At 39.7% G+C, this 54855-nt stretch carries 48 protein-coding genes, 1 tRNA gene, 3 rRNA genes and 3 riboswitches; of the genes, 10 read left to right on the forward strand and 42 right to left on the reverse strand.

What is annotated here, in order from left to right:
• Positions 1 to 168, reverse strand: a 16S ribosomal RNA gene (locus QI30_RS03645); the annotation flags it as partial.
• Positions 169 to 707: 539 nt separating this feature from the next.
• Complete coding sequence (locus QI30_RS03650; protein WP_126989596.1) at positions 708 to 2018, reverse strand: NCS2 family permease; 1311 nt, start codon at positions 2016 to 2018, stop codon at positions 708 to 710.
• 100 nt (positions 2019 to 2118) lie between these two features.
• Positions 2119 to 2220: riboswitch (purine riboswitch) on the reverse strand.
• Between the two features lie 183 nt (positions 2221 to 2403).
• Between QI30_RS03650 and QI30_RS03655 the strand changes: the two genes are divergently transcribed.
• Positions 2404 to 3027: a pentapeptide repeat-containing protein gene (locus QI30_RS03655; RefSeq protein ID WP_126989597.1), complete on the forward strand. Its 624-nt coding sequence runs from the start codon at positions 2404 to 2406 to the stop codon at positions 3025 to 3027.
• A 45-nt stretch (positions 3028 to 3072) separates the two neighbouring features.
• Here the strand turns inward: QI30_RS03655 and QI30_RS03660 are convergent, their stop codons facing one another.
• A complete protein-coding gene (locus QI30_RS03660) occupies positions 3073 to 3885 on the reverse strand; it encodes an alpha/beta fold hydrolase (protein ID WP_126989598.1) in 813 nt (270 codons plus the stop codon).
• Between the two features lie 124 nt (positions 3886 to 4009).
• Positions 4010 to 4693, reverse strand: coding sequence for a LysM peptidoglycan-binding domain-containing protein (locus tag QI30_RS03665; RefSeq protein WP_126989599.1), 684 nt, complete (start codon positions 4691 to 4693; stop codon positions 4010 to 4012).
• Between the two features lie 559 nt (positions 4694 to 5252).
• Here QI30_RS03665 and QI30_RS03670 point away from each other — a divergent pair.
• A complete protein-coding gene (locus tag QI30_RS03670) occupies positions 5253 to 6650 on the forward strand; it encodes an aminotransferase class I/II-fold pyridoxal phosphate-dependent enzyme (RefSeq protein ID WP_126989600.1) in 1398 nt (465 codons plus the stop codon).
• Positions 6651 to 6805: 155 nt separating this feature from the next.
• Here QI30_RS03670 and QI30_RS03675 read toward each other — a convergent pair whose 3' ends face one another.
• The 18 genes from QI30_RS03675 to QI30_RS03760 all read right to left on the reverse strand — a co-directional run bounded on the left by QI30_RS03675 (position 6806) and on the right by QI30_RS03760 (position 25413).
• Positions 6806 to 8131: a radical SAM/SPASM domain-containing protein gene (locus QI30_RS03675; protein ID WP_126989601.1), complete on the reverse strand. Its 1326-nt coding sequence runs from the start codon at positions 8129 to 8131 to the stop codon at positions 6806 to 6808.
• A gap of 262 nt (positions 8132 to 8393) precedes the next feature.
• Positions 8394 to 8534 carry a hypothetical protein gene (locus QI30_RS03680; protein WP_126989602.1) on the reverse strand — a complete coding sequence of 47 codons (141 nt, stop codon included), beginning with the start codon at positions 8532 to 8534 and terminating at the stop codon, positions 8394 to 8396.
• A gap of 125 nt (positions 8535 to 8659) precedes the next feature.
• Positions 8660 to 9319, reverse strand: a complete 660-nt coding sequence (locus QI30_RS03685) for a helix-turn-helix transcriptional regulator (protein WP_126989603.1) — start codon at positions 9317 to 9319, stop codon at positions 8660 to 8662.
• Positions 9320 to 9329: 10 nt separating this feature from the next.
• The gene (locus tag QI30_RS03690) at positions 9330 to 10466 is read right to left on the reverse strand and encodes a trans-sulfuration enzyme family protein (RefSeq protein ID WP_126989604.1); all 1137 of its coding nucleotides are present in this window, start codon (positions 10464 to 10466) and stop codon (positions 9330 to 9332) included.
• Positions 10463 to 11212 (reverse strand): gamma-glutamyl-gamma-aminobutyrate hydrolase family protein, encoded by a 750-nt coding sequence (locus tag QI30_RS03695; RefSeq protein ID WP_199754632.1) that lies wholly within the window; start codon positions 11210 to 11212, stop codon positions 10463 to 10465. Before QI30_RS03695 ends, QI30_RS03690 begins: the two co-directional genes overlap by 4 nt.
• Before the next feature lie 180 nt (positions 11213 to 11392).
• Positions 11393 to 12946: a glutamine-hydrolyzing GMP synthase gene (guaA, locus tag QI30_RS03700; protein WP_126989606.1), complete on the reverse strand. Its 1554-nt coding sequence runs from the start codon at positions 12944 to 12946 to the stop codon at positions 11393 to 11395.
• A gap of 138 nt (positions 12947 to 13084) precedes the next feature.
• Positions 13085 to 13186: riboswitch (purine riboswitch) on the reverse strand.
• Positions 13187 to 13220: 34 nt separating this feature from the next.
• Positions 13221 to 15395, reverse strand: coding sequence for a transglutaminase-like domain-containing protein (locus tag QI30_RS03705; protein ID WP_126989607.1), 2175 nt, complete (start codon positions 15393 to 15395; stop codon positions 13221 to 13223).
• Positions 15395 to 16603, reverse strand: a complete 1209-nt coding sequence (locus QI30_RS03710) for a DUF58 domain-containing protein (protein WP_126989608.1) — start codon at positions 16601 to 16603, stop codon at positions 15395 to 15397. The genes QI30_RS03705 and QI30_RS03710 overlap by 1 nt, the downstream gene beginning before the upstream one ends.
• Positions 16600 to 17550, reverse strand: coding sequence for an AAA family ATPase (locus QI30_RS03715; protein WP_126989609.1), 951 nt, complete (start codon positions 17548 to 17550; stop codon positions 16600 to 16602). Before QI30_RS03715 ends, QI30_RS03710 begins: the two co-directional genes overlap by 4 nt.
• A 125-nt stretch (positions 17551 to 17675) precedes the next feature.
• Positions 17676 to 18371 (reverse strand): ABC transporter ATP-binding protein, encoded by a 696-nt coding sequence (locus QI30_RS03720; RefSeq protein ID WP_126989610.1) that lies wholly within the window; start codon positions 18369 to 18371, stop codon positions 17676 to 17678.
• The gene (locus tag QI30_RS03725; protein ID WP_126989611.1) at positions 18371 to 19177 is read right to left on the reverse strand and encodes an ABC transporter permease; all 807 of its coding nucleotides are present in this window, start codon (positions 19175 to 19177) and stop codon (positions 18371 to 18373) included. Before QI30_RS03725 ends, QI30_RS03720 begins: the two co-directional genes overlap by 1 nt.
• Positions 19177 to 19635, reverse strand: coding sequence for a nitrous oxide reductase accessory protein NosL (locus QI30_RS03730; protein ID WP_126989612.1), 459 nt, complete (start codon positions 19633 to 19635; stop codon positions 19177 to 19179). Before QI30_RS03730 ends, QI30_RS03725 begins: the two co-directional genes overlap by 1 nt.
• The gene (locus QI30_RS03735; RefSeq protein ID WP_233600511.1) at positions 19632 to 20912 is read right to left on the reverse strand and encodes a right-handed parallel beta-helix repeat-containing protein; all 1281 of its coding nucleotides are present in this window, start codon (positions 20910 to 20912) and stop codon (positions 19632 to 19634) included. The genes QI30_RS03730 and QI30_RS03735 overlap by 4 nt, the downstream gene beginning before the upstream one ends.
• A 19-nt stretch (positions 20913 to 20931) precedes the next feature.
• A complete protein-coding gene (locus QI30_RS03740; RefSeq protein WP_126989614.1) occupies positions 20932 to 21510 on the reverse strand; it encodes a nitrous oxide reductase accessory protein NosL in 579 nt (192 codons plus the stop codon).
• A gap of 245 nt (positions 21511 to 21755) precedes the next feature.
• Positions 21756 to 22580: an ammonia-dependent NAD(+) synthetase gene (gene nadE, locus QI30_RS03745; protein ID WP_126989615.1), complete on the reverse strand. Its 825-nt coding sequence runs from the start codon at positions 22578 to 22580 to the stop codon at positions 21756 to 21758.
• Positions 22581 to 22582: 2 nt separating this feature from the next.
• Positions 22583 to 24064, reverse strand: coding sequence for a nicotinate phosphoribosyltransferase (locus QI30_RS03750; protein ID WP_126989616.1), 1482 nt, complete (start codon positions 24062 to 24064; stop codon positions 22583 to 22585).
• 291 nt (positions 24065 to 24355) lie between these two features.
• Positions 24356 to 24847 (reverse strand): methylated-DNA--[protein]-cysteine S-methyltransferase, encoded by a 492-nt coding sequence (locus QI30_RS03755; protein WP_126989617.1) that lies wholly within the window; start codon positions 24845 to 24847, stop codon positions 24356 to 24358.
• The gene (locus QI30_RS03760; RefSeq protein WP_126989618.1) at positions 24844 to 25413 is read right to left on the reverse strand and encodes a bifunctional transcriptional activator/DNA repair enzyme AdaA; all 570 of its coding nucleotides are present in this window, start codon (positions 25411 to 25413) and stop codon (positions 24844 to 24846) included. Before QI30_RS03760 ends, QI30_RS03755 begins: the two co-directional genes overlap by 4 nt.
• Positions 25414 to 25545: 132 nt before the next feature.
• Between QI30_RS03760 and QI30_RS03765 the strand changes: the two genes are divergently transcribed.
• Together QI30_RS03765 and QI30_RS03770 are read left to right on the forward strand one after the other, a co-directional pair.
• Complete coding sequence (locus QI30_RS03765; RefSeq protein WP_126989619.1) at positions 25546 to 26262, forward strand: phosphate ABC transporter ATP-binding protein; 717 nt, start codon at positions 25546 to 25548, stop codon at positions 26260 to 26262.
• Complete coding sequence (locus QI30_RS03770; RefSeq protein WP_126989620.1) at positions 26259 to 27023, forward strand: ABC transporter permease; 765 nt, start codon at positions 26259 to 26261, stop codon at positions 27021 to 27023. The genes QI30_RS03765 and QI30_RS03770 overlap by 4 nt, the downstream gene beginning before the upstream one ends.
• 322 nt (positions 27024 to 27345) lie before the next feature.
• Here the strand turns inward: QI30_RS03770 and QI30_RS03775 are convergent, their stop codons facing one another.
• The 6 genes from QI30_RS03775 to hemG form a co-directional block, all read right to left on the reverse strand.
• Positions 27346 to 27951 carry a response regulator transcription factor gene (locus QI30_RS03775; protein ID WP_126989621.1) on the reverse strand — a complete coding sequence of 202 codons (606 nt, stop codon included), beginning with the start codon at positions 27949 to 27951 and terminating at the stop codon, positions 27346 to 27348.
• A gap of 38 nt (positions 27952 to 27989) precedes the next feature.
• Positions 27990 to 29012 carry a fatty acid desaturase gene (locus QI30_RS03780; protein WP_126989622.1) on the reverse strand — a complete coding sequence of 341 codons (1023 nt, stop codon included), beginning with the start codon at positions 29010 to 29012 and terminating at the stop codon, positions 27990 to 27992.
• A gap of 191 nt (positions 29013 to 29203) precedes the next feature.
• A complete protein-coding gene (gene metH, locus QI30_RS03785; RefSeq protein ID WP_126989623.1) occupies positions 29204 to 32632 on the reverse strand; it encodes a methionine synthase in 3429 nt (1142 codons plus the stop codon).
• Complete coding sequence (locus QI30_RS03790) at positions 32613 to 34472, reverse strand: bifunctional homocysteine S-methyltransferase/methylenetetrahydrofolate reductase (RefSeq protein ID WP_126989624.1); 1860 nt, start codon at positions 34470 to 34472, stop codon at positions 32613 to 32615. Before QI30_RS03790 ends, metH begins: the two co-directional genes overlap by 20 nt.
• 85 nt (positions 34473 to 34557) lie before the next feature.
• Positions 34558 to 34659: riboswitch (SAM riboswitch) on the reverse strand.
• 168 nt (positions 34660 to 34827) lie between these two features.
• On the reverse strand, positions 34828 to 35538 hold the full coding sequence (locus QI30_RS03795) for a class A sortase (protein ID WP_126989625.1): 711 nt from the start codon (positions 35536 to 35538) through the stop codon (positions 34828 to 34830).
• 58 nt (positions 35539 to 35596) lie between these two features.
• A complete protein-coding gene (gene hemG / locus QI30_RS03800; protein ID WP_126989641.1) occupies positions 35597 to 36985 on the reverse strand; it encodes a protoporphyrinogen oxidase in 1389 nt (462 codons plus the stop codon).
• Positions 36986 to 37115: 130 nt separating this feature from the next.
• Between hemG and QI30_RS03805 the strand changes: the two genes are divergently transcribed.
• Positions 37116 to 39143: a Na+/H+ antiporter gene (locus tag QI30_RS03805; protein WP_126989626.1), complete on the forward strand. Its 2028-nt coding sequence runs from the start codon at positions 37116 to 37118 to the stop codon at positions 39141 to 39143.
• A gap of 146 nt (positions 39144 to 39289) precedes the next feature.
• Here QI30_RS03805 and QI30_RS03810 read toward each other — a convergent pair whose 3' ends face one another.
• Complete coding sequence (locus QI30_RS03810; protein WP_126989627.1) at positions 39290 to 41206, reverse strand: acyltransferase family protein; 1917 nt, start codon at positions 41204 to 41206, stop codon at positions 39290 to 39292.
• Positions 41207 to 41429: 223 nt separating this feature from the next.
• On the opposite strand from QI30_RS03810, the gene QI30_RS03815 reads away from it, so the two are divergent.
• A complete protein-coding gene (locus tag QI30_RS03815) occupies positions 41430 to 42296 on the forward strand; it encodes an N-acetylmuramoyl-L-alanine amidase (protein WP_158620952.1) in 867 nt (288 codons plus the stop codon).
• A gap of 47 nt (positions 42297 to 42343) precedes the next feature.
• Here QI30_RS03815 and QI30_RS03820 read toward each other — a convergent pair whose 3' ends face one another.
• Positions 42344 to 43222, reverse strand: coding sequence for a diacylglycerol/lipid kinase family protein (locus QI30_RS03820; protein ID WP_126989629.1), 879 nt, complete (start codon positions 43220 to 43222; stop codon positions 42344 to 42346).
• Between the two features lie 290 nt (positions 43223 to 43512).
• Between QI30_RS03820 and QI30_RS20315 the strand changes: the two genes are divergently transcribed.
• Positions 43513 to 43671 (forward strand): hypothetical protein, encoded by a 159-nt coding sequence (locus QI30_RS20315; RefSeq protein ID WP_158620953.1) that lies wholly within the window; start codon positions 43513 to 43515, stop codon positions 43669 to 43671.
• 391 nt (positions 43672 to 44062) lie between these two features.
• Here QI30_RS20315 and groL read toward each other — a convergent pair whose 3' ends face one another.
• Entirely contained in the window at positions 44063 to 45688 is a 1626-nt protein-coding gene (gene groL / locus QI30_RS03825) for a chaperonin GroEL (protein ID WP_126989630.1), read from the reverse strand.
• A gap of 51 nt (positions 45689 to 45739) precedes the next feature.
• Positions 45740 to 46000: a co-chaperone GroES gene (locus QI30_RS03830; RefSeq protein ID WP_126989631.1), complete on the reverse strand. Its 261-nt coding sequence runs from the start codon at positions 45998 to 46000 to the stop codon at positions 45740 to 45742.
• Positions 46001 to 46184: 184 nt separating this feature from the next.
• Between QI30_RS03830 and QI30_RS03835 the strand changes: the two genes are divergently transcribed.
• Complete coding sequence (locus QI30_RS03835; protein ID WP_233600512.1) at positions 46185 to 46856, forward strand: CPBP family intramembrane glutamic endopeptidase; 672 nt, start codon at positions 46185 to 46187, stop codon at positions 46854 to 46856.
• A gap of 145 nt (positions 46857 to 47001) precedes the next feature.
• On the opposite strand, the gene tatC is transcribed toward QI30_RS03835, so the two are convergent.
• The 3 genes from tatC to QI30_RS03850 all read right to left on the reverse strand — a co-directional run bounded on the left by tatC (position 47002) and on the right by QI30_RS03850 (position 48713).
• Positions 47002 to 47787: a twin-arginine translocase subunit TatC gene (gene tatC / locus QI30_RS03840; protein ID WP_126989632.1), complete on the reverse strand. Its 786-nt coding sequence runs from the start codon at positions 47785 to 47787 to the stop codon at positions 47002 to 47004.
• A gap of 16 nt (positions 47788 to 47803) precedes the next feature.
• Complete coding sequence (locus QI30_RS03845) at positions 47804 to 47995, reverse strand: twin-arginine translocase TatA/TatE family subunit (RefSeq protein WP_126989633.1); 192 nt, start codon at positions 47993 to 47995, stop codon at positions 47804 to 47806.
• Between the two features lie 82 nt (positions 47996 to 48077).
• Positions 48078 to 48713 carry a redox-sensing transcriptional repressor Rex gene (locus tag QI30_RS03850; protein ID WP_126989634.1) on the reverse strand — a complete coding sequence of 212 codons (636 nt, stop codon included), beginning with the start codon at positions 48711 to 48713 and terminating at the stop codon, positions 48078 to 48080.
• A 93-nt stretch (positions 48714 to 48806) separates the two neighbouring features.
• Between QI30_RS03850 and QI30_RS03855 the strand changes: the two genes are divergently transcribed.
• Both QI30_RS03855 and QI30_RS03860 read left to right on the forward strand, forming a co-directional pair.
• Complete coding sequence (locus QI30_RS03855; protein ID WP_126989635.1) at positions 48807 to 50750, forward strand: ABC-F family ATP-binding cassette domain-containing protein; 1944 nt, start codon at positions 48807 to 48809, stop codon at positions 50748 to 50750.
• A gap of 201 nt (positions 50751 to 50951) precedes the next feature.
• The gene (locus QI30_RS03860) at positions 50952 to 51209 is read left to right on the forward strand and encodes a hypothetical protein (RefSeq protein ID WP_126989636.1); all 258 of its coding nucleotides are present in this window, start codon (positions 50952 to 50954) and stop codon (positions 51207 to 51209) included.
• A gap of 192 nt (positions 51210 to 51401) precedes the next feature.
• Here QI30_RS03860 and tsaD read toward each other — a convergent pair whose 3' ends face one another.
• From tsaD to QI30_RS03895, 7 genes are all read right to left on the reverse strand, one after another.
• Positions 51402 to 52424, reverse strand: a complete 1023-nt coding sequence (gene tsaD, locus QI30_RS03865) for a tRNA (adenosine(37)-N6)-threonylcarbamoyltransferase complex transferase subunit TsaD (protein WP_126989637.1) — start codon at positions 52422 to 52424, stop codon at positions 51402 to 51404.
• Positions 52424 to 52864, reverse strand: coding sequence for a ribosomal protein S18-alanine N-acetyltransferase (gene rimI / locus QI30_RS03870; protein ID WP_126989638.1), 441 nt, complete (start codon positions 52862 to 52864; stop codon positions 52424 to 52426). Before rimI ends, tsaD begins: the two co-directional genes overlap by 1 nt.
• A gap of 10 nt (positions 52865 to 52874) precedes the next feature.
• Positions 52875 to 53576, reverse strand: coding sequence for a tRNA (adenosine(37)-N6)-threonylcarbamoyltransferase complex dimerization subunit type 1 TsaB (tsaB, locus tag QI30_RS03875; protein WP_126989639.1), 702 nt, complete (start codon positions 53574 to 53576; stop codon positions 52875 to 52877).
• Positions 53573 to 54025 carry a tRNA (adenosine(37)-N6)-threonylcarbamoyltransferase complex ATPase subunit type 1 TsaE gene (gene tsaE / locus QI30_RS03880; protein ID WP_126989640.1) on the reverse strand — a complete coding sequence of 151 codons (453 nt, stop codon included), beginning with the start codon at positions 54023 to 54025 and terminating at the stop codon, positions 53573 to 53575. Before tsaE ends, tsaB begins: the two co-directional genes overlap by 4 nt.
• Positions 54026 to 54156: 131 nt before the next feature.
• A tRNA-Asp gene (locus QI30_RS03885) sits at positions 54157 to 54233 on the reverse strand.
• 151 nt (positions 54234 to 54384) lie between these two features.
• Positions 54385 to 54500: ribosomal RNA gene (gene rrf, locus QI30_RS03890) — 5S ribosomal RNA — on the reverse strand.
• Between the two features lie 124 nt (positions 54501 to 54624).
• Positions 54625 to 54855, reverse strand: a 23S ribosomal RNA gene (locus QI30_RS03895); the annotation flags it as partial.

Consider the following 54855-nt stretch of genomic DNA (forward strand, 5'->3'; position numbering starts at 1 on the left):
TAGCTCCGGTTTCCCGAAGTTATCCCAGTCTACAGGGCAGGTTGCCCACGTGTTACTCACCCGTCCGCCGCTAAATCAGAGAAGCAAGCTTCTCATCATTCGCTCGACTTGCATGTATTAGGCACGCCGCCAGCGTTCGTCCTGAGCCAGGATCAAACTCTCCATAAAAAGTGTTTGAAAGCTCATTTGCTTTGCTAGCGTTATCTTGCTTGATAACATTTTGTTTCGATTCAATTGAACCGAATTTATTGTGATTACATCTTGCTTGTTCAGTTTTCAAGGTTCATTTCGTTTGCCGTTATCTTAACGACTCATTCATTATATCATCATAACTTCCAAGAAGTCAACAACTTTTTTAAAAAAGTTTTTTTATGATGTTTTGTTGTTTTCACAACTTTTATATAATAACAATTGTTTCAAGGCTTGTCAAACATTTTTTATAATGTTGTTTGCCAATCAACGTTTATAACTATACATCTCGTTTTATAGACTGTCAACAATGTTTCGTCCAGATCATTACTTCTCTATCTAATATAATGATTTGTTCACTACATCACAAACTTCATTATCTATTTCAACTTTTTTTCTTCTATAATTAATAAATTTAAAACATCAGCTATTTCAGCGGTTTTTCTATAAAAAAAGCAGGAGGCATTGTACAACGCCTCCTACTTTTATGATAATTCACGTATTGTTTCTTCTATATATTATCGAACCCAGATAAAGTACGCTAAGAAGACAAAGAACATAACATACATTAATGGATGTACTTCTTTACGACGACCAGCTAAGATCATCGTAATTGGATAGAAGATAAAACCGACCGCGATACCCGTTGCGATACTGTAGCCCATCGGCATCATAAATACGGTTAAGAATGCTGGAACAGCGATTTCAAAGTCATTCCATTCAATTAAGCGTAATGACGATACCATTAGTACTCCAACCATTACTAATGCTGGTGCTGTTACTGCTCCAGTTAAAACATCTAGTAATGGGAAGAAGAATAGCGATAAAGCGAATAAAATGGCAACGATAACAGATGAGAAACCTGAACGAGCGCCAGCTGCTACACCTGAAGTTGATTCAACATAAGCTGTTGTTGTTGATGTACCGAAAAGTGAACCAATTGTTGTACCAAGTGCATCAGCCATTAATGCACGACCTGCGCGAGGCATTGTACCATCTTTACGAATTAAACCAGCTTTATCTGCTACAGCCATTAATGTACCTGCTGTATCAAAGAAATCAACGAATAAGAATGTTAATACGACAATTAAGAATTGTGTATTTAATAATGAGCCGAAATCATGAATGATTGGATCAAGTGCAACACCAAATGTAGATGATACGCTTGGTACTGCTGAAACGATTGATTCTGGTGTTTTAACTACACCCGTAACCATACCAACAATTGCTGTAATAACGATTGTGAAGAAAATTCCGCCACTAACTTTTTTCGTTAAGAAAATGACCGCTAAGAAAATTCCGAAGATTGCTAATAGAACACTGCCTTGTGAAAGGTCGCCTAATGTAATAAAAGTTGATTCACTTGCAACGATAATTCCTGCGCCTTTTAAACCAACAAACGTAATGAATAAACCGATACCTGCTGATACCGCATATTTTAATTGCTGTGGAATAGCATTAATAATTGTTTCACGAATACCTGTTAATGATAAAAGAATAAAAATAACACCTGAGAAGAATACACCTGTTAAACCAGTTTGCCATGGAATACCATATGTTAATACAACGGTATAAGCAAAGAATGCATTTAATCCCATACCTGGTGCGAGTGCGATTGGGAATTTTGCGATAACACCCATAATTAATGAACCAACGATAGCTGCAAGAGCAGTTGCTACGAATACAGCGCCTTTATCCATTCCTGCATCTGCTAAAATTAGAGGGTTTACCGCTAAAATGTAGGCCATTGCTAGGAATGTTGTGACACCCCCAATGATTTCTCGGCTATAAGTAGTACCGAGCTCATCAAATAGGAAATACTTTTTCATGATACTTAATTCCTCCGATGTCGTCTTTTGAAAAAAAGAAAGAGGTATACGACGATTTTGTCATATACCTCAACGATTTCTGCTACTGCAGAGAGAAGAAACACATTGTTTCTTCAATCGTAGTCAAATCATTTACGGTGATTTGGTAGAAACTTTCGAGCCTTATTCTCGATTTTATACGACGACGTTATTTAATTACAGTGATAATATAACACGACTCCCATCACCTTTCAAGCTATTTTACGAACATTTATTATATTTTAAACACTATAGTTCGTGAATCAATTGAGTTTTTCAGATCAAAGCACTTAAAAGAATTATTCCTTGCAATTTTACATAAAAAAAGTGTTAACTGAAGAAAACCACTTACGAGGAGGATACTAAAATGCCTTATATTGCACCCGCTGAAAGATATCAACAGCTCATTTCTGAAAAACGTGTATGGCTAAGTGACATCACACAGCCTACTCACTTTGTTGAATGTGTCATCATGTGGGATGATTCTACAAATCAACTGCATGATGTTTGTTTCGAGAATTGTCGCTTTCAAGAGTGTGATTTTTCTAATTTTGAATTACTAGATGTCGTATTTAAAAAGTGTGATTTATCCAATGTTTTATTCCACGATGCTATTTTATATCGCACGGAATTTTATCAAGGGAAATTACTTGGTACGGAATTTCTACAAACAACCATGAAGCATGTTGGATTTTTTGACTCTGTTATTAACTATGGCCAATTCTCTGAAAGTAAATTTAAAGAATGTCAGTTTAAAAAATGTGAATTAAAAGAGACCCTCTTCCGATATGTGACACTAAATGATATACTTTTCGACTACTGTGAATTACATGATAGTGATTTTACTGAAACATCGTTTAAAGGAATCGACTTATCCACTTGTGAGTTCGATACAATCCAAATTGATGCAAATGCTTTAAAGGGCTTAACGATTCGCTTTGACCAAGCTGCAAGTTTACTCCCTCCACTCGGCGTTACAATTAAATATTAAAAAATAACAAAAGAAGGAATCGCGCTAACGCACGATTCCTTCTTTTTATGCACCTACATATTGGTCAACGAATGCGAGAAGCATTTTATTAAACTCCACAGGTTCTTCTAACTGAGGTAAATGACCAGATGTTTCAAATATATAGGAATGGCCTGTTTTAACACGCTTAGCGCATTCCTGTGCATGTTGATGTGACCAATACGCGCTATGTTCACAACCAACAAATAAAATCGGCACTGTTATTTGAGGTAATACATCCAACCAATTTTCAAAGAAGTGATTAAATAATAGTGGCTTCGTTACAATATAATCAAACTGATGGTCTTGCTTTTTATAATGGGCAATTTTCTCCCGAAGCACGATATCAATCTCTTTGAATGTAGCTTCTGGTAAATCGCGCGCTAGCGTCTCATCGAAATTATCGTATGTGACATCATACATACCATATTTCCACGACTTATCATTAATCATTTTCGGTGTTTGGTCTATAGACATAATCGCTCGTACATTTTCACTACCATGTAGCATAATGTAAGCGTAAATTGCTGACATCCCCTGCGAGTGACCAATTAAGATAGGTTTTTCTAACTTCAGTAGCTCAATCAAATCGTGTAAATCTTCACCATGACGTGCAATATGCTGACCATACGTGACATTTTGTGATGCACCGTGATTTCGACGGTCAAAGCCAATTACACGAAAGCCGCCATATGCAAGTAGCGCTTCTACTTGATTAAACCATGATTTTGCATTTCCGCCGTAACCCGCAATTAATACGATAGGTTGTCCTTCACCGACATCGAAATAGGAAAGTGTTGCTTGGTCACTTGTAACAAAATAATTCATTTGAAATTCCATGCATGCTTCACCCTTTATTCTAGACATTTATCTATTTAATACCCTTTGGAAAATAGCGGTAAACGGCATAAAAAAAGAACCGCGCAATAGCACGATTCTCTAATTTATTCGACTAGACTACTTCCTAGTACCAACCGTTTTTAACCCAGAAAGATTTAGCTGCTTCCCATGAACCGTAACGTTGTTTAACATAGTTGTTTGCAACGCGTTCTTGGTTAGCTGCAGAGTAATCACCATTTAAGTATGATTTATCTAATTGGTAGCGACCGATGTATTTACCAGTTGCGCTACGTGCTGAGTATGAACCACTTGATTCTTTGTTTGCGATCCACTCTTTAGCTGAGTTAGAACCTGCTGATGCTGAAGTTGTACGTTTGTATGATTGAGTAGCTGGTTTTTTGTAAGTTGCTTTTTGTGTATAAGATTTCTTAGCAGCCGTGTTTGTGCTGTATGATTTTTGCGTGTTGTATGCTGGTTTTTTATACGTTGATTGTGCTTTGTAAGTTGTTTGTGTTTTAGGTGCACTGTAAGTTGTTGTGGCTTGAGAAGTCTTTGTTACAGCTTGTCCTTTTGAAGGAATTGTTAAACGTTCACCTACATAGATCATATTAGGGTTTGCAATTCCATTTGCTGAAGCAATACTGTTTACTAGAGAGAAGTCACCAACATATTTTTGAGAAATCTTTGCTAAAGTGTCTCCTGACTGAACTGTATATGCTGTTTGTGCGCTCGCATTTGAAGCTCCTGCAAATGCTGCTAATCCTACGGCTAATGTTGTTCCGGCTACTAAAGCTTTGATTGATTTCATATTAAATAATTTTCCACCTTTTTTTAAGTTTTGTCACTTTCACGTCTCGTCTTGCACGCTTATATTTTCCTGCGCTTCGTTTTGCGCTCGCTTGTTTTAAGCTGAGATAAGATTACCATGCTGAATTTTGACATAGAAGTCGGAAATATTACAAAAATATTAAAGGACATGCCTTTTATTACAAATTGCAGTAATTTATAAAGACAATTCAGATTATTTAAGTCTTTTTTTATTCATTTTTTAATGTTATTCGATAAAAAAAGGGTTTATATGGTTTTTATAAAAAGAATAAAAAAAAATGAAAAATAATAAATTTCTTGTATTTTTTTAAATTCTGGGTGTTTTCTTTAACTTTTTTTACTTTTTAAGTATAAAAAAGGAATTATTTTTAACTTAATTTGTAAATAACATTTTCGTTTTTAAGCTAAATGTATGGTTCATTCTTTTATTTTTTTTAGCACCTTATGTTTTATAAGTAAAAGGCCTTAAAATTACTTAAAATGAGCTTATTACATGACGCTTTCTTCTATAATAAAGAAATTACGAGAGGAGCTTTTCAATGAATCAACAACGAACACCGCTTTTTGATAAGCTAAAAAACTATGCATCAAGTAAAACAACGTTTCATGTACCAGGGCATAAAAATGGTACGGTATTTCCTACATGGGCGCGTACCTACTATCAATCTCTTTTACAAATCGATGCAACAGAGATTACTGGAATGGATGATTTGCATGCACCAGAGGAGGCCATTTTAGAAGCACAGCAATTATTGCAAGATCACTATCAATCTCAAAGAAGTTATTTTCTAGTAAATGGCTCGACTGTAGGAAATTTAACGATGATTTTAACAACACTTCAAGCTGGAGATTTTGTACTTGTCCAGCGCAACTGTCATAAATCGATTTTAAATGGTCTTGAGTTAGCTGGCGCACACCCTATTTTTCTCGCGCCTTCCTATAACAGCGACTGGCAGCTTGCAACAAGTTTAACAACTAATTGTGTCAAGCAAGCGTTCAAACAATTCAAGGAAGTAAAAGCGTTGATTTTAACCTATCCAAATTATTATGGACTCGCTCAGCAAAATATTAGGGAGCTCATTGATACCGCACATGATTACGGGGCAATTGTTTTAGTAGATGAGGCGCACGGAGCTCATTTTACATTAGATAGCTTTCCAAAGAGTTCTCTTCACTTTGGTGCTGATATAGTTATCCAATCTGCTCATAAAACCTTGCCTGCCATGACAATGGGCTCTTACTTACATATTGGAAGCCAGCGCATAGATTGTGCACGCATTGAACATTATCTTCAAATGTTGCAGTCTAGTAGCCCTTCTTATCCGATTATGGGGTCTCTTGATCTTGCTCGGTTTTATTTAGCCACTTATATAGAAGAAACTCCATTAATACAATCGATAAATCGATTCAAGAAAGCACTCAATTCACTTGAAATGATTCGAGTAGTAGAAGCTCCTGACAACTATTATGTAGATCCTTTAAAGGTAACCATTCAATCAACACAGCAAGTAAGTGGCTATACGCTCCAAGCCGCTCTTGAATCGGTTGGTATTTATCCAGAACTTGCAGATCCTTATAATGTGCTATTTGTTTTACCTCTCGCTGTTACGGATTATACGGAAATACTTCAAAATATAGCTGTTGCCTTAAAAAATTTAGCAAAAGAAAAACTGCCTACTATACAAAGTGTTCCTTCTCACACGACAATGCTCGCAATGAGTTATGCAGAGCTACGTAACGCCTCAACTGAATTTATCTCAATAAAAGAAGCGAGTGGACGCATTAGCGCTGAAATGGTGACGCCATATCCACCAGGAATCCCGCTTATTATGTATGGTGAAAAAATAAGTGATACGCAACTGGAGGCACTTTCAAACTATGAACGATTTCATGGTGGTGAAAAACTAGCAGAAGGATTACTACGTGTCATCCAATAAAAAATGAGCCACACAATCATGCGTGGCTCATTTTTATATTAGTTTAAGTTACCTGGTACAGTCTTCATGATGCGACCCGAGTTTACTTTCTTCACGGGTGTAGTTGCTGGTCGTAATACACGCATATTGTCACCTCCCTTCAAAGAATCATTAGATTACACTTCTTGTAAGCTGTTTTTCCATACAAGATTCAATACTTTTTTAATATTCTTCTTCTCTGAAGGACATGGACGTTCTCCGGATACAACACGGTACCATGGGCAGTGATTGCCCTGACAAGCTGGGCGGAAGAAGCACGACTGACAAACCGTATCTGTTTCTTCTCCTGACAATAACCATGAAGCGATTTTATCGTAATCTAAATCCATCGTACCATCTGCATTAATATGCCCAACTTTATTCACTTCTTCGTCAAGCACTGTCGTACATTTATAAAGTTGACCGTCTGAGCCGATTACCATTGCATTAGGCTTTGCAGCGTAGCATACAGCAGCTGTTGGATTCAGTGCACCTTCAACCATATTACTCATCGCAAGCCCTTTATCGATTGCTGTTTCTGTAAATTCCCAGATTTTTTTATTCGCTGTAATATGTGTGCATGTTGGAATTTCCTCATCGTTTGGACCACCCCAGCGCCCTACTGGACGGAAGAATACACCAAAACGTTTATCCTCTGCAAAATGTTCTTTTAAGAAGTCGATTAAATGTTCTGTTTCACGTAAATTGTCTTCGTCAAAGTTGATGCGGATTGTCATATTGAAGTCACCTTCAACATCACGTAATGTTTTTAAGTTATCTACAATTCGCTCAAATGAGCCTTGGCCCCCAATCATATGACGACGTGCATCATGGACTGCTTGCACACCATCGATTGTCACCATATATTGAGAGACATTCCATGATAATAGCTTTTCAAATGTTTCACGATTTAAGAAGTAACCATTCGTTACGACATCTGCGGAATAATTAATATTATTATCCGCCGCAATCGTCATATATTCTTTAGAAAGCTCTTCGATGATACCAAGCTCAAGCAATGGCTCACCACCAAACCAGCTAATGTGTAAATCATTCAATGTTCCTGCACGCTCAGCTACTAATGCTTTAACGCCTGCTTTTGTTTCATCTGTCATACGCCCTTTTGCAAAAGACTCATAACAGTAGCGGCAGCGGAAATTACATTGCTCCGTTGTCATTAAAATTAAGTGCAACATATCGGTACGGTGCATCGATTGGTGTAATAAATCGGCACGTTGCATTTCATTTACCGTATCCTTGACGATAAAGCCACTCTCAAATAGCGCTTGCTTTACTTCTGTATCAAGTGCTGTCGAGCCTTGGCGTTTCAGTGCTGTCATGACTTCCTCGCGTTCGCCTGCTTCGAAGTTCACAATAGCGCCTGTATAGCTGTTATAAACAACTAACCCGCCGTCCTCTGTTTTTGTTAATGCGTTAAATTTTGATGGTATGTATGTCACCATTCTGATTCCCCCTCATTCATTTCACTTTCGCCAATGAAATGATGTTTTTTGGCCTTCTAAACCAACTGGAGAACATAAAAAATCCACTCATATTTTCATTGCTAAATAAGAGTGGATTGTAGAAATAATCGATTGAATTTGAATGGATGGCTTTTTGCCTGAACAAACGCGGTGCATACAATCCTAAATGGGACAGATTTTGTCTATGACAAAGAACCGTGCAATTAGCGATAAATGCTGCGCTAGATTCACTTCAATTAGACTATTTCCATTCAGTTGTTGTAGGTGGCTTAGAAGTAATATCTTCTTGTACACGCATTGCTCGTTCAACTTCTCCTGAAATACGTGTCATGACAAATTCAATTTTATCGAACATGATTTTATTGATTGTATCATTTCGCATGCCTTTTCCCTCACAACTGTTTAGAATCTAATTGGTCGTACATTTCCGTTTATTACGAAGATGCTATGCACAAATGCGTACACCCTTCGTAGATGAATTAAGTGTATCGGTCTTAGTACTAGGTGTCAATGCGTTTTTTTTATTTCCTGAATGTATTTATAAATACTAACCTCCGACATTTGAAATGCTTGTGCAACTTTGACAATTGCATCTTTTAATTCAAAAAAGCCTCTATCATGTAATACCTCAACTATTTTGATTTTTTCCTGTTTCAATAACGGCTCATTCTGTAAATTGCGCCCATTCGTCAATTGTTGAATTGTATCTTCTACCACATGATCTGCATTCAAATAAAAATTTTCGGTAATTTCTTGAGGTGGTCGCTTATCCACTTTTTCTCGCTGAATCATCGCAAGTCCCTCAGTCAAAAGTTGCTCAAGTGTTTGTAGCTGTGCGTTATCACGATTAATGCAAATCATACCGATCAACTCACCTAATTCATCTTTAATAAAGAAACTAGATGACTCTAGTGTTAAACCACTAGCTGTCATCGTCTGATAATTTGTAATGAAATCCTGCTGCTCATACCCTTTTTCACGTAAGATTTTAATTAAAAAATCTGTCGCTGGAGCACCGATTTCACGACCCGATAAATTATTTTTAATATACACAACCGATGACGTGAGGCCACTACCGATATCCTGTAGTACAATTTCTGAACGTGGCCCGAGTACATGGGATAAAAACTCTAATAAAGGAATGTATTTTTTTAACTCCGAATTCATTTGCTCACCTCTATTGTAATGCCTGGGCTAAGTCTTCGAGTAAATCTTCAATATCTTCAATGCCACAAGATAGACGTAATAGTTCATCACAAATTCCTTGATTTAAACGTTCATGCGCAGGTAAGCAAGCATGGGACATTGTGGCAGGGTGTGATAAAATCGATTCCACGCCACCAAGACTCACTGCTAAAATCGGTAGCTGAATACGTTCTGTAAAACGAATTAAATCCTCTTTTGTATGTAGCTCAAACGATAAAACAGCCCCACCATTTTGTGCCTGCTTCATGTGAATAGCCTGTCCTTTATGATGCGCTAATGTTGGATAATAAACCTGCTTCACCTGTGGATGCTGTACTAAAAACTGCGCAATCTTTTCAGCATTTTCAATCGAACGCTCCATTCGAAGCCCCATCGTTTTCATACCTCGTAATACGAGCCATGCATCCTCTACGCCTAAAATAGCTCCAAAGTTTTTTTGGTACAGCTTTAATTTCTCGTACAGCACTTCATCATTCGTTGCCGCAAGCCCTGCCACTACATCACTATGACCATTAATAAATTTCGTCACGCTCTCAACGACAATATCTACGCCGTACCCAAGTGGCGATTGGTAAAGCGCCGTCATGAATGTATTATCCGCTGCTGTTAAAATCTCATGCTTTTTCGCCAGTGCCACAATTGCTTCGATATCACTGATTTTCAGCAATGGATTCGATGGTGTTTCTAAATACAGCATCGCCGTATTGGGCTGAATTGCCGCCTCGACTGCGTGAAGATCCGCAAAATCAACAAAAGTCGTTTCAATATGAAAATTCGGCAATACTTCATTTACAAATTGGCAAGTGCCGCCATATACTTCAGTCGGTAAAATAATATGCTCACCAGCCTTTACAAGCATTAACACATTCGAAATCGCTGCCATGCCTGATGAATAAGCGAGTGCATAGCGCGCATTTTCAAACGATGCTAGCGCCTCTTCTAGTGCATGAACAGTCGGATTACCAAAGCGTGTGTACGAGAATTGCTGTGAATCGTCATAAAGCTTTTGCTGATGAAACGTCGATGTTTGGTATTTTGGAATGGATGACGCGCCTGTGTATGCATCAATTACCGGATAGTCATGTAATAATTTTGTGTTTGTTTTCATTTAGATTCCTCCGCCCCTCTAGCATTGTCAATAAGTTGTTGGAATAGGCGATTCATTAGCGGCTCACTTTTATGAAGCATTTCTGGATGCCACTGAATGCCTAGAAGAAATGGATAGCTCGCATGTTCAATTGCCTCAATGGCTCCGTCTGCTGCAGTTGCGCTAATGACGAACTCTCTAGCCGGGTGCTTAATTAATTGGTGATGAAATGAATTCACACGTAGCGTCTTCTCTTGTAAAATTTCTTGTAATATCGTTCCTTCTTCAATCGTCACCGTATGGGTCACAAGCTCTGGATTATGGCCCTGCATATGCTTAATCGTCGTATTTTCACGATGCGCTAAATCCTGCCACAAGCTGCCACCGTGGCACACATTAATGACCTGTGCCCCGCGACAAATACCTAAAATCGGAATGCCTTTCTTTTTCGCAAGCTCGATTAATGTAAATTCAAATCGGTCGCGTGCTGGATAAATGTCACCAAGCGCAAGCTCTGGCTCCTCATCATAAAACTGCGGACTAACATCATGACCACCAGATAAAATCAGCGCATCAATCGTGTCGATATAATTTGCAATGACCGTTTCATCCTCTACAACCGGTAAAATAAACGGCGCACCCCCGTTTTGCACGACCGCATGAATATAATCCTCATTTACATAACTTCTACGATACCCTGGAAATAGCCCACCTTGATCAATAATGACACTGCCTGACACACCAATAACCGGTAATTTCTTTTTCAACACACTCACCTCTTATAATTTTTTATAAGTAATTTATAAATAATTATAAAGAAAAGACGTAAAAAGTTAATGAGGCGATGACATTTAGTTTTAAAATAAGATTAGGGTTCAAAATAGCTATATACCGTTTTAAAGCATTAAAAAAGACTCTCGCATAATGCGAGAGTCTTTTCGTTTATCTTATTCCCACTCGATTGTAGCTGGTGGCTTAGATGTAATATCATACAGTACGCGGTTGACGTGGTCGACTTCGTTTACGATACGTACAGAAATTTTTTCAAGTACGTCGTAAGGAATACGTGCCCAGTCAGATGTCATACCGTCGATAGATGTTACGCCGCGGATACCGATTGCGTAGTCATACGTACGGCCATCGCCCATTACACCAACTGAACGGATGTCTGGTAATACGCAGAAGTACTGCCAGATGTCGCGGTCAAGGCCGGCTTTTTTGATTTCTTCACGTAGGATGAAGTCCGCATCACGTACGATTTCTAATTTTTCTTCTGTTACTTCACCAAGAACACGGATACCTAAACCAGGACCTGGGAATGGTTGACGCCATACAACAGCTTCTGGAAGGCCTAATTCAAGACCAAGTGCGCGCACTTCATCTTTGAATAATGTGTTAAGTGGTTCGATTAATTCAAATTTCATGTCTTCAGGAAGACCACCCACATTGTGGTGAGATTTGATTGTTTGTGCTGTTGCTGTACCTGATTCGATGATATCTGTATAAAGTGTACCTTGTGCTAAGAAGTCCATATCTTTAAGCTTCGCAGATTCTTCGTCAAATACGTAAATAAATTCGTTCCCGATAATTTTACGTTTTTGTTCTGGGTCAGAAACGCCTTTAAGTTTGTTCATGAAGCGATCACGTGCATCGATTTTGATTAAGTTCATATCGAAGTCTTCTGTGAAAGTTTTCATTACTTGTTCAACTTCACCTTTACGGTTTAAGTTGTGGTCTACGAACATACAAGTTAATTGGTCGCCAATGGCTTTGTGGATTAATACCGCAACAACTGATGAGTCAACGCCACCTGAAAGTGCGCAAAGAACTTGTTTGTCGCCAACTTGAGCACGGATTTTTTCGATTTCGATTTCGATGAAGTTCGCCATTGACCAGTCGCCTTTACAGCCACAGATGTCTAATGCGAAGTGACGAAGTAAATCGTTACCGTATACAGAGTGACGTACTTCTGGGTGGAATTGTACAGCGTAGAATTTGCGTTCTGGGTTTGCCATCGCAGCGATTGGGCAAGAAGCGCTTGTTGCGATTGTTGTGAACCCTTCTGGTGTTTCGGTTACTAAGTCACCATGGCTCATCCATACAACTTGTTCTTTCGGTGTATTAGCGAATAATGCATTCTCTTCTAATACGTTGATTTCAGCTTTACCATATTCACGGTGAGCAGCTTTTTCTACTTTACCGCCTAAAGTGTGAGACATTAATTGCATGCCGTAGCAAATACCTAAGATAGGTAAACCAAGTTCAAAAATTGCTTCATCAATTTTGAAAGCATTGTCGTCATAAACTGAGTTTGGACCACCTGAGAAAATGATACCTGTTGCGTTTAAGTCTTTTAATTCTTGTGCAGTAATTGTATGTGCGTGTAATTCACTATAAACACCGAATTCACGAATACGACGTGTGATTAATTGATTGTATTGACTACCGAAATCAAGAACGATGATTTTTTCTTGATCTTTTAGTTGTGTACTAGCTGACAACTTATTTCCACCTCTTCAATGTATTTTGTGTATAACTGATGACCCAATCTTTTTAAAAAAAGGACGTGCGAAAATAAACATTTTCTACACGTCCTCTCAACTGATAGATGAATAGACGAAAACACCTTATAGTAAGGGACTTCGTGCATTCACCTTCATAGTCAAGTCATTTACGGCAACTTGGTAGAAACATTCGATCCATATTATCGAACATATATGAGGGTAATTCAATTATAACTCTTTGAGCTTAGTGTACCGTTTGAATGGTGTAAAATCAACCTCTTACTTTATTGATTAAATATTGCCAACTTTCTTTCAACTTATCCCACTGCACTTCTTTCGCACTTGGATCATAAATATAGCGCTCATATTGTGCAACAAATGCCTTCATATGATGTTCGCCAAGTTTTTCATCGACCCGCTTCGCAAATTGCTGGAGTGTTTCACTGTCTGCTTTTTTCAAACCATACATAGCAAGTACCTTTAATAAGTCATTGTATGCTTGTTCAATCGATACAGTCGATTTTGATGCATAGCGTGTTTTCACATATTGTGGAATCCATTTCTTACGCGTACGCCAGAAACCATATGCTACGACAAGGACAACGAAACCTACAAGCCAAGGCCACCATGTAATGCCCTGTTCATCTGCTTTGCTAGTATCTGTTTGTGGCTCTTGTTGTTGCGGCTCTGGTTTTTCTTGCTGTTGCTCTTTTTCTTCTTCTGCTTCAGGTGCTTGCTCCTCTGCAGAAAGTTGTGTGTCATTCTCTGGACGTGTATCATCCTCTACTTGATTAAAGCCACTAAAGCCAATTGTCGGCTCAAATTGCATCCAACCAACACCTGGCATATACGCTTCAACCCATGAGTGAGCATTATTATTCGTCACTTCAAAATGCGTTGTCTTATTGTTTGTATCGACAACATCGCCCTCAGAGAAACCTTTTACCCAACGTGCAGGAATCCCTTGTGAACGTAGCATCACTACCATCGCTGTTGAGAAGTTATCACAATAGCCAATCTTCGTATCAAATAAAAACTGGTCAACATAATCTTGATTGTCTTCCGGATAATCGACATCACTACGTGAATAGCGGTAACCATTGACACTAAAATAAGATTCAATCGCGGTCGTCTTGTCATAGACACTCGTTTCATCTTTTGTGATTTCACGAGCTAATGCACGTACACGACGAGGTAAAGATTCTGGCAGTTGTAAATACTTATCAAAATCTTCATCTAAGTTTTGTAGTTCATGCATCGATGTTTTATTTAATTCACTTAATTTATACGTTGGCGGACTATAGCGCATACTGTATTTTGTAAGTGTTGTACGCTGTTCATCCACAGTCGGACGGATTTTTTCAGTATCGAGCTCGACATAAAATCGATTCGTGTCCTTATCATTTGACTCGATTTTTCGCAGTCCATATGGCTGTGCTAAAAATTGATATTGCTTATGCATATTAATTTTCATTATATCGGTATCATCGGATGGACCAGATTTAATAGACAATGGCACACGATCATCATAATCAAATGAGCGGACATAAATATCGCCCTTCTTCCGTTCCCAACCCTTGCCTGTGTAAACATACTTTGTATCGACACGTAAATACTGTGCATCCTTCGCCCACACATCAAATACCGGTGTATCATCCAGTTCAAAGCTACCACCAAGTCGTGTGTCATCCTCTACGTAGCCAATTTTCCCGGTTGGCGATAATTGCTTATTTACCCAATCATTGATTGCTTCAATAGGCGCAGGAAGATCGACTGCAGGTTCACTTTTTGGCATAAAGTACGCAAAGGCACTACTAACAACAATCATTAAGAGTAGCGGCACCATTAGCTTAATATAGCGTAGTAGCGTTGGTTTCATATGATGATTGACGAATACTTTTTCAATAAATAGCATCCCAACTAAAAAGAAGCCAATACACATGACGCGAATTAATGGATACGTCGCATCGTATTCTGTAAAGGTATCAATCGATGCGAGGAAGAAAATCGTCATAAAGAAAAATAAAAAAATCGAATAACGTACAGTTAACCAGTGATGGATTAAATAAATCGTCATCCATAGTAGCACGAGGAAAATAAATGTACGTGCGCTATCGGTCACATTATCGATATGCAATGTAAGTAGTGCCTTCACACTCGTTATAAATTCATTAAAAATTACGGGGATTTCAGATGGCGTTAAATTGCCATGAATATAAAAGACGATAAAGGCGACAAAACCTACCTTTAATGCGGTGTTACACCAAGCAGGCCAAATCGTAATAAGATTGGTCGCAAAGCATAAGATCACAAAGGTTGTAATAAGTGGTAAATGACCTGTTCCCGTCAATTCACTAATTGGACCAAGCCATTCATACAACATTAAAAAAACGAGTGTATATAAAATAAGTAAACTTGCCCAGTGGAGGGTAGGTGATTTTCTCATTAAGCCTTCCCTCCTTCAAATGCTGCCGCAAAACGATTTGCCGGCACATAGATAATACGCATTCCTCTTGTTGCTGCGCGTTTTTCGACATCCGTTGCGGCATGGACTTCTGTTGGATTTACAATAATAAAAATGACGCAATTTTTCGGTGTTGCTGCTGTATTGGATAATGCTTCAACCCATTCATTCGTTAAAGAAGAGGTAATAAAATGGATAATTGCTGCTTGGCGTAAGTCCTCGTTATACGAATACATTTTTTGCGCATCAAATCCTTCTTCTTGTACACCTGCTAAATGAACGAGCAAACTTTGTAATTGCTCATTCGTCTGTAAATTTTGCGCGGTAAAAGGACGTGTACTAGCGGTCATATAGCTAAGTGATTCATGCTGTTTTTGAGCCGATGCAAGAATGGATGCAGCAAAGGAAACCTGTGGCTCAAAATATTCGCTCGGTAATGTATCAAGAACAATCCATGTACTATCATCACGATATGGCTCAAATTCCTTCGTTTGAAGCTTCCCTGTTTTCGCAAAACTCTTCCAGTGAATCCAGCTCATGCGGTCACCCGCTTCATAATCCCGAATACCGGCAACGACATTTGTATCCTTCAAGCGACTTTGTAGTGCCTTCGCGCTACCTGGTGTTTTGTAGCGCAGCATTTTTTTATAAACAAGTGGCTGAATTTTAGGGAACACAATAACCGTTCGCTTCCCCTCGATAAACTTCATTTTCTTTACCCAGCCAAAAAAGTCCGTCACCGTTACATACACGCCAACGAGCTGATGCTCACCGCGTGGTACATCCTGAATTGCATACGTCCACGACACTTCCTTGCGAAATCCTAACGCCACAAGACGTCGTGTTTCGTGTTGCTCAACCGAATCAAAAACGCCTTTTGGTAGCACTTCCTCTACGATGACGTACAATAACGGCCATCGATTTTTACGTGTTAATGTGACGGTCATCTCTAACGTATCATGCTGTTCTAGTCGCGTATTATCGGTCGAGCGCCTGACGTCAAATTGACTAATTGGCATAAACCAAAGCATGATAGAATACACAAAAGGTGGTACGAGCATGTAAAAAATAAACCAGCTCGTAAATCCTCCCTGTAGTAGTGCAAAGCAAAATGACACGATTAATAACACGACAACAAACAGCAACCGAAATAATGCGGATGAGCTCAATCGTGTGTATTGCTTTTTCATAGCGCTTCAGACTTTCTTGTTGGTACAGCTGTATTAAGGACGATACGACCAACGATATCTTCTGCGCTCACATTGTCATAGCGCGCCTCAGGTTTTAAAATCAGACGATGTGAAAATACAAATGGCGCTAAATATTGAATATCATCTGGTGTCACAAATGTACGTCCTTTTAATAACGTATATGCCTGTGCAGCTTTCATTAAGGCAATCGAACCACGCGGGCTAGCACCTAAATAAACATACGGATGCTCACGCGTTGCTTGCGCTAATGTCACAATATATTGTTTTACTAAATCATCGACATGAATTTCCTTTACTTGCTGCTGTAAGTGAATCAACTCTTCTAGTGACACAACCGATGTTAATGTTTCGATTGGTTTTGTTGATTCCGCACGGCGTAGCACTTCAATTTCATCTAAAATATCTGGATAGCCCATTTTTAACTTTAATAAGAAGCGGTCAAGCTGTGCTTCTGGTAATGGGTATGTACCCTCGTATTCAATCGGGTTTTGTGTCGCCATCACAAAAAATGGTTTCGGAATTTCAATCGTTTCCCCGTCAACCGTCACAGCAGCTTCCTCCATTCCTTCAAGTAGCGCTGCCTGTGTTTTGGGTGACGTACGATTGATTTCATCGGCTAAGACGATATTCCCCATTATCGGTCCTGGTCGGAATTCAAACGCCATGTCTTTTGGGTTGTAAATTGACACGCCAAGCACGTCAGACGGTAGTAAATCCGGCGTAAATTGAATACGCTTAAATGTTGCACCAACGGATTTTGCGAGCGAGCGTACCATCATCGTTTTACCGACACCTGGTACATCTTCTAGTAGTACATGGCCTTGCCCGAGTAACGCCACGACGCTTAGTTCGGCGATATGACGTTTCCCGATCATTACTTTCTCAATATTATCAATGATTGCTTGTAGCTTTACTTGTGTATCCATTCCTCATCCTCCAAGTATTAATGATTATCAATTATACCATGTACCTACGTTTTCTTTTGCGTCGAAAGTATTTGTTAAACAACCTGCCATAAAAAAAAGAGCCGCATATCATCAGCTCTTCCGTGTTAATTATGTGTGGCAAATCCGACATTGCGCATAAATAATTCTTCCAAATGTGACACTTTTTCTTGTTGTAAAATAGATTGCAGTTCTCCTGTCATGAGCACGTTGCCATCATGAAGTAACAGCACATCATCTGCTAGCTCTTCAGCAAACGATAGTAGATGTGTTGAGAAAAGTATCGTTTTTCCTGCTTTCTTTTCTTCACGTAAAATTTGCTTTAGCTCTGCAATCCAGTGCAGGTCTAGGCCATTTGTCGGTTCATCTAAAATAAGTAATTGCTCATCGCCTAAAAGACTTTGTGCTAAATTAAGTCGCTGACGCATCCCACGCGAATATTGGCGTACACGTTGTTTACGATACTGCCATAAACCAACACGTTCGAGCACTTCCTGACAGCGGGATGTTGGCAATTGTTTCATCGTCGCAAGTAGTTGAATAATTTCTTGTGCTGTAAATGCTAATGGAAAATTAATATCGTCTGGCATATACCGAATTGACTTTCCATCTGCCCAAACAATCGTTCCTGCATCTAGCTCTTCTTCCTCAATTAACAAACGAATTAACGTCGATTTCCCGGCCCCATTTCCACCAGCTAAAGCAATAATTCGCCCCTCATTTAATGAGAACTTAATGCCATGCAATCCTTGATGATTGGCATATTCTTTTGTTACAGCTTCGCCTTCAACAATGGTCTTCATTATACGTCACGTCCTTTTTTACTTAAAATCCAATTTGCTAAACCAAGTGGTGTAATGACCCACAATGCACTTAGCATAATAAATAAGAAATAGCCAAAAAATGATGTGTAAAATTCCGTGAAATCATAAAAAGCAGGTCCGAGAACAGTCGTTTGACCAGAGAACATAAAGTAACCAAAGCGTAGCCATTCTGCTGGATTTAAGTGAATCATCACGATAGTCAGCCATTTAAGCATGGTGCCAGACACAATCGTGCCAAGAGCCATTAAAATATATGAAAACAGTAGTAAGCTCACAGCCCATATGACGAGTGAAAGAGATAAGGCATGCAAACGATTTTTCGCAAGTACCCCACAAAATACGGCAAGCGCTGAAAAAATAAGTACCATAAAAATCGATAAGAAAATAAAAACAACAGGTAGCTGCATATGTCCCGTGATGCCCGACATCGTTAGGACAACACCGAATGCTAGTAATAAAATTAGCAAGAAAGATAATACGATGGCAACGTATTTACTCCATAAAAACCCGAAAATACTCATAGGATATGTTTTTAAAAGCGCATACCACCCTGACTCGATATCACCTGCCACACTCATACTACCAATCGTCAATGTAAATAAAGGTAATAGAAATAATAATAAATTAAGGAAGCTTGCTGTTTGCCGTGTAAATCCATCCGTCGGTAATGCCATTTGCTGAATAAGGGATATTGCTGCAAAGACAACGACAAAGAGCACTGCTACGAGTTGCATCCAGCGACTGCGTAGCATTTGCTTCCATTCTAGTTTAATGAATAAAGCCATTACGCATGACCACTCCAGTCCATCGCTTTCACTTCATCAAATGTAATGACTTTCCCTTTGCCTTCCGAATCAATAAATTGCTGTGCTTCCTCCTTCGTTTTAAAGGCAATCACACCGTAACTCATTGGCGTAGAAATTTCTTTATCTGATACATAAATGGCCGTTTCTACATTTACCCAAGTGTCTCCGCTAAAATCTTTAACAAACGCTTCTCCAATTTGCTTTTTATCCGTTTTCGTATAGTATTCCATCAGACAGCCAATATCATCGAATGTCTCGTAATCACCATTTGCGAGTGCTACTTGTGCTGCATATTTTTCAGCAGCTACACTCATATTACAAATTTTGCAAATATCTGTCGCCGGATTAATATCACGTGCTTCAAACGATTTATCTCCACAAGCACTCAACAATAATGAGGTTGCCATCGCACCTGCTAGCCATATTTTTTTCTTCATTGTTTAACACCCTTTCTCCAAAGAAATATTGCACCAGTTAGCATGATAAGACCAATCAAAAATGACCATAAATGAAAAGCGTACTCTTTATGAAACGCATTCGTTGGTTCCATCATCGGCGTACTATCGACTAGTTGATTTGTTTCGACACGATTCGTTTGCTTATCCATTTGGTTCAACATAATGACAGCGGGTGATTCAATAAAGTATTGATACGCCGGCTCTCGCACCATCCACTGGCCAAAACTTTGTAGTGCTACATAATTTGTATCGCCTACTCCGTTGTCATCAATATCATTTCCATCGTAATCATCATAATAGTTTTTGTCGATTCTACTATCACTACCATCCGAACGAATGTTTAAAATGTTACCAACAAAATCATTGTTCGTTACCGTATTGTTTTTATCTGCCGCTGTAAATTCAATCGCGGTTTGATTGGATGAAAAAATATTATGCTGTATTTGCGCATTTTTTAATGTTTGGCTCAAAACACCAGTTCGATTCCCTGAAAAAACATTGTTTTCTGCGACAATATTTTCAGCGTTATATAATGTAAATCCAGAGGAATTCCAGTCCCATTGTAAGCTAATATCGTTATAGCGAAGTGAGGCATTTTTTGCGAGCATCAGCATAATCCCTGTTACATTTCGCTTGAGTGTATTGTGTTCCGCCTTGATACCATCTGCATACATAAAATGAAGACCATAACGGCTATCTGTCGCAATATTATTTGTCACCGTAACATCTTTTGTATGTTCTAAATAATATGCGTCTTGCACAGACGTTACATCATTATGATCAAGCGTTACGTTACTACTTTTAAATACCGCTAGACCATAACCTTTTGAAGCGAACTGTCCATCGATTCCTTTTAGCGTCAACCCTTTAATCGTCACGTCTTTTGAGTCATATACTTGAACCCCACTAAACATTTGAATCATCTCAAGCTTGTCTAATTGAATCTTTGATGAATTTTTCACGACAACTGCTGCATTAGATTGTAAAAAGTGTAGCCCTTTTAACGTGACGTTTTCGGCATTCTTAATTGTAAAGACCGGCTTGTCGCTATCAGACATGAGGAGGGTTTCTTCACCACCTATTATGGTAATGGGCTTTTTAATTACAGCAGTTTCCATATATTCACGACTAAATAATGTTAACGTTCCTCCTACAGGTGTTTTATCAATTTGTTGTTGCAATGTATCGGCACTTGCTGAAAGTGTAAAGAGAAACAACGTAGCAAAAAAGGCTATCCAAAAATGCAGTCTTCTCAAAGACGTATCCCCCATTCATTTAATGCCCATGTGACTCCGTTGAATCGTCCATCTGTTCACTTTGCATATTCATTTTCATCTTCATTTTTTCATGTGCCTTATCATCTATGTCCTCTACCGCAACTAGTTTTGATCCTTCATGCTTATCGATAAACTTCTGTGCATCCGCCTTCTGTGCAAAATAAGCAAAGCCGTAATTCATTGGTGTTTTAATATCGCCTGCTACAACAGCTGCATCTTCTAAATGAATCCACTCTTTTGAATCGTAATCTCGCACAAATTTTTCAAGTGTTACGTTATGTTCTCGTTCGTAGTTCAACATGCAACCCGCATCATCAAAAAATAAATTTTTTCCTTTATCATCGATTGCCTGAGCCGTAAAAGCACCTAATTTATTGTTTTTTTGATAAACCTTCATGTTACAGAATGCACATTTTTCATCCTTTGCTGGTTCTTTTAAACGATTGTCTACTGGTGCTGCGGTCGTTTGATTTTCTGAAATGGTTGTATTTTCACTGTTTACTGAAGTTGTATTTTCTCCACAACCTGCTAATAATAACCCTGCTATTACCACTGCTCCACCCAATTGATAGTTCACGTTTTAAAACTCCCTTCAAGTTGTTTCTATCATTTATTGTAGCCAGCAATTGTGAAATAAGATAAAAATCAATTTGACGTTTTAAATACAACTAATAAAAAAAGAGAGACTGCGATAAAATATACCATGTTTCTTTTTTAGCGTTCGCAACGAAAAACCGGAACCGCACTTTCACGCGATTCCGGTTTTTTTATGCTCATAGGAGAGGTGATTTTTACACGTATGTCAAAGCTTCCCCTCGCTTATTATTTCCAAAAATCATCATATACCGTAATCGGTAGATGACGTTTATGCTGTGTTTTTAAATAGTGACCTTCTAAAATCTTCTGTGCCGCTTCATCGATTTGTTTACCTTCTAAGTAATCATCGATTTGCTCATACGTCACACCTAGTGCATCCTCATCGGGAATACCTGGTCGATTTTCTTCTAGGTCGGCTGTTGGCTTTTTCTCATATAAATGAGTTGGACAATCTAGTGCCTTTAGTAACGCCTTGCCTTGGCGTTTATTCAAGCGCCAAAGCGGAGTTAAATCTGCTGCCCCGTCACCAAACTTCGTATAGAAGCCTGTAATCGCCTCTGCTGCATGATCTGTACCAAGGACAACGCCCGCATTTACTGCCGCAATCGCAAACTGTACTTTCATACGTTCACGCGCTTTTTCATTCCCCTTAACAAAATCGCTTAGTTCAATACCCGCTTCTTTTAACGCACTAACGCCCGCATCAACAGCTGGTTTAATATTGACTGTATACGTTTTCGTTGGTTGAATAAATGCAAGTGCATCCTCACAGTCTTTCTCATCTGCTTGAATACCATATGGTAAGCGTACAGCCCAAAATGAATACGTTGCTGTGCCTGCTTCTTCATTTAACTCATCGACTGCAAGCTGCGCTAATTTACCAGCAAGCGTCGAGTCTTGTCCGCCTGAAATACCTAGCACAAAGCCTTTTACAAAGCTATATTTATGCGCATAGTCTTTTAAAAAATCAATGGTGCGACGAATTTCTTGCTCCGCATCAATGGTTGGTTGTACATGAAGCTCTTCAATGATTTGTTGTTGCAATGTCATGCTTATGCCCCCTCAATTTCATCTACAGTGCGTTGTACCATTTCCTTTACTTCTTCGATATTACGCATTTTATTATCCCAACATTTTTGACTTAAATCCACTGGGTATGCTTCTGGATTTAATGAACGTTTGTATTCATCCCATAACTGGTCAAGATTTGCAAAAGCATATTGTTTCATCTCTTCCACAGTTGGTGATTCGTAAACAACTTCACCATTTGCAATCACTTTTTCGTGTAAGTTTTTCGCTTCAAAGTTCGTTACAAATTTTGAAATGAATGTGTGTACTGGGTGGAACATTTTTAAACGTTCCTCTGAGCTTGGATCCTCATCATGCATACAAATATAATCGCCCTCTGCTTTGCCATTTTCACGGTCGATGATGCGATATACCTTTTTATGTCCAGGGGTTGTCACCTTTTCTGCATTAGCAGAAATTTTGATTGTATCTTGCATAACACCATTTTCATCTTCAATTGAAACAATTTTATAAACAGCACCTAATGCGGGTTGATCATACGCTGTAATAATTTTTGTACCGATTCCCCATAAATCAACACGTGCATTTTGCGCACGTAAATTCAGCATTGTATATTCGTCTAAATCATTTGATACGACAATTTTCGCTTCTGGGAATCCCGCTTCGTCTAGCATACGACGCGCTTCTTTTGATAAGAATGCGATATCCCCGCTATCTAAACGAACACCGATAAAGTTAATTTTATCGCCAAGTTCTTTCGCTACTTTAATCGCCATCGGTACACCAGATTTTAATGTATCGTATGTGTCGACTAAAAAGACACAATCTTTATGACGACGTGCATACGCATGAAATGCCTCATAGTCGCTACGGTATGATTGCACAAGTGAATGCGCATGTGTACCCGCAACTGGTAAATCGAATAATTTACCCGCTCGTACATTACTTGTTGAATCAAAACCACCAATAATCGCAGCACGTGTACCCCAAATCGCTGCGTCCATTTCCTGTGCTCGGCGTGTACCAAATTCCATGACCGTTTCTTCACCCGCCACATGCTTGATGCGGCTCGCTTTTGTTGCGATAAGTGTTTGGTAATTCACAATATTTAGTAATGCTGTCTCAATTAATTGTGCCTCTACAAGTGGTGCCTCAATGCGTACAATTGGTTCATTACCAAAGACTAACTCACCTTCAAGCATTGAATACATATCCCCTGTAAAACGGATATCGCGTAAATAATTAATAAAATCTTCTTTATAGCCGACCTCTTGTTGCAAATAAGCTAAATCCGATTCGCTAAATTTAAAGTTGCGTAAGTACTCTAGCATACGCTCTAAGCCGGCAAATACTGCATACCCATTCCCAAATGGTAGCTTTCTAAAATAAAGTTCAAAAATTGCTTTACGATTGTGAATGCCATCTGCCCAATACGTTTCTGCCATGTTGATTTGATAAAGGTCTGTATGTAACGCTAAACTATCATCTGAATAGATTGATTTCATAATAATTAGTCCCTTCTTCTAAAAGTTAAGTTAAGAACGTGGTTCACTTCTTAATTACGTTCCCCAAAATACCTTTTTATATGCAATTCGTTTCCGCTCCCACGAAACCATATGTATAAACATGATACATCGTATCAGACGAAGCGTCTTACGTCATCTACAATCTTCGCCTGTTTTCTGGATGTAGCTCTATTATAGCTCTTTCAAGTGAAATTAAAAACCTTCTGACTTGTCACAAGTCGTTACGCAAAAAAAGCTTCTCACATCTAGATGTAAGGAGCTCAATGTTTATTATTCTTTATATGTTGTAAAGCCTTCAAGATGAAGCAATGTTTTCTTCATCGCTAGCCCACTGCGGAAACCTGTTAACTTTCGATTTTTGCCGATAACGCGGTGACAAGGAATAACGACAAGCACTGGATTGCGTCCAATCGCATTCGCAACAGCGCGCACAGCAGTTGGTTTGCCGATTTTTTCTGCGACATCTGAATAGGTCCACACATCACCAAATGGAATCGTCATCAGTGTTTGCCAAACTTGTTGTTGAAGCGCCGTTCCTGTGACATCTAATGTGAGATGAAAGGTTTCTAAGTTCCCTGAAAAATAACGTGCGAACTGTGTACGATAAACTGACATTGCCTCATTATCTTGTACTAGTACTTCCTTACGCTTCGCCGCATAATCAAATAGTTCCTGCTCTTCATTTCCCACATAGCATAAGCCTTTATTTGTTGCTGCTATATAGAGAACATCATTCGGTACTGCTAATGTAGTGTAATTCATCGTTTATTCCTCGCTTTCAACTGATATTGCTTTGGTGTTTGTTGCTCGTACTGCTTAAATACCGCTACAAAATAGGCACTACTATGAAATCCTACACGTGCGGCAATCTCATGGATGCGTAGCGTCGTATTATTCAGTAGACGTTTGGCCTCTGTTAAACGTAGCTGTGTAATATGCTGTGTAAGCGTCTCCCCCGTCATTTCTTTATAAATACGACTCAAGTGAAATTTACTGCCATGAAAACGCGCCGCAAGCTTATCAAGTGTCACATCATACATATAATGTGTTTCTAAAAATGCATTAATAAGCGCCACCCATTCGTCATTCGGCAATATCACATTTTCAGGCCGACAACGCTTGCATGGTCGAAATCCTTGCGCCATCGCCTCTTCAAGTGAATGAAAGATGCACACCTTTTCCCGGTGAGGAAGACGTGATGGACAACTTGGCTTACAACAAATTTTCGTCGAATGCACCCCATATAAAAAACGCTCATTATACGTTTTATCATTTGTCTCAATGGCTGCCCATTGTTCGTCGGTTGGCCTTACGCCCTCATTCATCATTCGGTGTACACCTCCTTTTTCTTCATTATAAAGTAGATTTTTTTCGAGTCGAATTTTTCACACTATCATCGCAAGATTTTAATAGTTTTTAAATAATGATATGTTACGCTACTACAGAAGGAGGTTTTGCATATGACTGCAGCCATTACTTTTCATAATATTTCTGTTACGATGCAAGATACACAGATTATCAATACGATTTCCGGACAGTTTCCAAAAGGGCAGATTACCACACTCGTCGGTCCTTCTGGCGCAGGCAAAACAACCATTTTAAAATTATGTAACGCGTTATTATCGCCTACAGATGGGACTATTTTTTATAATGATCAGGAGTTAAAAACATACAATCCTCTAACCTTACGCCGCTGTGTTGGCATGGCCTTACAAGATGCACCAATGATTAAAGGAAGCGTCTATGATAATTTAAATTTACCGCGACAACTTCAAGGTGAAACATTAAGCAAAGACGAGGCGATACAGGCACTTCAGCAAGTCGGCTTAGATGCTAAAAATATACATAAAAAAGCGCATGACCTTTCTGGTGGACAGCGCCAAAAATTATCGATTGCAAGAACACTTATAAATCCGACCGATGTACTGTTACTGGATGAAATCACCTCTGCGCTTGACCCGCATTCGGTAACGGAAATTGAGCAATTGATTGTAACGATGAAACAGCGTGGTGTCACGATTATCTGGATTACGCATAATTTAGAGCAGGCTCGTCGCATTGGGGATTATATGTGGCTAATGCATCGTGGCCAATTAATCGAGAGTGGCAGCATTCATTTACTAGAAACCTCACAAAACGAACGCGTCCAACAATTTATGCGAGGTGAGCTTTTATGACGTTTACAACGCTAGCGATTACACTCGCATTCGTCTGTATTCCACTTGTCTTATCGAAAGCATTAAATTTACAACTTGGTAAAGATGTCATCATTGCTACGATTCGTGCCATCGTTCAGCTGCTTGCGATTGGGTATGTATTACAGCTCATTTTTGACCAGCAAAATGTGGTATTTAGCTTCTTAATGGTCGCAATCATGATTGCCGTGGCAACGCTGAATGCACGCAAAAAAGGCGCCCAAATCAACGGCATTACGTGGAAGTTGGCGCTAAGCTTATGTGTGATTGAAGCCATTGTCATGAGCGTATTAGTAGGATTTCATATTGTACCGGCTACAGCACAATATATTATTCCACTGAGCGGCATGGCAATCGGCAACTCAATGGTTATGAGTATTTTATTCCTCAACCGCTTCACCGCAGAAATCGAGGCACACGAACAGGAAGTCGAGCTTATTTTATCGCTCGGTGGCACACCGAAGCAGGCCATTCACCGCCAGCTCATTACATCGATTAAAGCGAGTATGCTACCAACAATTGAAAGCCAAAAAACGATTGGCCTCGTACAGCTCCCTGGTATGATGAGTGGCCAAATCATTGCCGGTGCGGACCCGGTCCAGGCGGTTATGTTCCAGTTACTTGTACAATTCATGCTACTGACGACCGCCTCTGTTTCAAGTGTGCTACTTGGTTTCTTAAGTTACCGTACTTTATTTAATCAGAAACTGCAAATAATTCCAGAAAAATTTACCGGACAATAAAAATCGCCTTCCCTATTCCATGTAGGGAAGGCGACTTTTTTGTCATAATATTATTGTGTACCGTACTCAACGTTACCTATTTTAAAGAGACAATTCAATAGCAAGTAACGAATCGCGTTAAAAATGGTCAGAAACGAGCCAATTACCGCATATCTCCTTGAAAATTGTACATAAGCGAACGGATTTGGAACTTCTTGGCAAAAGAATGTTATACACAATTAGAGTATATACCCTAAATTTAGGATATTCAATTTTTCTGCTTCAAACGAAATTCTAATCTTTTGAGTCGGTCATTTTAATATTTCACAATACCGAACGGCTATTACTTATTCCAGCCTTTTTCTTTATAACGAACGATTGCCTCGATACGATTACTTACTTCCAATTTGTCTAAAATAGTTGAAATATAATTGCGTACCGTACCGGGCGATAGAAAAAGCTCTTTTGCAATTTCCTTTGTCGTTTTTCCTTCTGCAACAAGGCCAAGAACCTCTGTCTCACGCTCTGTCAGAGGATTTTCAACGGTTTCTTCATAGACGATGTCGATTAACTCAGGTGCATATATGCGGCGGCCATCCATAATGACACGAATCGCATTAACAAGCTCTTCAATCGGACTATCTTTTAATAAATACCCACGAACCCCCGCTTTTTTCGCACGTTCGAAATATCCAGGACGTGCAAAAGTCGTTAAAATAACAACCTTATAATCCTGTCCTTTAATTTCTTCTGCTACATCAAGACCTGTTTTTTCGGGCATTTCAATATCCATAATGATGATATCTGGCTGATGCTCTGTAATTGCCGTTAATGCCTCAACACCGTTACGTGCTGTTGCCACAACTTCCATATCATCCTCCATATTGATTAATGCCTGCATGGCACCAAGTAACATGCCTTGATCCTCTGCTAACACGATTTTAATCATGTAAGACTCACTTCCTTACGCCCTATTTTATATGCTTATTATAGCAAACCTCTATTTGAAGCGCTCTTTAATGCCGCATACTCTTTAAACGTAATGAAGCGTTTGTTTGATGCATCATACAGTTTATAACGTAATGATTCGAAGCTTGTTTTTAATGTAATCGTTGTGACACGTTGTAGTGGTGGCGTTTTTTCATGTGCTTCCTCTAACTCATAGTTTGGAATACGCGGTGCTAAATGATGTACATGGTGGTACCCGATATTACCAGAAATCCATTGTAGTAATTTTGGTAATTGATAATACGAACTTCCTTCTACAGCTGCTTTTACATAATCCCAATCTTGCTCATTCTCGAAATATGAATCTTCAAAGGTATGTTGAATATAAAATAACCAGATGCCTAGTACTGCTGCGATGTACATTGAAATCCCTTGTACAATCAACATTGCTTGCCAGCCAAATAATAGGCTCATTACAACAAGCATAACGACTAGCGCAAGCGTTGTGTAATACGTGTTAAGACGTTCTTTTTTCTTCGCATTTTTTGCATTCATACGATTTGATACTAAAATTAAATAAAGTGGTCCTACGCCGAACATGATAATTGGATGACGGTATGAACGGTAGCAAAAACGTTGCCATTTCGATGCTTCATTATATTCCTCTGTTGTCATCATCCAAATGTCACCGACACCACGCTCATCTAAGTTTGAGCTTGATGCGTGGTGAATTAAATGTTCGCGTTTCCATTGTTCGTATGGAAATGTCGTAATAACGCCTGTGATATTCCCTACTAACGCATTTAATTTTCTGTTTTTGAAAAATGATCCATGTGTACAGTCATGGAAAATAATGAATGTACGCACAACAAAGCCGCTTGCGATTACTGCGCAGACGATTGAAATGATAGGTGATACATGAAATAAGCCGTAGCCAGCACCCCATAATAGAAGTAGCGGTACGAGCGTATTAATCAATTGGCGAATGCTCGTGCCCATCTCTGATTTTGAGAACGGCGCAACGGCTTTTTTCAGTTCTTTAATTTTTTCGCGATCCGTCATTTTTTTGCCTCCAACTAATTTATTGTTTCTAGTATAAAATAAATTAGTTGGAGGTCACATAGGTGGATGTCACACATATCATATGACATTCATCACTAGTTAAACGACAAAATAATCGAAAGTGTCTATTAGTAACCACTCACTTTTATGTATAAAAAAAGAGAGGCCATTTAGCCCCTCTCTTTTCTCTATTAAACGTTAAAATAACGTGCATCTGGATGTGAGAACATCATCGCAGAAACTGATGCCTCAGGGTCCATCATAAATTCCTCTGTTAAATTCACACCAATATCCTCTGGGTGAATCAGACCAAATAATTTCTTTTGATCCTCTAAGTTTGGACATGCTGGGTAGCCGTATGAGAAGCGCTGTCCTTGATACTTCGCCGCAAAGCGGTCACGCATCGTGAAATCCACACCATCTGGATATCCTGCATGGTCACGCATCTCCTGGTGAACTCGCTCTGCTAAGCCCTCTGCAAGTTCAAGTGCTGTTGCTTGAAGCGCATGCATTTCAAGGAATTTTCCCTGCTCTTTTAATTGCTGTGCCTTTTCACGAATGCCCTTACCCGCCGTTACTTGTAGGAAGCCTACATAGTCCATTTCGCCGCTGTCTTTTGATTTTAAGAAATCCGCTAGACAGAGGAATGGTTCTTTTTCTTGACGCGGGAATGTAAAGCGCTCGATTTCTGTGACACCGTCCTTGTCATAAATAATGACATCGTCGCCATCTGATTGTGCTTTAAAGAATTGATACATGGCCTTTGGATGTAGTAAATCGGACTGTAAATAACCTCGCACTAATTCAAATAGCTCAACTGCACGCTTGTCCCCCTCTTTAATCATATCTTCTTTAAAGCCTTTTAAACCAAGGTGATGACCAATCAATGTGCGCATATTCACATATGGATATAAATAAGCTGGTGTATAATCACGTAGCACATGGCGCTCTAAATCGGTTGGTTTGTAGACTGGCACATCTGTACGTACGGTTTTCGCTGGGCGCGTTTTCACTGCAACTGCCGGACGCTCTGCACGATTTGCATCTTGAACTTTACGTTTTTCCTGTGCCTCAAAAATTTCCGTTAGTAAGCCTTCGCGGTCATCACTCATTAGGCGGTTAATCGTTTCAAGTCCTTGCATCGCATCTTTTGCATACATGACCGGGCCATTATAGTTGGCGGCAATTTTTGTATCGGTAAAGCGACGAGAAAGCGCTGCACCCCCAACGATAATTGGTGTATCAATCCCCGCTTCTTTAAAGTCCTGTGCTGTCACAACCATTTGTTGGGCCGATTTTACAAGCAGACCCGATAACCCAACGATGTCTGGGTTTTCTTTACGAATCGCTTCAATTAATGTTTGTGGTGTCACTTTAATGCCAAGGTCAACAACTGTATAGCCATTGTTGCTCATAATGATGTCGACTAAGTTTTTACCGATATCATGCACATCACCTTTGACCGTTGCAATAAGCATTTTCCCTTTCCCAACATCATCTGCGCTTTTCTCCATGTACTGCTCTAAATGCGCAACAGCAGCCTTCATAACACCCGCTGATTGTAATACCTCCGCAACGATTAGTTGATTTTCATTAAATAGCTTCCCAACGGTCGCCATCCCCTTCATCAGTGGACCATTGATAATATCAAGTGGTGCATCATACATGTCACGCGCAGCCTCTAAATCATCAATTAAACCTTCCTTCGTACCTTCTAAAATATAATATTCAAGGCGCTCTGGCACAGTTTTTGGAATATCATCCTCTGTTTTTTCTTTCTTCTTATCACGATAGAAATCGGTAAATACCGCGAGTGTTTCATCATTCGTATTGAATAATAAATCATTCGCTAACTTGATTTCCTGTTCAGGAATCGACGCATAACGCTCGAGCTTCTCTGTATTGACAATCGCATAATCAAGTCCTGCCTGTGTACAGTTATATAAATACACCGCATTTAAAATTTCACGACCTACTGGTGGTAAACCGAATGATACATTCGATACCCCTAGAATTGTTAAAGCACGTGGTAGCTTTTCTTTAATCAAACGAATTCCTTCGATTGTCTCGACAGCGGAGCCAATATACTGCTCGTCCCCTGTACCAACTGGGAAAACAAGTGGGTCAAAAATAATATCTTCTGGTGCGATATCCCACTTATTCACAAGTAAATCGTATTCGCGCTCTGCAATTTCAAGCTTACGATGGCGGTCAACAGCCATCCCTTTTTCGTCGATTGTCCCAATAACGATTGAGGCACCGTATTTTTTCACAAGTGGTAGTACTGCATCAAAGCGTTCTTCGCCGTCCTCTAAGTTAATGGAGTTGATGATGGCCTTCCCTTGTGAATATTTTAGTGCTTCTTCGATTACCTTCTCATCCGTCGAGTCGATAACGAATGGTACTTTTACTTTTTTTACGACTTCTTCCATATAGTTACGGATATCTTCTAGCTCATCACGGTCTGGGTTGGCTAGGCAAATATCGAGTACATGCGCACCATTTTTCACTTGCGCACGGGCGATTTCTGCCGCTTCTTCAAACTTACCTTCTACGATTAAACGTTTGAATTTACGTGAACCGATAACGTTTGTACGTTCCCCTACAAATAATGGACGCATTGAATCATCGTACATTAATGGCTCAATACCTGATACCATGTGCGGATGATCATGGTTTGGACGCTTACGTGGTGCTTTGTCTTTTACTGCCTCGCGAATCGCGCTAATATGCGCAGGTGTCGTCCCACAGCAACCACCAATAACATTTAACCAGCCTTTATCTGCAAAAGCCGCTAGTTTTTTCGATAATGACTCAGGTGTTTCATGGTAATGACCTTCCTCATCCGGAAGTCCAGCATTTGGGTAACAGCTAACATAGCTCGTCGCTACTTCCGCAAGTGTACGAATATGGTCTGTCATAAATTCTGGTCCAGTCGCGCAGTTTAAGCCGACTGACAGTGGTTTAATATGCTCGATTGAAATATAAAATGCATCGATTGTTTGACCCGCAAGTGTTGTACCCATTGGCTCAATCGTTCCTGAAATCATAACCGGTAATTCTTTTCCTAGCTCATCAAACGCTTGTTTAATACCAAGTGTTCCTGCTTTTACATTCAGCATATCCTGTGATGTTTCCATTAATAAAACATCCGCACCACCATCAATTAATCCCTTTGCTTGCACATAAAAATCATGTTGTAGTGCATCAAATGTCGTACCACCTGTTACTGATAATGTTTTGGTCGTTGGCCCTAACCCACCTGCAACATAACGTGGCCATTCAGGTGTTGAAAACTCATTTGCTGCTTCAACCGCAAGCTCTACCGCACGTTTATTAATTTCATACGCATGCTCACCTAAACCATATTCGTTTAATACAAGCGGTGTCCCACCAAATGTATTGGTCGTTACGATGTCTGCTCCTGCTTCAAAGTAAGCACGGTGGATATCACGTACAACATCTGGGCGTGTTAAATTCAGGTTTTCATTACAGCCATCTAACTCTTCGCCACCAAAATCTTCTGCTGTTAAATCAGCGTTTTGGAGCATTGTCCCCATCGCACCATCTAAAATTAAAATATGATCTTGAATACGATCCTCAATGCGTTGTTTCGACATTTACTTGTTCCCCCTCAGTTTGTGCATCTAACTGCTTAATATAATCAATTAACTCAACGGTCATGTCATAGCGCATGAACGGTGTAATTAAATAAATTCCTTTAAATAGTGGTGCGGCGACATCGATTAACTCCTTTGCAATCTTAAGTCCCTCTGCACGTGCACGCTCTTTATCCTCTTCGCAGTCACGCATACGTGTAAGTACATCTTCGGATAATTTAATGCCCGGTACTTCATTGTGTAAAAATTCTGAGTTACGTAGACTTGTCAGTGGCATGATACCTAAGAAAATAGGCTCTTCAATATGTTTTGTTGCCTCGTACACCTCAATGATTTTTTCCTTCGTATACACCGGCTGTGAAATAAAGTAATCTGCACCGGCTGCGATTTTTTTTTCAAGTCGTGGTACAGCGCGCGCCACATTTCGTACATTTGGATTGAAGGCGCCTGCGACAGAGAAGTTCGCCTTTTTACGAAGCGGCTTTCCTGAGAATGAAATGCCCTCATTTAATTTTTTAATTAGCTCAAGTAGCTCGATGCTTGAAACATCATACACACTCGTTGCCCCTGGGAAGTCTCCTACTTTTGTTGGGTCCCCTGTCACCGCTAAAATGTCCGTAATGCCTAGCGCATCAAGGCCCATTAAATGCGATTGCAGACCGATTAGGTTACGGTCACGACATGTAATATGTGCCAGTGCGCGAACATTCTTTTCATATTTCAAACGAGCACCCATCGCCATATTACTGACGCGAGGTGAAGCAAGCGAGTTATCCGCCATCGTCACTGCATCTGCACCGGCATCTTGTAAAATACGTGCACCATCAACGAACGCATCCGTTTCTAAATGACGTGGCGTATCAAGCTCGACGATAATCGTACGCTGTTTTTTCGCCTGTACATGCAGTGGTTCATGTGCAGCTTCATCTGCATCTTTAATAATTAATGACTTTTTCTTTTCGACGATTTTTGCTTTAATCGGTGGAAGATCTGCTAAACGTTTTTTCACCTCGGCAATATGCGCCGGTGTCGTCCCACAGCAACCGCCGATTAGACGCACGCCCTCATCACGTAATAGTACTGCTGCGCGGCCGAAATAATCTGCCTCTGATTCATAAACAACTTTACCGTCCTCAACGTCTAATAAGCTCGCATTTGGATAGGCTGATAAGAAGGCTGTCTCTGGTAGCTCTACGTTTTCAAACGCTTGGATGGTATGATGCGGACCTAGACGACAGTTCACGCCAACGATATTGGCACCAAGGGATTCGAGTGTATGAAGTGCTTCATTTAATGAGACACCGTTTTGTAGAACGCCCGGCTCATGCATCGATACTTGTGCAATGATTGGTAGCGCTGTGTGTGCACGTAGTAATTTCACTAATGCTGATAGCTCTTCAAAGTCGTAAAATGTTTCAAGTAATAAGCCATCGACGCCGCCTTCGATTAAAATTGTTGCCTGCGTATGCAGTGCTTCTAAAATTTCTTCTAGTGTTTCATCCGTTTTGCGAATTCCTCGAATGCCACCGATTGTCCCAAGTACATACTGACCACCTGGCGCTGCAGCTCGTTTTGCAATCGCAACTGCACCTTCGTTAATCGCTACAACTTGGTCCTCGATACCATAGCGAGCTAATTTAATCGCATTGGCTGTATATGTATTCGTTTGAATAATATCTGCACCTGATTCGATATAACGCTTATGAATATCCTCGATAATTTCTGGCTTTGACACATTTAATTCCTCATAGCAGTAGTCAATCCCATATGAATAAAGTAGCGTGCCCATCGCACCGTCCGCTGTTAATACTTTCGTTTTTAAATCGTTCAGCAATCCCATCTATGAACTCCCCTTCTATTTATCAATCTCCCCAATAAAAAAACCCTCTTACTCGTTAGAATAAGAAGGGATATACGCATAGTCCTTCTTATCTTTTAAGGTTATTACCTTCTGGAATTAGCACCTGACCTTTCGGCTGGTTGCTGAAGCTTCGTAGGGCCAGTCCCTCTGCTTCTCTTGATAAGAAATTGATTTAATTTTTAGAATATTATATGAATAATACATCTTAGATGAAAGAACGTCAATAGCTCTGTCTTTTTTTCATGATTTTCATGCAAAATTAGAAAGACAATGCAATGATGCATTCCATTCAATCAAAAAAAAGAAACCACCGACAACGATGATTTCTCTGTCATTATTTTTCTTCTTTAAAGGCTTCTTTTGGTGCCTCGTCAATATTCATTGCACGTATAAACTTCGCATGTGTAATTTGACGCTTCGTACCATTAAAGCTACATGTTACGAGTGTTAATTCTTTTTTATTTTTATGGTCATTAATGACTTCGACTTGTGACGCTTCAACATTATAAATTTTATCGATTTCATAAATATATACTTTATCATAATCCGTCACATATGCTTTCATACCTGTTTTCGCTAATGTTAGTGGACTAAATAAAGAGCGCTCATTACGCACATTATGGCCGGCCAGTGCATAGTTTCCTGTCCCCATTGGCATCTCTTCCTTCATTGTGCCTGCGCCAATAGCTAAATTCTTATTCGAAATACCATATAAAATCGGTAGCTGCATGTTTACATCTGGCACACTCACCATACCGATTGAATCAGGCTTTTTCGAATCCATTTGTGCCTTCAATACTTCGCCGAGGCTAATGTCTTTTACTTGCTCAAAATCAAATGTGACATCTTCTGATTCCTTCGCCTTTGCGATGCTATCATCGTAATTTTTGCCCGCTTTATTTTGCAATGTTGAGTCCGTCATATGGTTGACCACAAAGCCCATAATCGGCTTATTAAATACGAGAATTAACCCTGCGATTAATAATAGTACACCTATAATGGTCAACCATTTATTACCGCCTTTTTTAGCTGTATTCTCCGCCATTATTTTACTTCCTTTCATCGACGATTCATTATGTTGTTAACACCTGTTTTGGAACGAATTAAACCGTCGTAAGTTGCGCTGCAATGCGAGTCGCAATCTCTTTACCGTTCGCGATGCATAACCCGATGCCCACACCATAATACGAGCAGCCTGCTAGTGTAATAGTTGGATAATAGCTCTGCATTTGTTGCTCTAGATTTTTCACAGCGGCCGCGTGCTCTAAATTATACACCGGCATTTGCTGTGTCCATTTCGATACTTTAATTGTCGACGGCTGCTCCTCAATATTAAGGGATGTCGCGACATCCTTCATCGCAAGCTGTGCTAACTCTTCTTCTGTGAGCTTGATTAACTCCGCAAATTTCGGATTCGTTTTTTTATAAAAGACACGCAGTAGTAGCTTGCCATCTTTTGATGTATTTGGCCATTTTGCACTTGTCCAGGTGCAGGCATCACAGTTTACGGCGTCACTATTTGCTACAATAAAACCAGTGCCCTCTGCTGGTAGGACGTCATTGCCGACTTCATAACCTAAATATACGGTAATAATCGAGCTCGTTTTAAAGGCATCAAAGGCAGGTGTTAAACGTTCATCACCTAGCGCTTCCTGTGCCATGCGATGTGGTGTCGCTAATACGACATGGTCTGCTTCAATCGCCTCATGATGGTCAAAATGAACGATAGTTTTCTCATTCACTGTTTCAAGCTTCGTTACAGCCGTATTTTTTAAAAACTCGACTGTCGTTAATACTTCTTCAAAGCGCTCAAATAATTCACGTAAGCCATTTTTAAATGATAAAAACTTATTATGTGATAGATTGATAAACTTGTCTTTATTCGCCGCATAGCCTTTTAAAATACTGCCATACTGGTTTTTATAATCGATTAAATAGGGGATGGTAGACGCTAATGTTAATGAATACAGATCACCTGAATAAATACCCGATAGTACAGGGGCAATCTGCTTTTTCACGAGCTCTTCACCAAAGAAATATTCAAGGAATTCGCCAATAGATGAATCCTTTGTAAATTGCTCATTTGGTAATGTTAAATCATTTAGAGCAGCTCGCTTACCCGCTTCAGAAATAAGGGTGCTTTGCTGTAGTGCTTCCTTATTCATCGGGATGCCATACATGCTCTCTAGTGGGATAGCATGTAGCTCATTTTGGGTATAAATATAAGAGACGCCTGTGCCGTTATAAACGACGCGATCTTCTAGCCCTAATTCTTCGATTAAAGGCATGACACTTTTATGACGTGCCACAATGGAATCTGCGCCAAGCTCCATGATAAAGCCGTTTTCCTCATGCGTCGCCATTTTACCGCCAAGCTGTGCCTCTTTTTCAACTAATACAAGACGTATATTTTTATGTTGTAATTCGCGTGTTAAGTAGTGCATCGTTGATAATCCAGTGATACCGCCACCTACAACAACGATAGTTTTCATAGACTGAGCCATTATTCGGCCTCCTTTAACTTCTTCGTCTTTTAGTATACTCGTTCATTTAGTGGCATCGCTAGCAGTTCTACTCATTTCCATGAATTGTACATATTTTAAGAAAGGAGCGTCAAATTCAGTGGACTTACTTATTTTAGTTATTTTATTAATGCTTTCTTTATTACTATCAAATATTCTCGGTCATTATTTGCCATTTCTTCCGATGGCACTTGTCCAAATTGGCTTTGGGATTATTTTAGCCATTATCTTCCCAAGCTTTGATATCCAGCTTGAATCCGAATGGTTTTTGCTGTTATTCGTTGCACCACTTCTTTATAATGATGGGCGCAATTTCCCGCGTGAAGAGCTATGGAATATGCGCGGCTTTATTTTAAGTAATGCCATTGTGCTCGTAATTATTACGACTGTGCTCGGTGGTTTGTTTATTCACTGGCTCATTCCATCTATTCCGTATGCGGCGGCCTTTGCGCTTGCGGCGATTTTATCACCAACCGATCCCGTTGCAGTGAACGGGATTGCCAAACGTGTACAAATCCCTGAGCGTATTTTAAGTGTTGTTCGTGGTGAATCATTAATCAACGATGCATCAGGCTTAGTTGCCTTTAAATTTGCGGTTGGTGCCGCAGTATCAGGCTATTTCTCGTTAAAATCAGCCGTTGTTGAATTTTCTTATACCTTTATCGTAGGGGCACTACTCGGACTGGCAATTAGCATTGTACTTAGTCAAATTCGCTTTTGGCTTCGTCGCTCAGGTATTCGCGATACGGTGTTCCATACGTTATTCCAGCTCGTCACACCGTTTATTATTTATTTGATCGCCGAAGATTTATTTCACGCATCTGGCGTTATCGCCGTCGTAATTGGTGGGATTGTTCATGCACTCATTAATGAAAAAGCTGAGCCTATGCTTGCGGAGGAGCAAATGCTCACAGAAAATACATGGTCGATTGTGCTATTTATTTTAAATGGTCTTGTATTCTTATTACTTGGCTTAAACATTCCTGATTCCATGGCAAATTCTTTATCCGATCGTCATACGAATAACTGGATTTTAATTTTTGATGCCGTAGCGATTGGGTTTGTTATTTTAGGTGTTCGTTTCATCTGGTCCTATACATTTGGTACATTCCAATATCGCTTCGGGCGCGACCAAGTACGTCCAACATTAAAGACGAGCTTAATCAGTAGCCTTGTAGGTGTGCGCGGTGCAGTTACAATGGCCGGGATTTTATCGCTTCCTTACTTTATTCAAAATGGGACAGCAAACTTCCCAGAGCGCTCACTCATTATCTTTTTAGCGTCTGCTGTTATTTTATTCACATTACTTGCAGCGACGATTTTCCTTCCGATGCTTACCGATAAGGATGAGGGAATTGAGCTTGCAGAAGGACAGTACTCATTTAATCGTGCAAAAATGCAAGTGCTCTTAAAATCCGTTAAATCGCTACAAACATCGATTAATGATGAAAATCGACGCATCACCTATGAGCTAATAGATGAGTTGCAGCAAATGTTTAGGCAGCTGCAGTTAGAAGCAAATGCGGAACAATCAGATAAGCAAAAACAAGAGCTAGCGAAACTACGCGAGCGCGCCATTAACATTGAACGAAAGCATATTGAGGAACTGCATGATGATAATCAGCTCGATGATGATATGTATGCAAATCTTTTATCAACAATTGAGGATCGCTTGAATCGACAGGAAACGAATATGTTTATGAGCTTCTTCATTACCTTGCGTCAAGTCATTCGCATGTGGATTATGACGCGCAAAAATGATACGGATAAAACACAATTTTATTCCTACATTCGAATGCGCCAAGATATCCGTCGTCAGTGCTATTTAAAGGCACTTCATTTCTTAAAAGAGGAACGTAAAACGGTCGACCCACGCAAACGTCCGCTATATGTTATCGTCATTTACGAATATGAAAAAGCCTATGAAAAATTACGTAAAGTCGTCACGATTGATTCTGCTCGTGAGGAGGAACTTCGCGAGGAACTTCACCTACAAGTGATGGAGGTTCAGCGTAGTGAAATTCACCATATGTACGAAGAAGGTAAAATTTCACGTGAGCAAGAAAAAGAACTACGACGCTTCGTTAATTACATCGAAAGTGTATCGTTGTATGAATACGTCGATTAATTTCCGACACAAAAGAGGTTGGGACAAAACACGTTATGTTCTTTTTTAGCGTTCGCAACGAAAAACCGGAACCGCGCCAAAGCGCGATTCCGGTTTTTTTATGCTCATAGGAGAGGTTGTTTTTATACGTATGTCCCAGCCTCTTTTTATTTTTTATTAAACTGCTTTGCAATTTCAAGCGTGATTAAGCCGGCGTAATATTTTCCACCCTCAACATTTGGATGGATTTTATCATCATAGAAAATATCTGTTTTTGTAGCAGATTCATCATACCAGTCAATCATCGACACATTACTATATTTCTTGTCGGCATTAGCAAGCGTTGTATTCACGCTATCTTGCCAGCTACGTGGTACGCGCACATTTACTAAGTAAATATGACGGTCTTTACCTAAGATTTGATAGATTTCGTCAAATTGTTTTTCAGTGAACGTTCCATTTGAGCCAAGTCCAAGTACAACATTATTCGCAAGCTTGCCTTTTTTATTCATTGTTTCAAGTACTTCAATCGCTTCTTCTACTTGGCGTCCAACGGTTGCATCCACCGTCATTTTCGGCATATTATTTTGAAGCGTGGTCGCAGCACTCAGCATAACTGAATCACCTACTGCTGTAATTGGTACATTCGTTAGCTTCGCTTTTGCTTGATTGACATCTTTTTTGAACTTCGCTGCTTCTTTTTTCTCTTTTTCACTTTGACGTTTTGCCGCTTCTGCCGCCGCTTTTTTCTCCTCGGCTCGCACCTTACGTTCGGCCGCCTTTTTCTCTTCAGCTGTCATTTTTAAATTTTTCTGTTGATCTTGCAGATGCATTTCAAGCGCTTTGTTACCACTCGCTTTTGGTGATGGTTCAATCATTAAGCCAACTGTAAAGACGATTAATAACGCGGCAAGCAAGCCGTTCATTACACGCGTACGAACCTTCCAATGGCGAATATTGAATGACCAATTGCGTGGATGCATATGCTTCAGCCATGTTTTCCATTCACCTTTTCGAATCGGGTCCTCAACAAATGTCCATGACAATGCCGATAACACTAACGTTAGAACGAGCGCTAATAAAATGCGCCACATACTTAAATCACCCGTATCGACGCCTAACCCAAGAAGGACAAGAATTGGGAAATGCCAAATGTAAATACCGTACGAACGCACACCTACCCATAATAACGGTTTCCAACTTAAAATATCGCCGATAAAGCTTGCTGGGTGGACGATGACTGCAATCAACAACGCAACGATAGCTGATGCTAAATACATACCACCATAATAAAGGAATGTGCCATCTTCACGCATAAAGATAATAAATACCATCATGAGCGCAAATGCTACAACACCTGTAATGTTTAGCGCACGCTTCATTTCAGTTGTAACATTTGGTTTCAAACGTCGACTTGGCCATACAATCGCTAGTGCCGCACCAATCAATAATGAAAAGGCACGTGTATCTGTACCATAGTATACGCGGCTTGGGTCTGTGCCCGGTGTAAACATGAATGCCATCATTTCTGCTGATACAACGGATAATAGCATCACTAGAAAGGCAAGCTTACCTGTCGATTTCGCAAATTTTAATGCAATTAGCATAATAATTGGCCAAATAATATAAAATTGTTCTTCTACCGCAAGTGACCACATGTGCTGTAGTGGCGATGGCGGTGAAAATTTCGTGAAGTATGAGTGCTCCTGCCAAACGTAATACCAGTTACTAATGTAAACGAAGGCAGCCCCAATTTCTCCGCGTAGTCCTGCTAGATAATCACGTTGGAATAACGTAATCCACACCGTAATTAAAATAAGCATGACGAAAAGTGCCGGTAACAATCGTCTTAGGCGACGCACCCAGAAACTTTTGAAATCAATCGTACCTGTTTTTTGGTACTCATTAATTAATAAATCGGTAATCAAATAACCGGATAAGACAAAGAATACGGTAACACCTAAATATCCCCCATTAATCCATGGGAAATGGAGGTGATATAAAATAACAGCTAATACTGAAATTGCGCGTAATCCATCCAAACCACTTATGTACCGATGATTTTTTTTGACAGGTTGTGGCATTGTAAATCCTCCTACTAAAAAAACTCCTCAAATCCACGGTTCGATTCATACTTTACAAATTTTAAAAAACATTCTTCTATTAGTCAAACGAGAGTCCTCAGTCTTTTTCCCTATACTATCTATTGCATCAAAATTACAAATAATACAATTTTGTCACAGATAACGAAATCGAGAGCCATTCCGATACAAAAAGATTATGATAGAACAAGTAGGGAGGAACATCATGCGAAAAACTATTTTAAAATGGATTGCAGTGATCTCAATGTTTACAATTGCCGCAGCAGCGCTTACTGTGATGTCTTCATCAAGTGCAAATGCTGCTAGTGTAAAAATGAAAGTTACTGCACCAAACACAGACAAATTGAATATGCGTAAGGGTCCGGGCGTGAAATATTCGACAATCCGTAAATTAAACTATAATACCGTTGTTACACGTACTAAAGTATCAGGTAGTTGGTCTAAAATTACATACAAAGGTGAAAGTGGTTGGGTTTCAACAAAATATCTTCGTAAAGTTGCAATCAAAAGTGCAACATTCCCATTAGATAACTTCACCATTGTTGTCGATGCAGGTCACGGCGGCACAGATGACGGTGCGTTTTATTACAATACATCTGAAAAAAGCGTGAACTTAAAAGCCGCTAAAGAATTAAAGAAACAACTTGAATACGAAGGTGCTGAAGTTGTGATGACACGTTCTACAGATAAAACATTATCACTTCCAGGCCGTGTTAAAATTTCGAAAAAAATAAAACCAGATGCTTATATTAGTCTGCATCACAACGCTAGTAAAACTGGTAATAAAACTGATAAAGGCTACTTAGTACTTTATACAAAGAGTAAAGAAAAAGCATTCACAAAAGCGGTTTATAGCGGCATGAAGAGTGTGCTTTCAACGAAAACAACAGTGCCATATGAAGGTTACCGCTACCAAAACTTACATGTATTACGTGAAAACCCATACATCGGTACACTTGTTGAATATGGCTATATGTCTACACCAAGTGAGCTGAAAAAAATCAATAAAGATAGCTATCGTAAATACGTTGCACAAGGTATTGTTAAAGGTGTAATTAATTACTTTGACTAATCATTAAAAAGAAGAAAACCGCGCGAAATGTGCGGTTTTTTGTTTTTTTAATGTGGCGCTAATACCGTTAGAAACTGTGGTTTCACGGTGATTTCTACTGGTAGTTTAGGCCCTTCATCTCCGTTTACATTCGTTACGAGTGGCTCTTTTGCAGAAACCGTTAATGTCTTACACGTCAGCATTTGTACATGCTCTGACTCCATAATTTTTCCTTTCCATAAATCTGGTGCAAGTTTGACTAACTCACTAAAACCGAGCTCAGGAATAATCATGACATGTATAAGGCCATCATCAGGTGTCGCATTCGGGAAAAAATGCTCAAGCCCTGCAATATAACTCGTTAGCCCAATCATAACAATTGCTGCTTCTCCTTTCCAATGTTTTCCATCGTACGTGATATCAAAATGATAATTTTCATTTTCCGCTAATGTCTGAACACCCTTCATAACAAATGCAAACGGGCCAAACATCGTTTTAGCTTCGGATGGCACTTCATGCATCGCTCTTGGAATTGTGCCGATTGTAACACTATTTGTAAAATACTGATCTTCAATATAGCCTAAATCAATATTGCGCGGCTTGTAGGTCAAAATCTCATCAATCACTTCTTCAGGGACAAGTGGCATATCAAGCGCACGTGCAAATTCATTTACTGTACCAAGTGGTATAAAAGCAAGTGTCGGTCTCTTTTCAAGGGGTGCAATCCCCATAATCACCTCACTAAGCGTCCCATCGCCGCCCATCGCAACGACTAAATCGGTCGTTGCTGCACAGTCTATCGCAAATTTTGTAGCGTCCCCTTCTTGCCGTGTTTCAAGAACTTCTACCTCATCATATTTCTTTGAAAGTTCCCGTTCTAAATGTTCTTTATAGCTAACGGCTTTTTCTTTTCCTGCAGAAGGATTAACAATCATAACAGCTTTCATAAGCTTCCACTCCTTTTATACGTTATGTTCCCCTTTCATTAAAAAACATAACGTGTAAGAAGGCTTCAATTGGTAGTTTAAAAGGGATAACTATAAGTAATACAAAAAGGAGAAAAAAGTCGAATCTATGTTAGATTCGGTTTTTTTAGTTCATCTAATTAGACGTTTTTTTAAAGAGAAAAGTTTTAAATAGAATGAATAAATTCTTTTAATTTTCCATTTACTAAAAAATCATACTATCTTATCCAACAATCTTTTTATTATAAGACTCAAAAGAAATGAGGTGTCGTATGCGCAATTATTTTTTATTCTGTCTTATAATTTTTTCGGATGTTGCCAATGCGAAAAAATTCGATGCATCGTTTGTAAAGTCATTTGAAAAAGGACGTTTACCGGACCATCCGTATAAGATTGGGACGCGATTTTGGCTGGGGATGACGATGCGCTGATCAATATGTACGACGGCTTTTTTAGCTACTCGGCTCAAAAGACTACCTACTATTTCCTAGCAAATGATGTCATATTGCCTGGCATTCCTGCAAAGGGCATTGCCGCATTATATGACGGCAGAACAACTGAAAAAACGCTAAAAAATCACGTAGCAATCAAGTCAGCTATACAGACGGTCGTAAAAACATCGCCCTTTATAAAGTCGATGAATACTATGTGACGGCTGAATATAAATCAAAAAAATACGCTTTATGGTCGCGACCTTAGAAGGTATGCGCACGTATTATGGCTTTAAAAAAATAGACAAAAAAAGAGCCTCCGACAAAGTGTCGTAAGGCTCTTTTTTTAATGTGTGCTAAGCGCTAGGGTAGATAAAGTCCTAACGTGGTATTACATCATACCGCCCATGCCGCCCATATCAGGCATTGCAGGAGCACTTGCTTCAGGAATTTCTGCTACTACTGCTTCTGTTGTTAAGAATAGAGAAGCAACTGATGCAGCATTTTGAAGTGCTGAACGTGTAACTTTTGTTGGGTCAACGATACCAGCGTCGATCATGTTTACCCATTCGCCAGTTGCTGCGTTGAAGCCAATTCCTACTTCTTCACGTTTTAAGCGGTCTACGATAACTGAACCTTCAAGACCGGCGTTGTTTGCGATTTGACGGATTGGTTCTTCTAATGCGCGTAATACAATGCGTACACCTGTTGCTACGTCGCCTTCGTTTGCATCTGCAAGTTCTGCTACTTTATTGTAGATTGATACAAGTGCAACACCACCACCTGCTACGATACCTTCTTGTACAGCAGCACGAGTAGAGTTTAATGCATCTTCAATACGTAATTTACGTTCTTTTAATTCGGTTTCAGTTGCAGCTCCGACTTTAATTACAGCTACACCACCAGCAAGTTTTGCAAGGCGTTCTTGTAATTTTTCTTTATCAAATTCTGAAGTTGATTGATCGTGTTGTTTACGGATGTTTTCAACGCGCGCTTCAATTTCAGTTTGTGAGCCAGCACCTTCAACAATTGTTGTATGGTCTTTTGTCACAACGACTTTGCCAGTATTACCAAGCATATCGATTGTTGCTTGTTTTAAATCTAAGCCGATATCTTCTGTAATCACTGTACCACCAGTTAATACCGCTACATCTTCAAGCATTGCTTTACGACGGTCACCAAAGCCAGGTGCTTTAACAGCTACGACATTGAATGTACCACGTAATTTATTGACAACGATTGTTGCAAGAGCTTCGCCTTCGATATCTTCAGCAATGATTAATAGTGGACGACTTTGTTGTACCACTTGCTCAAGCACTGGTAAGATTTCTTGGATATTTGTGATTTTTTTGTCTGTGATTAATACGTATGGATTGTCTAAAACAGCTTCCATTTTATCGTTATCTGTCACCATGTAGTGTGATAAGTAACCACGGTCAAATTGCATCCCTTCTACAACTTCAAGTTCAGTTGTGAAGCCGCGAGATTCTTCTAATGTAATAACACCTTCGTTACCAACGCGTTCCATTGCTTCAGCGATTAATTCGCCTACTTCTTCATCCGCTGCTGAAATTGCCGCAACTTGTGCAATTGCTTCTTTTGTTTCAACAGTTTTAGAAATTTGTTGTAGTTCTGTTACTGCAGTCGCAACAGCTTTGTCAATCCCTTTACGGATGCCGACAGGATTCGCGCCAGCAGTTACGTTTTTAAGACCTTCTGTAATCATTGCTTGTGCAAGTACAGTAGCTGTTGTTGTACCATCACCAGCGATTTCATTCGTTTTAGAAGCTACTTCAGATACAAGTTTTGCACCCATGTTTTCATATGGATCTTCTAATTCGATTTCTTTTGCGATTGTTACACCATCATTTGTAATAAGTGGTGTACCAAATGATTTTTGTAAAACAACGTTACGACCTTTTGGACCTAATGTCACTTTTACTGTATTCGCTAATTTATCAACACCTTGTAGCATTAAGCTACGTGCTTCTTCGCTGAATTTAATATCTTTTGCCATGTTTGAAAACCTCCTGAAATTTTTAAGTTAATAAAGTAAGATATGCAAGGATTATTCAATTACCGCTAAAATGTCTTCTTCTGAAAGGACTAAGTAAGCAGTATCGCCGTAAGTAACTTCTGTGCCTGCGTATTTTGCGAACACAACATCGTCGCCTTCTTTCACGTCGAAAGTAACGCCTGATCCAGTAGCTAATACTTTACCTTGTTGAGGTTTCTCCTTTGCAGAGTCTGGTAATACGATGCCGAATGCAGATTTTTCTTCTACTTCTACGACCTCAATAATAATACGTTTGCCTAATGGTTTTAACAAATGAAACAACCTCCTAATAAGATATCTTAATTTATTAGCACTCTTTAGTCTTGAGTGCTAACACAAGTATTATATTAATGAATTTCAACTGAACTTGCAAGTATTACGCATAAAAATTTTGAATTTAACATTCTTTCCTCTACAATAAGGAAGAACACTTACTGTAAAGGAAAGGATTCCTATTGTGAAAAATAAAAAAACAGCTTTCTATATACTGATTACGTATATTATTATGCAGCTAAGCGGCGCTGTTTTACTGCAACCGCTGTATACTTTCTATAAAGGCCAACACCCTACATGGACGCACGATAAATTGGCACTTCATACGCAGGGCTGGTATATGTTTTTTAGTATGCTTTTAGCACTGATTGTATCGATTCTTTTCATTGCACGCGACAAACAATTTTTCGACAACTTTAAAGAAAAAATGCCGCTTCCACAAGCCATTCTTTGGGGAATTATTGGTTTTGTTATGGTGCTCGCTGGCCAAATGATTGGTGGCATGATTGAGTCATTGCTCGGTATTAGCGGCAGCTCTGAAAATACAACATCCCTTCTCGGTATAACAGATGTTGTGCCAATCGCCATTTTGGCTATCGCACTCTTTGGTCCCATTTTAGAGGAGCTCTTATTTCGTCGTGTCATCTTCGGTTCACTTTATCAAGGCACAAGCTTCTGGGTAGCAGCACTGATTAGTTCGTTATTCTTTGCGCTTATGCATTTTGATTTTGTGCATATTTTACTTTATGCGATTACTGGCTTCGTTATGGCATTTTTATATACCAAAACTGGTCGCATTATTACACCGATGATTGCGCATATTTTATTAAATACCTTTGTAACATTTACTCAATAGAAAAAGAGGCTGGGACATACGTATAAAAACAACCGTTCCTATGAGCATAAGAAAAACCGGAATCGCGCGGTGGCGCGGTTCCGGTTTTTCGTTGCGAACGCTAAAAAAGGAACATGACGTGTTTTGTCCCAGCCTCTTTTTCTGTTTACCCTTTTAACATGCCATCAATCGATTCTTTTTCCATGCCTAGCTCCGTCAACCGCTTACGCTCTGAGCGCAAATATTGACGATACCCAAGTCGCGCAATCCATATACTAATCTCATATAAAATGCACAGTGGAATCGTAATCATTAAATGTGATACCACTTCTGGTGGTGCAATAATCGCGGCAATGACCAGTAATGAGAAATACGCATATTTCCTCACACTCGCCATCCACATCGGTGTTACAAGTCCAATGCGCGCAACAAAGTGCATAATGACTGGTAGCTGGAATACAAAGCCAAATGGAATGGTAATCTTAAATAAAAACTGAAAATATTCATTGATGCCAATCGTTTGCTCCACATTCATATCCTGTGACCATTCCATCATGAATTTCATAATATACGGAAATAAAATCAGATAGGAAAATGCAACGCCAACGACAAACAGTACAATCACATATGGAATATAGCGCAGTGTCGCCTTTTGTTCATGCGCATACAACCCCGGACTTACATATGCCCACAACTGATACATAATAACTGGCATCGTCAGCACAAGTGCAATGACAAAATCCGCCTGAAAGAAAATCTTTAGCGGGTCCGTGACATTAAAGGCATGTAACTGCAAAGACTTTGCATGCTCACTATACTGTAAGTAATGAATAAGTGGCTTCGCAATAAAGAGGCCTATAATCACATTAATGACAAAGAAAACGGTTACTGTAATTAACCGTTTTCGAAGTTCATTTATATGCTGTTCAAGCGTTAGTTCATTATCTTCCATTGCAATAACTCCCTAACTATTTATGTTCAACTTTATTTTTCTCTTTTGTCTTATCATCATCGTCATCCACTAAACCTTTAGTGGCATTCTTGAATTCACGGAGCGTGGAGCCCATCGCTTTTCCAAGCTCAGGCAGCTTCTTCGGACCAAAAATAAGTAGAGCAACGACAGCGATGATTACAATGCTGCCAAAACTAACTCCTCCCATTACAGGCACCTCCTCATTAAGATGCCTATATTGTAACGCAATCATTCTCAATTAGCTATAGCGTTCTCAATAGACTATTGACTCATTTTCCTACATTACGCATAAAGTAGCTCAGCGTCTGTAATTCAATTGATAAATCGATTGTATGTACACGGAATGTATCCGGTACTTGTAGGCGCACAGGCGTGAAATTAAGAACACCCTTCACATCCATCGCAACAAGGCGGTCTGTCATCATTTGAGCAGAGCGTGCTGGTACTGTTAAAATCGGTAGCTCAGCATGAAACTCTTCAAATTTTTCTTCCATAACATCTGGATGAAAAACGGGTACACCATTGACTAATTTCCCATCAAGTGGATAGTTCGTATCGAAGGCAACAACGATTTTCATATTCTGATTTTTTTGGAAGTTATATTTCAGTAGCGCATGCCCCAGATTACCAATCCCGATAACAGCGACATTCATGCGCTCATTATCATCTAATACATCTCTAAAGAAAACGAGTAATTTTTGTACATCGTAGCCATAGCCCTTACGACCAAGTGCGCCGAAATGTGAAAAATCTCGTCGAATCGTAGCAGAATCTATTTGCATCGCCTCACTTAACTCTTTTGAAGAAATGCGTTCTATTCCTGCTTCCGAAAAATTTTGAATGAAACGATAATAGAGAGGTAATCTTTTCGTCGTGGCCTGCGGAATTTTATAATTTTCTTTCAAAGCGGTTGTCCCCTCCTGGATTAACTTTAACTTCTTAACATTGCACCACTGCCCACATTTCGATAAACTAAAATGAGAACTGAGGTGTACTTCATGATTGTATTACAAGTCAATCAATTATATAAATCTTATATTGCAGATGAAATTTTAAGTGGCGTGAAGCTCGAAGTACAGCATCGAGACCGCGTCGCACTTGTTGGCCGTAATGGTGCCGGCAAATCCACATTATTAAAAATTATCGCGGGGCAACTTTCGTATGACTCCGGCGATATTATTATGCCAAAAGATATCCATCTTGGCTATCTCGATCAACATGCGGGTCTTGATTCAGACCTAAGTGTATGGGATGAAATGATGACGATATTCGAGCCCCTAAAAGCGCTTGAAACAACGATGCGCTCACTCGAACAGCGTATGGCAGACCCAGACATTTATAACGATGCTGAACAATATGCCAAAATTATGGCTGATTATGATCAGCTTCAACATGACTTCAAAGCACGTGGCGGCTATCAATACGAAGCCGATACACGTGGGGTTCTTCATGGGATGCAGTTCCCTCGAGAAATGTTTGACCAGCCAATTAATTCATTATCCGGCGGTCAGCGTACACGACTTGCCCTAGCGAAGCTACTACTTAGCAAGCCTGAGCTCCTTATTCTCGATGAACCGACCAACCACTTAGACATTGAAACACTAAGCTGGCTAGAGAATTATTTGAAGAACTACGATGGAGCCATCCTTATCGTATCACATGACCGTTACTTCTTGGACCAAGTTGTGTCGATTGTCTATGAAGTTTCTCGTCATCATGTCTCAAAATTCTCTGGGAACTATTCGGACTATCTAGACCAAAAAGCGAAAAACTATGAATTAGACGTTAAACGCTATGAAAAAGAACAATCGGAGAAGGCGAAACTTGAGCAATTTGTTGAAAAAAATATTGCTCGTGCATCCTCTACAAAAATGGCGCAAAGCCGTCGTAAAATGTTAGAGCGACGTGAATGGATGGATTCTCCGCTTGGCGATGAAAAGTCAGCCACGCTGACATTTGAAATCGAGCGTCAAAGTGGCAATGATGTATTATCGGTGGACAACCTCGCAATTGGCTATGATGACAAATTAATTTCAGAGAATATTCAGCTACGTGAATACCGCGAAGACCGTATTGCTCTTGTCGGCCCAAATGGTGTCGGTAAATCTACACTATTGAAAACGATTGTAGGCGACCAACCAAAGCTTGCTGGTGAAGTACGCTTTGGTACGAATGTTCAAATTGGCTACTACGACCAAGAGCTTGCAAAATTAACGAGCAATCGTACGGTCATTAAAGAAATTTGGGATGAATGGCCATTAATGAACGAAAAAGATGTGCGTTCTGTACTCGGCCGTTTCCTATTTTCAGGCGACGACGTTGAAAAAATTGTGAGTGACTTGTCTGGTGGCGAAAAAGCGCGTCTAGCACTTGCCAAATTGATGCTTGAGAAAAATAACTTCCTCGTACTCGATGAGCCAACCAACCACTTAGACTTAGATAGTAAAGAAGTGCTTGAAAATGCGTTGATCGATTACCAAGGCACACTGCTTTTCGTGTCACATGACCGTTACTTTATTAATCGTATCGCCACAAAAGTTGTTGAACTCTCACATGATGGGACATTCGAATATTTAGGTGACTATGATTATTATGTTGAGAAAAAACTGGAGCTCGAAGAAATTGCGCTTGAAAAAGCAGCTGAAGAGCAGGCAAAACACCCTACGCCAGTAAAAGAGAAAAAAGTGACAAACACATCAATTGATAAAGAAGCCAAGAAAAAAGAACGCAGCCTTCGTCGTAAAATCGAGACGTTAGAAGCTGATATGGCAACGTTTGATGCACAGATTGTTGAATATGAGCAGCAGCTTTGTGACCCAGATGTCTATTCAGATCATGAAAAAACACTGACCATTCAATCGGCATTAGATGATGCCAAAGAACAAAAGGATACGCTTGAAATGGAATGGCTTGAATTAAACGAAGAGCTTGAAGCACTTTAATCCTTTAAAGAGAGGCTTGGACAAAACACGTCATTTTCCTTTTTTAGCGTTCGCAACGAAAAACCGGAACCGCGCTACAGCACGATTCCGGTTTTTCTTATGCTCATATAAACGGTTGTTTTTATACGTATGTCCCAGCCTCTTCTTTTTTACGGCAACCTCCTGATATAAATTTCGCTCTTATAAAAAAGGAGGCGTCCTATGAATAAAAATTGGTTAATGTCGTTGTTAGTCATTGTATTCATTTATCAACTTGGCTTTTTTGCGGTTCATTTACCATCATTTTTACACTATTTGTATTGGGGTTCTGCAAGTATTTTGGGTCTTGTCATAGGGTTCTACAGTTTAAAGAATTTCTACAAAAAGCTACCGGTTGCTGTACTCGGGAAATTAACATTTTTAATAGGTGGCTTCACATCTTCCCTTCTTCTCTTAGAATTGGCTACGTTAAATATGTAAGATGCAGGAAAATCCTGCATCTTTTTTAGTTATCCACAGGCTAGTTGATTCCAATTTTTCATTATACATATTTATGCAATTTATCCAAATCGCGTTATGCCGCGATTTATGGCATTAAAAAACAGCCCAACAAGTAAATTGTCAGACTGTTTCAAAAAGTTATCCACATGTGCATAACTTTATTTTCCTTTTTTAATCATTCCAAGAACGTAATTCCATGCCTGGACGACCATTTAAATCCCAACCGCTACGTTTGCCGGCTTTAAACATTTCTGTTCCTGCTGCGGCAATCATTGCGGCATTATCTGTACATAATTTAAGTGGTGGTACGAAGAACGGAATGCCCTCTTCATTGAAGATTTTCTCAAGTTCCGTACGTAAGCCTTTATTGGCTGATACGCCACCTGCTGCGATGACTTGCTTCACATTAAATTCACGTGCCGCACGCAATGTTTTCGTTGATAGCACTTCTACAACACTATCTTGGAAACCTTTTGCGATATGGTATGGATTAATATCGCCACCGCGTTGTTTTGCGTTGTGTTGATAGTTAATAACGGCTGATTTTAAGCCACTAAAGCTGAAATCATACGAATTAGGCTCCAACCATACACGTGGAAACTCGATGGCTTCGTCACTTTCATGTGCCATTTGGTCAATACGTGGACCACCAGGATACGGGATGTCTAGCACGCGCGCTACTTTATCGTATGCTTCACCTGCTGCATCATCACGTGTTTCACCAATTACTTCAAATGAGCCATGCTCTTTCATTAAAACAAGTTCTGTATGCCCACCTGATACGACTAATGCAAGTAATGGAAACTCCATTGGTTGCATTAAGTTATTCGCATAAATATGCCCTGCAATATGATGTGTGCCGACAATCGGTAAATTATGTGCAAAAGCAAAAGCCTTCGCAGCATTAATACCGATTAAGAGCGCACCAACAAGCCCAGGACCTTCTGTAATACAAACTGCATCTAAATCCTTAGGCTCCATATTCGCTTGCTTTAACGCTTCCTCAAGAACGATTGTGACATTCTCTACATGATGACGTGATGCAATTTCTGGCACAACGCCGCCAAAACGTTTATGACTTTCAATTTGTGATGCCACGACATTTGAAATGATTTCAGTCCCATTTTTCACGATAGACGCGGCCGTTTCATCACAGCTACTTTCAATACCTAATATATAAAGATCTTTTTCCATTATAAATTCACCCACATGACAAGAGCATCCTCTTGATTATCTGTATAGTATCCTTTACGAATACCACCTGCCTGGAATCCTAGTTTGCGATAAAGATTTTGTGCTACGTCATTTGTTACGCGCACCTCAAGGCTCATAACCACGCAGCCCTGCTCTTTTGCGATGCGCATGGCTTCGCGCATCAATTGCTCCCCAATTCCTTTGCCGCGACCTGCTGGCATAACGGCAACATTTGTAATCTGACTTTCATCAAGTACAATCCACATACCGCAAAAACCGATAATTTCATCGTCTTCAAGTGCGACTACATAGGTTGCTTGTGTATTTTTCGTCATTTCCATTTCAAATGACTCTAATGTCCATGGCGCTGGGAATACAGCTTCTTCAATATGGTGAACAGCGGCTGCATCCGCAAGCGTCATTAAACGATAGGTTACCACATTTGTTCACCTACTTATTTTTTTGTTCTTTAATCCAATTCGCCTCAGCTTCTGCTAAACGGCGATATTGTGGCACAAAATTATGCACCGCATCCCCTGTTAATTGAGGCATTTTTTCTGCTAAATAAATTAGTTGTGCAGCATCTGGTAAATCAATTGTATAAGGCGCACGAACTGCACGCTCGCCTAATGTTTCGACAATTACATCCCAGAAAGTATCCACATCATGCCCTACGAATAATACAGGTGCATTCAGTGAATCTAATTTTTCTATTAAGTCTGCGATGCTATAGTGATGGTCCTCAACAACATTTTCAAAGCCATTTGCTGCATCAAAAGCACCCGCGTATACATTTTGACGGCGTGCATCAATTAACGTACAAACAATGCCATTATACATTGCCGCATTTGCTGCTAGCATTTTTAAGCTTGAAACGCCTACTAAAGGCTTGTTCAGTGTCCATGCTAATGTTTTCGCAATCGTTACGCCAATACGAATACCTGTGTATGAGCCAGGCCCTTCGCTGACTGCCACCGCATCAATATCCTGCGCTGTTAACTTCACACGTGTTAATAAGCGCTCAATCGCAAGCATCGCACCACCTGAGTGATTTAACTTAATATTTGTTACTTCGTTTGCGAGCACTTGACCGTCTTTCACTAACGCTACGGCAAGCGGTGTATTTGCTGTATCAATACCTAACCAAATCATTTCATTAACTCCTCACACAACTGCTCATAACGTGTTCCAGTTGGGTTTAGTAAAAATCGTCTTGCGTCTGCATCAACACGTTCAATACGAATCGCAAGTCGTTCTGCCGGTAGGTCTGGTTCAATTAAATGCGCCCATTCTACAACCGACACTGCATCGCCGAAAAAGATTTCATCCCAGCCAAGATCCTCATCACTATCAGCTAGACGATAAACATCTAAATGATTGAGTGGAAGGCGTCCTTCATATTGTTTCATAATCGTAAATGTCGGGCTATTAACGATACGTTTTACTCCTAAACCTTTAGCAAGTGCTTGTGTAAACGTTGTTTTTCCTGCACCTAAGTCGCCTTCTAGTGTAATCGTATCTTGTGGTTGTAATAAATCAGCGAGCTTCATGGCAAGAGCTTGTGTCTCTTCTAAAGATTGTACAGTCCATTCAATCGTCATGTTTCTCGTCCTCTCCAAAAATGCATATCTATAGTGTAACGAATTCAAGTTAATTGTTCAAAGTGTATGAATTCAATTTCTAGGCAAAAAAAATAACACAGCGCCATTGCTGTGTTTACATAAATAAAAAATGGCGGTCCGGACGGGACTCGAACCCGCGACCTCCTGCGTGACAGGCAGGCATTCTAACCAGCTGAACTACCGGACCAAAGATTATTTACAAAAAATATTATAGCAAGGTGCTTAATATATAGCAATACTTTTATAAATTTTTTTATAGGTATAATAAACTTTATTTATTACTGCGGTATTGATTCGTATAAAAACAAAAAAGACGAACATACTGTCCGTCTCTGTGTGCCTAGCAACGTCCTACTCTCGCAGGGGGAAACCCCCAACTACCATCGGCGCTAAAGAGCTTAACTTCTGTGTTCGGCATGGGAACAGGTGTGACCTCTTTGCCATCATTACTAGACTATTTAATTACCTTTTCTCAAGAACATTAATTATTTTAACATCATATTGAGTGAAAGTCAATTACTTTTTTAGAAAAATAATTATTCTTTCAAAACTGGATAAACATGGACATGAAAGTATATTTGGTTAAGTCCTCGACCTATTAGTATTCGTCAACTCCGTACATCGCTGCACTTCCATCTCGAACCTATCTACCTGATCGTCTTTCAGGGGTCTTACTTACTTGCGTAATGGGAAATCTCATCTTGAGGGGGGCTTCATGCTTAGATGCTTTCAGCACTTATCCCGTCCACACATAGCTACCCAGCGATGCCTTTGGCAAGACAACTGGTACACCAGCGGTGTGTCCATCC

This window comes from Candidatus Kurthia intestinigallinarum (genome assembly GCF_003991225.1).
Classification (GTDB): Bacteria; Bacillota; Bacilli; order Bacillales_A; family Planococcaceae; genus Kurthia; species Kurthia populi.

Coding starts and splice junctions, on each gene's coding strand:
- QI30_RS03650 (WP_126989596.1), bottom strand. CDS start 2,018: ATGAAAAAGTATTTCCTATTTGATGAGCTCGGTACTACTTATAGCCGA.
- QI30_RS03655 (WP_126989597.1), top strand. CDS start 2,404: ATGCCTTATATTGCACCCGCTGAAAGATATCAACAGCTCATTTCTGAA.
- QI30_RS03660 (WP_126989598.1), bottom strand. CDS start 3,885: ATGGAATTTCAAATGAATTATTTTGTTACAAGTGACCAAGCAACACTT.
- QI30_RS03665 (WP_126989599.1), bottom strand. CDS start 4,693: ATGAAATCAATCAAAGCTTTAGTAGCCGGAACAACATTAGCCGTAGGA.
- QI30_RS03670 (WP_126989600.1), top strand. CDS start 5,253: ATGAATCAACAACGAACACCGCTTTTTGATAAGCTAAAAAACTATGCA.
- QI30_RS03675 (WP_126989601.1), bottom strand. CDS start 8,131: ATGGTGACATACATACCATCAAAATTTAACGCATTAACAAAAACAGAG.
- QI30_RS03680 (WP_126989602.1), bottom strand. CDS start 8,534: ATGCGAAATGATACAATCAATAAAATCATGTTCGATAAAATTGAATTT.
- QI30_RS03685 (WP_126989603.1), bottom strand. CDS start 9,319: ATGAATTCGGAGTTAAAAAAATACATTCCTTTATTAGAGTTTTTATCC.
- QI30_RS03690 (WP_126989604.1), bottom strand. CDS start 10,466: ATGAAAACAAACACAAAATTATTACATGACTATCCGGTAATTGATGCA.
- QI30_RS03705 (WP_126989607.1), bottom strand. CDS start 15,395: ATGAGAAAATCACCTACCCTCCACTGGGCAAGTTTACTTATTTTATAT.
- QI30_RS03710 (WP_126989608.1), bottom strand. CDS start 16,603: ATGAAAAAGCAATACACACGATTGAGCTCATCCGCATTATTTCGGTTG.
- QI30_RS03715 (WP_126989609.1), bottom strand. CDS start 17,550: ATGGATACACAAGTAAAGCTACAAGCAATCATTGATAATATTGAGAAA.
- QI30_RS03720 (WP_126989610.1), bottom strand. CDS start 18,371: ATGAAGACCATTGTTGAAGGCGAAGCTGTAACAAAAGAATATGCCAAT.
- QI30_RS03725 (WP_126989611.1), bottom strand. CDS start 19,177: ATGGCTTTATTCATTAAACTAGAATGGAAGCAAATGCTACGCAGTCGC.
- QI30_RS03730 (WP_126989612.1), bottom strand. CDS start 19,635: ATGAAGAAAAAAATATGGCTAGCAGGTGCGATGGCAACCTCATTATTG.
- nadE (WP_126989615.1), bottom strand. CDS start 22,580: ATGACATTGCAACAACAAATCATTGAAGAGCTTCATGTACAACCAACC.
- QI30_RS03750 (WP_126989616.1), bottom strand. CDS start 24,064: ATGAAATCAATCTATTCAGATGATAGTTTAGCGTTACATACAGACCTT.
- QI30_RS03755 (WP_126989617.1), bottom strand. CDS start 24,847: ATGAATTACACTACATTAGCAGTACCGAATGATGTTCTCTATATAGCA.
- QI30_RS03760 (WP_126989618.1), bottom strand. CDS start 25,413: ATGATGAATGAGGGCGTAAGGCCAACCGACGAACAATGGGCAGCCATT.
- QI30_RS03765 (WP_126989619.1), top strand. CDS start 25,546: ATGACTGCAGCCATTACTTTTCATAATATTTCTGTTACGATGCAAGAT.
- QI30_RS03770 (WP_126989620.1), top strand. CDS start 26,259: ATGACGTTTACAACGCTAGCGATTACACTCGCATTCGTCTGTATTCCA.
- QI30_RS03775 (WP_126989621.1), bottom strand. CDS start 27,951: ATGATTAAAATCGTGTTAGCAGAGGATCAAGGCATGTTACTTGGTGCC.
- QI30_RS03780 (WP_126989622.1), bottom strand. CDS start 29,012: ATGACGGATCGCGAAAAAATTAAAGAACTGAAAAAAGCCGTTGCGCCG.
- metH (WP_126989623.1), bottom strand. CDS start 32,632: ATGTCGAAACAACGCATTGAGGATCGTATTCAAGATCATATTTTAATT.
- QI30_RS03790 (WP_126989624.1), bottom strand. CDS start 34,472: ATGGGATTGCTGAACGATTTAAAAACGAAAGTATTAACAGCGGACGGT.
- QI30_RS03795 (WP_126989625.1), bottom strand. CDS start 35,538: ATGGCGGAGAATACAGCTAAAAAAGGCGGTAATAAATGGTTGACCATT.
- hemG (WP_126989641.1), bottom strand. CDS start 36,985: ATGAAAACTATCGTTGTTGTAGGTGGCGGTATCACTGGATTATCAACG.
- QI30_RS03810 (WP_126989627.1), bottom strand. CDS start 41,206: ATGCCACAACCTGTCAAAAAAAATCATCGGTACATAAGTGGTTTGGAT.
- QI30_RS03815 (WP_158620952.1), top strand. CDS start 41,430: ATGCGAAAAACTATTTTAAAATGGATTGCAGTGATCTCAATGTTTACA.
- QI30_RS03820 (WP_126989629.1), bottom strand. CDS start 43,222: ATGAAAGCTGTTATGATTGTTAATCCTTCTGCAGGAAAAGAAAAAGCC.
- QI30_RS20315 (WP_158620953.1), top strand. CDS start 43,513: ATGCGCAATTATTTTTTATTCTGTCTTATAATTTTTTCGGATGTTGCC.
- groL (WP_126989630.1), bottom strand. CDS start 45,688: ATGGCAAAAGATATTAAATTCAGCGAAGAAGCACGTAGCTTAATGCTA.
- tatC (WP_126989632.1), bottom strand. CDS start 47,787: ATGGAAGATAATGAACTAACGCTTGAACAGCATATAAATGAACTTCGA.
- QI30_RS03845 (WP_126989633.1), bottom strand. CDS start 47,995: ATGGGAGGAGTTAGTTTTGGCAGCATTGTAATCATCGCTGTCGTTGCT.
- QI30_RS03855 (WP_126989635.1), top strand. CDS start 48,807: ATGATTGTATTACAAGTCAATCAATTATATAAATCTTATATTGCAGAT.
- QI30_RS03860 (WP_126989636.1), top strand. CDS start 50,952: ATGAATAAAAATTGGTTAATGTCGTTGTTAGTCATTGTATTCATTTAT.
- tsaD (WP_126989637.1), bottom strand. CDS start 52,424: ATGGAAAAAGATCTTTATATATTAGGTATTGAAAGTAGCTGTGATGAA.
- tsaB (WP_126989639.1), bottom strand. CDS start 53,576: ATGATTTGGTTAGGTATTGATACAGCAAATACACCGCTTGCCGTAGCG.
- tsaE (WP_126989640.1), bottom strand. CDS start 54,025: ATGACGATTGAATGGACTGTACAATCTTTAGAAGAGACACAAGCTCTT.